This is a genomic window from Fusicatenibacter saccharivorans (assembly GCF_015557635.1).
Classification (GTDB): Bacteria; Bacillota; Clostridia; order Lachnospirales; family Lachnospiraceae; genus Fusicatenibacter; species Fusicatenibacter saccharivorans.
This window is the reverse complement of sequence record NZ_JADNOP010000009.1, coordinates 57,672-115,342: the sequence shown is the minus strand read 5'-3', so window position 1 is coordinate 115,342 and position 57,671 is coordinate 57,672. Positions and strand designations below refer to the sequence as shown.

The window sequence follows — 57,671 nt, the reverse complement described above, 5'->3', positions numbered from 1 at the left end:
CAGTCACCCTGGCAGGGTGTAAAAACACAGATAACACGAAAGAAGAAACCGAAAGGCCTGTTATTACCCTCGGCAGTGACAACTATCCACCATACAATTATCTGAATGAGGATGGTATACCGACGGGAATCGATGTAGAACTGGCTACAGAAGCTTTCAAAAGAATGGGATATCAGGTGGACGTTGTCCGGATCAACTGGGAGAAGAAAAAAGAACTGGTGGAGAGCGGAGAGATTGACTGTATCATGGGCTGCTTTTCCATGGAAGGACGCCTTGATGATTACCGCTGGGCGGGACCATATATAGCAAGCCGTCAGGTGGTTGCTGTAAATGAGAATAGTGATATCTATAAACTGAGTGATCTGGAGGGTAAGAACCTGGCTGTTCAGTCCACAACCAAACCGGAAGGTATCTTTCTGAACCGGACGGATGAGAGAATCCCAAAGCTGGGCAATCTGATCAGCCTGGGACACAGGGAGCTGATCTATACATTTCTGGGAAAAGGATATGTAGATGCAGTTGCAGCACACGAGGAATCTGTTGTCCAGTATATGAAGGATTATGACGCAAGCTTTCGTATCCTGGAAGAACCTTTGATGATCACTGGAATAGGTGTTGCTTTTGCAAAAGAGGATGACAGAGGAATCTGTGAGCAGATGAGCCAGACGCTGGAAGAAATGCGTCAGGATGGCACATCTCTGAAAATCATTGAAAAATATCTGGATGATCCCCAGAAGTATCTGGAGGTGGATGATCTTGGATATTAAGAGAAAGAAAAAAGAAAAACGGATCCAGCTGTTCGGCGGTCTGATTGGAGTCTGTGTGGCTGTAGCCTCTCTGTTTTATTTCTTCCACGCAGAAAAAGCCGAAGCAGAGAAAAGAATGGTGGAGATTGTAAACTATGTGAAAGTGCAGTGCTCCACCTACACCCATTTTAATGAATCTTCGGAATCAAAAAGCCTCCTCCGTGCCATTGAAAGTGCTAGACAGATGAGTACAAATATTAAAATGGAAATAGAAAACGGCGGTCAGCTAAGCCGGGATTTCCTGAAGGAAAACCTGCAGACTCTATGGGTGGATGGTATCATTGTACTGGATGCAGAAGGAAAGACGGACTGTGAATACAGCACGGATGAGTCTCTGGCTAATGAGATTACGGAGTATCTGCAAAAAGAAATTATCATGAATTTTGCCGGATATGAAGAAAGAAGCTATTCGGAACGGTTTACCAGGGAAGATGGATCCTTTATTGACATTGCAGCCTGTGCCAGAAAAGATGCACTGGGTATCGTTGCAATCTATTACTACACATCTCCTGAATTTGCCAGAAACTATACACTGACGATACAGGGGCTTTTAAATGGTTATAGCATCCAGAAAGATGGAACGATTATTGTTGCAGACGATGGGATCGTTGTTGCCAGCAATGATGAGAGTCTGTTGGGACAGAATACAGCCGACAACGAAGTTGTTCAGGCAATGAAAAAGCATACAGACAGTCAGCATATCTATCATTTTAGAAAGGAAGGAATTGGATGTTATGGAATCATGCTGAAGCAGCGTGATTATTATATCTACGCATATCTTCCGGATACGGAAGTGTTTCGTAATCTTCCATTAAGTGTTATAGGTGTTATTTTTCTTTATTTTCTGATGTTCGGCATATTCTGGTTCTGGACATACAGAACCAATCTGGCGCACCGGAAACAAGAATTTGAAAAAGATGAAAAATATAAAGCAGAACTTCTGACAGCAGCAAAAAAGGCAGAAGCCGCCAATGAGGCAAAAACAGAGTTCCTTCATCGTATGAGCCACGATATCAGGACTCCGATTAATGGAATCTACGGTTTGATTAATATGGCAGACCATTATGCAGATGATATGGAGAAGCAGAAGGAATACAGAACAAAGGTTAAAGCGGCATCCAATCTGTTGCTGGAACTGGTAAATGATGTTCTGGACATGAGTAAGCTGGAGTCGGGTGAAGTTGTTCTGGAAGAGAGTCCATTTAATCTGAGCAAAATTTCTGAGGAAGTGCTTGTTGTAATTGAACAGATTGCTGCAGAACAGAATATCCGGATTGTATGGGAGAAAAAAGAAATCATATACCGTGATCTTATTGGAAGTCCGGGGTATGTAAAACGTGTGATGATGAATATCCTGTCCAATGCAGTGAAATATAACAGAGAAAATGGACATATTTATCTTAGCTGCATGGAAATCCCATCCGAACAGCCAGGAATGACGACAATGGAATTTATCTGCCGGGATACAGGAATCGGAATGACTGAGGAGTTCCAGAAACATATTTTTGAACCATTTGCACAGGAATATACGGGAAGCCGCACAAAGTTTGTCGGAACCGGACTGGGAATGGCCATTGCAAGGAAGCTGGTCGAGAAAATGGGTGGAACCATTACTTTTGAAAGTGAAAAAGGCGTAGGGACGACATTTGTGATCCGGGTTCCATTTAAAATAGATCCGGATGCGGATAAACGTGAAGAACAGAAGGAGGTATCCGAAAAATCTATAAAGGGATTGCATATTCTGCTGGCGGAAGATAATGAGCTGAATATGGAAATCGCTGAATTTATGCTTCAGAATGAGGGCGCTGACGTGACCAAAGCATGGAATGGGCAGGAAGCGGTTGAGCTGTTCAGAAAAAGTGAACCCGGTGAATTTGATGTCATTCTTATGGACATTATGATGCCGGTAATGAATGGTTATGAAGCTGCAAAGACAATCAGGTCTCTGAACAGAGAGGAAGCAAAGGAGGTACCGATCATTGCAATGACAGCAAATGCCTTCACGGAGGACAGAATAAAAGCAAAAGAAGCAGGAATGGATGAACATGTTGCTAAGCCTGTTGATATGGAATTACTGATAAAAGTAATTCATAGATTGGTGGGGTGATAAAAAATTAGGAATTGCTGGATATATTGACAGGGCAAATGAAGGAGAACTTGTAATGAAAAAAATAAAATGGAACAGAGTTTTGGCTGTACTTTTGGCAATGGTGACAGCCGTATCACTACTGTCAGCATGTGGCAGTAAAAGTGCAGAGAAAGAAGATGCAGACACAATCACGGTGTACTTATGGAGCACAAGCCTGTATGAAAAATATGCACCATACATCCAGAAACAGCTCCCGGATATCAATGTTGAATTTGTTGTAGGCAACAACGATCTTGATTTCTACAGATTTCTGAATGAAAATGGTGGATTGCCGGATATTATAACCTGCTGTCGCTTTTCACTTCATGATGCAAGTTCCTTGAAAGACAGCCTGATGGATCTTTCCACAACCAATGCGTCAGGCGCTGTCTATGATACATACCTTAGCAATTTTATGAATGAGGATGGAAGCGTAAACTGGCTTCCGGTGTGTGCAGATGCCCATGGCTTTGTAGTGAACAAAGACCTTTTTGAAAAGTATGATATCCCTCTTCCGACAGATTATGAAAGCTTTGTCTCTGCCTGCCAGGCATTTGACCAGGTGGGTATTCGTGGCTTTACTGCAGACTATTATTATGATTATACCTGTATGGAGACACTGCAGGGGCTGTCAGCATCAGAGTTGTCTTCTGTGGAAGGACGTAAGTGGCGTACTGCCTACAGTGACCCGGATAACACAAAAAGAGAAGGTCTGGACAGTACAGTCTGGCCGGAGGCTTTTGAACGTATGGAGCAGTTTATCCAGGATACCGGTCTGAGTCAGGATGATCTGGATATGAATTATGATGACATAGTTGAAATGTATCAAAGTGGCAAGCTTGCCATGTACTTTGGCAGCTCTGCCGGTGTAAAAATGTTTCAGGATCAGGGCATCAACACAACGTTTCTTCCATTCTTTCAGGAGAACGGTGAAAAGTGGATTATGACTACGCCATATTTCCAGGTGGCTTTAAACCGAGATCTGACACAGGATGAGACACGTCGAAAGAAAGCAATGAAGGTGTTGGACACAATGCTTTCGGAGGATGCGCAGAACCGGATCATTAGTGATGGACAGGATCTGTTAAGCTACAGTCAGGATGTGGAACTCCATCTTACACAATATATGAAAGATGTGAAACCTGTGATAGAGGAAAACCATATGTATATCCGTATTGCGTCAAATGACTTTTTCTCTGTGTCCAAGGATGTGGTGTCTAAGATGATTTCAGGAGAATATGATGCAGGGCAGGCTTATCAGTCATTTAATGCCCAGCTCCTTGAGGAGAAATCCACTTCTGAGAAAATAGTATTGGATTCACAGAAGACTTATTCCAGTCGTTTCCACAGCAGTGGAGGTAATGAAGCATATTCTGTTATGGCAAACACTCTGCGTGGCATTTATGGAACAGATGTGCTGATTGCAACCGGAAACAGCTTTACGGGAAACGTGCTGAAAGCCGGCTATACAGAAAAAATGGCGGGAGACATGATCATGCCAAATAGTCTTTCGGCTTACAGCAGCAAGATGAGCGGAGCAGAACTGAAAGAGACAGTCAAAAATTTTGTAGAAGGCTATGAGGGCGGATTTATTCCGTTTAACCGAGGCTCTCTGCCTGTGGTCAGCGGCATTTCCGTGGAAGTCAAAGAAACAGATGATGGTTACATATTGAGCAAAGTTACAAAAGATGGAAAAAAAGTTCAGGACGAGGATACTTTCACGGTAACCTGCCTTGCGATATCTAAACACATGGAAGATTATCCGGCAGATGAGAATATTGTGTTTGATGGAGAAGATACCTTTGTGAAAGACACCTGGACAGGATATGTTTCAGATGGTGATGCCATTCTTGCAGAGCCTGAAGACTACATGACTCTGAGGTGAGAAGAATGGATATTAAGAATCATAATAAAGGCAGAAAGAAACCTGTCATGGGAAAACCATTCCAGATAGCTGTCTTTACAGCTGTTTTACTGGGAATTGTTCTGATGGTTTTCCGATATTTTGGATTTGTATCGAAAACTGTTTATGAGGAAAGTGTTTCTCATCTGACGGAAGTTTTTCATCAGTCTGATAACATGCTGAGAGAACTGACAGATAAGAATCTGACCTATCTTCATATGTGGGGTGAGAATCTGCAGAATACCTCCAGCGAAGACGAAATTCGTAATTATATAAAGAAAGCGCAGGAAGATGCCGGATTCTTAGATTTCTTTTTTCTGTCAGCTGACGGGGATTACAAGATGGCGACAGGGGAAACCGGGTACCTTGGATTACAGGAAAACATTGAAGAGGAGATCCGGCAGGGAAATGATGTGATAGCGAATGCAGCAGTTCCCGGAAAGTCTCAGCTGCTTGTTTTTGCTACTCCCAGGGCCCATGGAATTTATCAGGGATTTGAATATGATGCAATTGCCATTGCCTATGAAAACTCTGATATCGTAGATGTGCTGGACATTTCTGCTTTCAATGGAAATGCCCAGAGCTTTGTTGTTCATCCGGATGGCCGTGTTGTGGTCGATCATTCTTCTGAGTCATGGGGGAATGTGTACAATTTCTTTGGTGTTCTGAGAGAGCATTCCAATATGTCTGAAAAAGAGATCAATGAGCTTTCGGAGAAGTTTAAAGCGGGACGCACCGATGCGATGCTGGTAAATCTGGATGAAAGAAACTATTATCTGGTCTATGAAAAATCAGATATTCAGGACTGGGTATTTCTGGGACTTGTACAGGCGGATATTGTCAATGCCAGTATGAACAGTCTGCAGCGTAGTACAATGCTTCTTGTGGCTGCGGTTTTGTTCTGTATTGCCGCCTTTTTTATCGGCCTTATTATTCAAAAAAACAGAATAAGCCTTAGAAGAAAGGACACACAGATCCGGTACAGAGACGAGCTTTTTCAAAAGCTGTCAATGAATGTGGATGACGTTTTTCTGATGCTGGATGCAAAAACATATCAGGCAGACTATATAAGCCCAAATGCGGAAAAACTGCTTGGTATTACGGTAGAACAGATTCGCAAAGATATTCGTGTTCTGGGAAAACTGCATCCAGAGGAACATGAAAATCCGGAGGAAAATTATCTTGAGGAAATCCAGGTGAATGGACAAAGAGAATGGGATTTTGAATATGTTCATCAGAAAACAGGGGAAAAACGCGGGTTCCATAATATTGCAATGGGCAGTGAGGTAAATGGGAAAAAGAAATACATCCTGGTTATGTCAGACCGTACTGCTGACTGGAAAATGAATCAGGCACTTTCTGAGGCAGTCCGTGCGGCGGAGACAGCAAACAGGGCTAAGAGTACTTTCCTTTCCAATATGTCTCACGATATCCGGACACCAATGAATGCGATCATCGGCTTTACCACACTGGCTGTAAGTAATATTGATAATCAGAAAAAAGTCGGAGATTATCTGAGCAAAATCCTTTCCTCCAGTAAACATCTGCTTTCACTGATCAATGATATCCTGGATATGAGCCGGATTGAGAGTGGAAAGATCCATCTGGAAGAAACGGAGGTCAGTCTGTCGGATGTGCTTCATGATCTGAAGACCATCATTAGCGGGCAGATCCATGCAAAACAGCTGGAGCTTTATATGGATGCAATGGATGTTACCAATGAGGATGTCTATTGCGACAAGACACGTTTGAATCAGGTGCTGCTGAATCTGCTGTCCAATGCAATCAAGTTTACTCCTGCAGGCGGAACTGTATCTGTCCGGCTGAAACAGTATCCAGGGACAGTAAAAGGCAGTGAACTATACGAGATCCGGGTAAAGGATAATGGAATCGGCATGAGTCAGGAATTTGTACAGAAGATCTTTTCTCCTTTTGAGCGGGAGCGGACTTCCACTGTGAGCAGAACCCAGGGCACAGGACTTGGCATGGCCATCACCAAGAATATTGTGGATATGATGGGTGGTACTATTGAGGTCCGGACAGAGCAGGGGAAAGGCACAGAATTTATTGTCCGTCTGCCATTTCGGACTCAGCCTGAGAATCACCGTATAGAGAAGATTGCAGAGCTGGAGGGCCTTAAGGCTCTGGTTGTAGATGACGATTTTAATACCTGTGACAGTGTGACAAAGATGCTTGTGAAGGTTGGAATGCGTTCGGAATGGACACTTTCCGGTAAGGAGGCTGTTCTGCGTGCAAGGCAGTCTATGGAGCTTGGGGATGCATTCCATGCTTATATTATTGACTGGCGTCTGCCGGATATGAATGGCATTGAGGTCACCAGACAGATCCGCAGTCTTGGTGATGATACGCCGATCATTATCCTGACTGCTTATGACTGGTCAGACATCGAAGTGGAAGCCAGGGCTGCAGGGGTGACTGCATTCTGTGCGAAGCCTCTTTTTATGTCAGATATCAGAGATACCCTGATGGCTGCTATCGGCCAGAATCAGGCTGAGCAGGAGAATCCCGTTCTTCCTGAGACAAGCTCAGATTTCAGAGGCAGGTGCATACTGCTTGTGGAAGACAATGAACTGAACCGTGAAATTGCGGTGGAGATCCTTAACGAATATGGCTTCATGGTTGATACTGCAGAAAATGGGGCAGAGGCAGTGGAGAAAGTTAAGAATTCAAAGCCATGTAATTATGATCTGGTGCTGATGGATGTGCAGATGCCGGTAATGAACGGATATGAGGCCACGAAGCAGATCCGTGCCCTTAGGGATCCGGCGCTGGCGGGAATTACCATCCTTGCCATGACTGCCAATGCTTTTGACGAAGACAAAAAGAAAGCACTGGAATGTGGTATGAATGGCTTCTTATCCAAGCCAATTGTTATAGAGGAATTGATCAGTACGTTACAAAACAATCTGGTAGATTAGTAAAAAAACTGCTAAGAAGTTCGGTTCACAACTTTTTAGCAGTTTTTTTTATTTATTCGGAAAATTTATCACTGTAACGAAGATGCATATCTTCCCAATCCATGAACAATACATAAAATACTTTTCCGTATTGCTGGCTTTCTACGATTCTTCCATGATCAAGCACGGAAAGATAAGTTCCGTCAGCTTTTCGAAGATGAAAGTGAATATAGTCATTTTCATTGCCTGTGTCAATCTGTTCCCAGATGTTTGTTTCAATCTGTTGTTGTTCATCTTGTCGGATCAGATTGCGGAACCTTTTTTGAGTAAGCCTGAATAGTTCATCCATGCTCTTATAACCAGTCATATGAAGAAATTCGTGGTTTGCATAAAAGAGCTCATCATCTTCTTTGTCTGCTCTATATATAATAAATGCACCTGGAAGGTGTTCAGAGATATCCTTCAGTGCAAATCCAAGCTGTTTGCGGACTCCTGACTGGAGACCTTTTCTGTAAGCCATACATCCGTTTTTTCCATGCAGTTTTATTTCATAAAGAGCTGCATCTGCACAGCGCATAAGCTGTGAAGGGCTGGCTGCAAATGTTGGATATTCTGCATATCCGAGAGATATATAAAATGCGAGTTCTTTACCGTGATATGAAAACGTTTTTGGAAGCTTAGTGAATTGCTGCAGCTGTTTATCTGCTTCCTTAAAGGTACAATTTGGTAAAAGAATGCAGAATTCGTCACCACCATTTCTTCCAAGCAATGCATCGGATGGGAAAAAAGCTTTCATACTGTCTGCCAGACTCTTTAATGCTTTGTCTCCGTAACTATGGCCATAGATATCATTGATAAACTTAAAGTCATCAATATCAAGGAGCGCAGCCACAAAATGTGTTTGTGGATTTTTAGAAATTATTTTTTCTGCTAATTCATCAAATCCATAGCGATTATAAATATTTGTAAGAGAATCTGTGCGCGCCAGTATTTTATATTTGTTCTTGTGTTCTTTTGCTATCAGCCATACCCTGGTAAGTACTGACAGAAGAAGGCTTATAGTAAGAAACATACCACTGATAATTATCAGTAGTGTGTTATTTCTCCATCCGGTTTTAGGAGTTACCTCAAGCTTCCAGGTTCCATCCCCTACTGTAAAAGCGTAAGAAACCGGATGATCTATTTGACCATCTGACTGATAAACCACTTTATAAGTATCGCTCCAGGGAATGTCTGTTTTCAGAATTTTGTATTCATATCCAAAATTTGAAAGCGCACTGACTGTATCTGAAAAAATATCCGGAACACGCAGGATAACAATGGTAAATCCCCAGAAATACTCTTGTCCGCTTTTATCTTTCAGGTAGACTGGATTGCGGACTGCAATTCCATAACCGCCCTGTTTTAATTCGAAGGGCCCCTGCGTAATGGTTGCATGGTTATCTCTTGCATAACAGGAAATCTCTTTACGGTCTTTATCATGGAGCAGATCGATCTTACCTGCCTCATTTCCTTCAGCCGGATAAATATCTGTTACAACACCATTAGGAGCGAGCTGCACGCTTTCAATAGAATCAGACATAAGATTCCCGGCAATCGTCTCAAACTGATGGATTTCGCCATTTTCACTGATTAAGATCTGTTCCAAAGTATCTGTAATTCCAATTCCATCTGCAATTTCATTCTTTATGCGTTCACCATAGGTGGTTGCGTTTAATTGTGCCAATATGTGTCTCTGATTTTTTTCATGGGTGTCTGTTTTGTATACAATTAAACCAACAAGGCATATGCCCAGTAAAAAAATAATAAGAGGCACAAGTGTTTTTTTCTTCACTTGGTTCACCTCAGTTTATTCATTGGAGTTTTTATAATAAAGCATTATATTATAGAAGTTGAAAAACGGAATAAGTTTTTAAAAAAATGACAGTATAATGACAATATGTTTTTGGGCGTTAAAACGGTAATGTTTTTCTTGTGTACAGTAGAGTACTATAGTATAATAAAATCAGTTTTTTGCGTAAGTCTAAAAGCTATAATAAGGAAATCGGCAAACCAGATGAAAGTCTGGGACGCAAAGCTACAGGGCCTGTAAAATGGCAGCCAGTTGCATGAAATGACGTGCACTGTCTGTCTGGCAGTGCTTTTTTACGGTATTATTTCATAGACGTAACAATAATGTCGCATGATACTCGTACACCTATGAATGCAATCATTGGTATCACATCTTTGATCAGACATGATGCAGGAAATAAAGCAAAAGTTATAGAGTATGCAGATAAAATAGATATTTCATCACAGCATCTGTTGGGAATTATCAATGACGTTCTGGATATGAGCAAGATTGAGGCAGGAAAAACTGTCTTCAAGTTCAGAAGCATAAAGACCGGTGGGGGGGGGACCGAACCGCAGGTCACTGAACAGTGACAAATGGATTTGATGCGGTAGTGCAATTTTATTAAACCAGGAGGTTGACAAGGAGATGTATAGAGAAATATATTTGACAGACAGACAGACAGACAGACAGACAGACAGACAGACAGGAGATTTAATATGATTTCGAGAGCAAAGAAATATGTGGCAGTATTACTGGCTTTTGTATGCGTGTGTATGATATTTTCTCCCCAGACTGCATATGCAGCCGAGGACAGTTCGCAGCATGAAACTGTCAAAGTCGGTTTCTTTGCCATGGATGGTTATCATGTGATGGATGAAGAAGGCAACCGCAGTGGGTATGGCTATGATTTTCTTCGGCTGATGGCCCGTTATTGGGATGTAGATTACGAATATGTCGGATATGATAAGAGCTGGGATGATATGCAGCAGATGCTTGAAGATGGCGAGATTGATATAGTAACATCTCCCCGCAAAACACCGGAAAGAGAAGAAAAGTTTGATTTTTCACGTCCGATCGGAACCAATAATGGGATTCTGACCGTCCGCAGTGACAACAGCACGATTGTGGATGGCAATTACAGTACTTACAACGGTATGCGTGTGGCGTTTTTGAATGGAAGCTCCGAGATAAAGAGTTTTGCGGATTTTGCAGGCAACAAAGGATTTACATATGATCCATTTTATTTTGATACGACAGCAGAGATGGAGGAAGCTCTTCAGAGTGGAAATGTTGATGCTATTGCTGCTAGTTCTCTGAGAAAAACAAACAATGAGCGTATCGTGGATAAATTTGACAGCAGCGATTTCTATGTCATGGTTAAAAAAGGTAATACAGAATTGCTGAATGAGATCAATTATGCAATCGACCAGATGAATGCAGTTGAGGGTGACTGGAAAACGACACTTTATAATAAAAATTATGAAAGCATCGAAACTAAGAATCTGGAATATACGGAGAAAGAAAAAAGTATTATTTCACAGTATTCCAAGGACAACCCGCTTCATGTTCTGTGTGATCCGACCCGTTATCCATATTCTTATAATGAAAATGGTGAGATGAAGGGTATTATCCCGGATTACTTCCGGAAAATTGCAGACTATGCCGGGATTTCCTATGAGTTTCTTACACCTGCCACCAGAGATGAGTATATTGCTTATCAGAAAAATAAGGAAACCACAGATATGAGCATCGATGCGCGCCTGGAAACAGATAACTATGCTGAGACGAAAAAATGGGGGATTACTGCACCTTTCATTACGATGCAGCTGGCAAGGGTGACACGGCGTGACTTTGATGGAAAAATTAATGTTGTTACTACTGTTGACCAGACAGCATCAAATTCCATTGAAGATGCAATGGCACCCGGTGCAGAAAAACTGATGTGCAGTACCCGACAGGAAATGATGGAAGCTGTCCGTGAGGGTAAAGCAGATGCTGCCTTCGTCTACTATTACATGGCACAGGCGTTTGTGAACAGTGACACTACGGGCACCATGACATATACTCTGCTGGAACAGCCTACATTCACCTACCGCATGGTAATTTCATCAACTGAGAACCATGCGCTGGCTGGTATTCTGACGAAAGCAATGTATGCCATGCCCCAAAATCTTGTTGAAGATCTTGCAGCACAGTATACCACATACAAAGCAACAGAGCTTACACTTGTTGACTGGATCCGTCTGCATCCTGTTGTTACTGTTTGGGTTCTTCTTATTTTTGGATGGCTGCTGACTGCTATGGCTGGGACAATGGTGCGTCTCAGTGCAAGAAAAAAAGCTCAGAAGGCGGCCCAGGAGAAAGCTGAGGAAATGGCGGAACTGGCAGAGCATGCACAGGCTGCAAACAAGGCAAAAACAGCATTTCTGTCACATATGTCCCATGATATGAGGACACCGATGAATGCAATCATAGGATTTACCGGTATTGCAATGAAAAACAATCCGTCAGACGAAGTGAAAAATTGTCTGGAAAAGATTGACGAAAGCTCAGAGCATTTACTGTCGCTGATCAATGATGTATTAGATCTGACCCGCATCGAAAGTGGAAAAGTGAAATACAATCCGGTACCGGCGGATGTGAAAAACATTACAGATTCTGCATTGGATATTATAAAAGGCTTTCTTACGAACAGGGATATCAACTTTAAGATTCAGCGTGAAGATGCAAAGATTCCGAATGTACTTGCGGATCCTGCACGCCTGCGCGATGTGCTGGTCAATATTCTGAGCAATGCCGTAAAATACACTCCGGATGGAGGAACGATTACATTTGAAGCCCGGTGTCAGGAGAAGGGCGGGGATGGATATATAAATATGCGTTACCGCATTTCGGATACTGGTATTGGCATGAGTGAGGAATTTACAAAAGAAGTTTTTGAGGAATTTGCACAGGAAGATTCCGATGTGAGAACGCAGTACCATGGAGTTGGACTGGGGATGGCTATCGTAAAGAAGTATGTAGATATGATGGGTGGAACCATTTCCGTGCAGAGTAAAAAGCATGAGGGAACCACATTTGTTGTGGATATTCCTTTGGAAATTACAGATAAGGAATGTAATAAGTCAGACACAGGTTTTTCTGAAAAGGTAAATCTTACAGGTGTGAATGTCCTTCTTGCAGAGGATAATGAACTGAATGCAGAGATTGCTGCCGTGCAGTTGGAAGAGTTCGGGATGAATGTAGAAAGAGCTGTAGATGGAAAGAATGCTGTTGAGATTTTCAGAAATCATCCGGAAGGCACATTTGATGTAATCCTGATGGATATCATGATGCCTGAAATGAATGGTTATGAAGCGGTAAAAGCAATCAGGGCAATGAATGACAGACCGGATGGAAAAAACATTCCTATTATAGCAATGACAGCTAATTCATTTGCAGAAGATGTTCAGGCATCACTGGATGCAGGAATGAACGCACATTTGTCAAAGCCGATTGTGATTGATGAAGTTATAAAAACGATTATAAGGTATGTATATCATTGATTAGCAGAGGTTCATGAATTAGTGGAATACAATTGACAGGAGGACCAAAATATGACAATGCGAGAGTGCTATGAAGCTATTGGAGGAAACTATGAAGCTGTCCTGGGACGCCTTCACAGCGAAGTGTTACCAAACCGGATTTTCAGCTCTCCTGGTACGCCCTTTTCTTTTGCCTCCAGGACACCGCCCGTGATCATCAGCTTGATCAGATCAACATTTTCCCGCTTTGCTTCTTCTACGTGAGCAACTGCAGCATCGATGTTTTCTGCGGCAATTGCAACAGAACCCGCCATATGACCGCCCGGTACAGAAATTCCTTCGTTTGCCGCAAGGATTCTCGGGCCGATTTTCTTTCCGGACGCAATTCCATCCCGCAGCCGTGTATCAAACGTGCCAAGACCGCCTACGGTTCGGATGGTAGTGACGCCGCTTAGCAGCTCTGTTTTTGCAAAGCCTGCCACCGTGCGGTAGGCAGTGGCACGGGAAAGCCCGGTGCTCATCAGGGTTTTGACCAGTTTTTCATTGTCCCGCTGTTTTTTCTACGGTTTTCCGTTTCCGGCAAGGTGCACATGCATGTTAATAAGTCCCGGCATGATGTACTTTCCGGCAAGATCTACTTCCGTATAACCCGAAAGATCAGAACCATTCGGGACAAGGCCGGTGATTTTTTTTCTATTAATGATGTTAGGGGGCAGTTACTGCAAACAGTAACTGCCCCCTAACTAGGATATTTATGTAAATTATTTCTGGTCCAGTACGGACTGAATCTGCTTCATCAGCTGATCGTAGTTTGACTGATCGTCAATGCCACCCATGAAAGGTTCCCCAACGATATTTCCGTCTTTATCTACAAGAACGGTTGTAGGAAATGCCATGATGTTTCCTTTTCCAGCATAGTTTCCAACTGTTGAATTAGAATCGAAAGTCAGGTTCTTGTAGGAAGCGCCCTGAGCTTTCAGGATTTCTTTTGCCTCTTTGATTCCGGCTTCATTGTTGTCTAAAGTATCCATGTTGATACCAACAACTTCGCCACCCATTTCTTTGAGTTTCTCATTTAATTCATTCAGCTTAGAGAGCTCTCCGACACATGGCTTGCATCCACTGAACCAGAAATTTACAACTGTAACTTTATTTTTAGCGAAAAGACTGTCATCTACATCGTTTCCATCCAGATCTTTTCCTTTGAAACCTTTGAATACAGCTGTGGATTCGTCTGATTTGGAGGAAGAGCTGTCAGAGGAATCGGATGCAGCAATCTCCTTCTCAAGCTTGGCAATTTCTTCTTCAATTCCGCGGATTGTCTCGATGTCTTTGCACAGAGTTTCATATTCTTCTTCAGAGAAAGAGTCTTTGTTAGATTCCACTGTGCTTGCGAGGGAATCAGCATAGTTTTCGCTCATGGCATCACCGGCAGCGTTCTTGTTCATAAGACCAAAGGCTTTGTCCCATGCATCTTTGTGATCAACAAAAAGCTGGTTTTCCTGCTGGTAAAGGTCATTCCGTTTTTCGTTCAGCTCGTCTGCGCTGCCCGTTTCTGTTGTGGAAGAAGATTCCTGTTTTGTGTTTGTATTGTCTGTTGAGGAGGAATTTCCGCAGCCTGTAAACGCAAAAAGTACAGAAATGGCAAGGGATGCAGCAATTACCGTTTTTAATTTCATTGAGTTTGTTCTAAGTGTTTTGTTTTTCATGATTTTAAATCTCCTTTAAATTACGTTTTATTAGTTTTTATTTTCAGCCTGTTTCTTAGTTGAAAATCCGTAATGATAGCAGATTGCATCAGTTGGACAGGCTTTCATACATTCTCCGCATCGGATACACTCCGGATGGTTTGGTGTGTCTACTACATTGACATCCATCTTACAGACACGACTACATTTCTGGCAGCCAACACATTTCTCATGATCAACCTGAATCTTAAGAAAAGATACCTTGTTAAACAGTGAGTAAATAGCACCCAGCGGGCAGATCCATTTACAAAATGGACGGTAAAACAAGATGCTCAGGATGATGAAAAGCGCAAGGATTGTGAACTTAAATGTAAATAAATGTCCGAGTGCGGCACGGATTCCTGAGTTGGCAAGTGCCAGCGGAATTGCGCCTTCAAGTACGCCCTGTGGGCAAATGTATTTGCAGAAGAAAGGATCTCCCATACCAAGTGAATTGGTTACAAATGCCGGAAGTAGTATAACAAAGACGACCAGAATCACATATTTCAGATACCGCAGAGGCTTCAGTTTTGCGGTGGAAAGTTTCTTGCCCGGAATCTTATGCAGCAGATCCTGGAACCATCCAAACGGACAGAGGAATCCACAGATAAACCGCCCTAACAGAACACCTAACAGGATGAAAAATCCGGTGATGTAGTAGGTAAATTTGAATTTTGAAGAACCGACCACGGCTTGAAAAGCTCCAATCGGACAGGCACCTGTGGCGGCAGGACAAGAGTAACAGTTTAGTCCCGGGACGCACATCGTTTTTACATTTCCCTGATAAATTTTCCCTTTAAACAGATTCGGGATGTGAATGTTGGTCAGCAGTGTAGCAGCTGCCTGAATCCATCCGCGGAAGCGGGCCAGAAAGTTTTTGTTTGATTTCATTTTCTTATCCAATTCCTACACACTCCATACATAATTTTATTGCCTTGCTAAGAACAACCGCTGCTTCTCCGCGGAAGATCCCGACAAGGAAAAACACCAGACCGGCTGCAAGTAAAAGAATCTGTGTTGCTTTTTCAGATTTCATTAAAATACTCCTTTCAATGTTCAAAGTCCGTTTATTGACCTTTCGATGTTTGCATTGTACAATAGAGGGTGTAAAATTCCTGTTAAGAAAATGGAGAAAAATAAATTGAGATTATTAGTTGTTGAAGATGAGAAGAAATTATGTGATATGATTGCGAAAAGTCTGCACCAGGCAGGTTATGAGGTAGACACGTGTAATGACGGAGAGGAAGCACTAGATATGATCTATGCGGAAATGTATGATTTGATCGTGCTTGATCTTAACCTTCCGGGGATGGATGTGATGGATATTCTCCGGGAACTTCGAAAGGAAAATGAAGAGACAAAGGTATTGATTCTGTCTGCGAGAAGTCAGATCGCTGATAAGGTTGACGGTCTTGATGCGGGGACAAATGATTATATGGAAAAACCATTTCATCTGCAAGAGCTGGAAGCCCGTGTGCGAAGTCTGACAAGAAGAAAGTTTGTACAAAAGTATTAAGATAAGCGGGAATTCATGACGTGGAGTTTCAAGTGATTAAAAAATTTATGAAAATGAATAAGTGGAAAGTTGCATGTCCATTGACATGGCTTTCCACTTATTTTTATGAATTCCTATGCGCCAGACGAGCAGACAACAGAAATTGGCATCTTACCCGCGAATTTCTGCATTTCACATCATGCAGACTGGACGAATGCTGTAAAATCATATATAAAAGAAATAGGAATAACTGGGGGTGAGATGGATGAAATGTGAGGTGGAACAGATTGATCCAAAGCAGGAAGAACATGTTATGGTATATTGCCACAACAGGGAAGCATCCTGGGTGCAGAATGTTCGGGAAGCTGTATTTGGACAAACATCGGTATGTGGATATAAAAATCACGTTTTGTATCAATTGAAATTGTCTGATATTTTTTATGTGGAACAGCAAAGAAATCAAAGGAGAGGGCAGGCGTAATGGAAACAGATATGATTAAAATCACTCATTTAAAGAAAAGCTTTGGTGATGTAAAAGCAGTCAATGATCTGAGTTTTCAGGTGAAAAAAGGAGAGCTCTTTGCATTCCTTGGTGTAAACGGGGCAGGGAAGAGCACAACGATTTCGATCATCTGCGGGCAGCTTCGCAAAGACAGCGGAACGGTTCAGATCCAGGGCACAGATCTGGATAAGATCGGAAGGAAAGTTGGAACAATGCTTGGCGTGGTATTTCAGGACAGTGTGCTGGACAAGCCACTTACCGTCAGGGAAAATCTGAAAAACAGAGCAGCGCTTTATGGAATAACAGGAAAAGCGTTTGAAAAAAGATTGCGGGAACTGGTGGAGATTTTTGATTTCGGAGATTATCTGAACCGGCCGGTCGGAAAACTGTCCGGCGGACAGAGAAGAAGAATTGATATTGCAAGAGCCTTGCTGCATCGGCCCGAACTTCTGATTTTAGATGAACCAACGACAGGACTTGACCCACAGACGCGGCTTTTGATCTGGGATATCATTGAAAAACTTCGAGTGGAAGAAAAGCTGACAGTTTTTCTGACTACGCACTACATGGAAGAAGCTGCAAATGCCGGTTATGTGGTGATTCTGGATAAAGGAAGCATCGTGGCAGAAGGAACTCCTTTTGAGCTGAAAAATGAGTATGTGCAGGACACTATGTCTGTTTATGGTGTGACAGAAGAAGAAATCAAAACACTGGGCAGAGAGTATAAAAAGATCCGGGATGGCTATCAGTTAAAAGTAAAAAATACCGCAGAGGCTACCCGGCTGATCGTGGAACATCAGGAAATATTCCGTGATTATGAAGTGGTAAAGGGCAGAATGGATGATGTATTTCTTGCTGTAACCGGAAAAACATTGGGAGGTGAGCACAGATGAAGGCAGTATTTGCACTTATAAGTCGAAACAGAAAATTGTTTTTTAAAGACAGAGGAATGTTTTTTTCAGCTTTAATTACTCCGGGAATTCTGATTTTGCTGTATGCTACATTTCTGGCAAACGTATACAGAGATTCCTTTGTGTCCGCGATCCCGGACATGATTACAATCTCAGACAAACTGATCGATGGAACGGTGGCCGCACAGCTTGCCGCGGCTCTTCTGGCAGTCAGCTGTGTGACTGTGACATTCTGCGTGAATCTTACGATGGTACAGGACCGGGCAAACGGAACAAGGAAAGATTTTAATGTATCGCCAATCAGCAAAGCACAGCTTTATCTTGGGTATTTTTTATCTACTGTAGTCAATTCCCTGCTGGTGAATGGGCTTGCGCTGGTATTATGCCTTGGCTATATGTACAAAATGGGCTGGTATATGAGCGCTGTAGATGTACTATGGGTTCTTCTCGATGAAATTTTACTGGTACTCTTTGGAAGCACGTTGTCAAGCATCGTCAGTTTTCCACTGACAACCCAGGGTCAGTTATCCGCAGTGGGAACGATCGTAAGTGCCGGGTATGGATTTTTATGCGGAGCTTACATGCCGATTTCAAATTTCGGCAGCGGCCTGCAGAAAGTACTGTCGTATCTGCCAAGTACCTACGGAACTTCTCTGCTGAAAAATCATATGCTCTGTGGAATCTTCGAAGAGATGGAGAACAATCAGCTGCCAGAAGAAATGATTACTGCGATTCGTGATACACTGGATTGTAACCCGAAGTTCCAGGGGTCTGTAGTAAGTGTAAATCAGATGGTGATGCTTATGGTGGGATGTGTTGTGGTATTTGGAATTATTTTTTTGTGCATGACAGCTCTTCCGGAGAAAGATGGGAAGTAAATATATCCTTCGACTATAGAATGAATAAAAAATGAGAAAAGAGACAGTTATGAATATTACAGAAAGAGAGATCGATGACCCGGAAAAAGAGGGCGTTATACTCGAATATGTAAATTTTACGAAAGAATTTGCAGAAATAAAAGAGTATGTAAGAAGCAAAGGGGAATCTATCCGGGGATACACAGAAAAGAAAGAATGTGTTTCCATAAGAACAGAAGATATTTTATATTTCGAGGAAGTGGAAAACAAGGTGTTTGCTTATACGTCAAATGAGTTTTATGAAATTAAAAGCAGACTGTATCAGCTGGAAGAGAAAATAATAAGAAAATGTATGAAGCGTGCATCAAAGACAACGATTGTAAATGCAGATCGTATTGTTTCGGTTCGTACCGCATTAAATGGGCGTTTGTATGTGCGGATGGAAAACGAGGAAGAAATTCTGTTTTCGTTAATGCCATTGTAGCATATCGAGATTTCCGCTTCAATCGGATCTTTTCTATAATAAGGACAAGAAGTTCACAGAGATATCTGTTCCAGAGCGTGTTCGAAAAAGGCTTTTCGTAGTCTGCACGCCTCGGCAGATGTATTCACGGCACCTGGAAAGAAAACATCAGATCCAGAGGGAAGAGAATGGAAAAACTTGAAAAGGAGAATGGAATGGAAAAATTAATGCTCGAAACACTTATGGAACAGCAAAGAGAGTATTTTGCATCTGGAGCCACATTGCCCGTGAAGGTGCGGATGGAGGCTTTGAGCAGATTGGAAAAGGCCTTGCAAAAACAGGAGCAGATCCTCTGCAAAGCGCTGCATACGGATCTTGGAAAGAGCAAGACGGAGAGTGTGATGTGTGAGATTGGACTGGTGCAGGGGGAAATCCGCTGGATGAAGCAGCACTTAGGGCGGCTTTGCAGAACAAAACATGTCAGAACACCGCTGGCGCAGTTCGCTGCAAAAAGTTATCAAAGCCCTTCTCCTTATGGCAATGTGCTGATTATGAGCCCGTGGAATTACCCTGTTCTGCTGACGTTAGAACCGCTGGTAGATGCCATTGCGGCAGGAAATACTGCGGTGGTAAAACCAAGTGCTTATGCACCGGCTAGTGCAAATGCCCTGAAAGATCTGTTAGAAGAATGTTTTCCACCGGAATATGTTACCGTTGTTTTAGGCGGACGGGAGGAAAATCAGGTACTTTTACAGGAAAAATTTGATAAGATTTTTTTCACAGGAAGCGCAGCATCGTGGATAAAAAGACATGGATGGATTTTCCGATCCGCTATCAGCCGTATACAGCAAAAAAGTTGAAACTGATTCGAAAATTTTTATACAGCATACCATACAAGGGATAGACATCTCCAAGAAAATCCGATATAAAAGAGGATAGGGAAAAGAAAAGAGGGGACTAATGTGAAGATAACGATCATCAATCCATTTCCGGACGAAGAGGAAGAAATCATCATCAAATGCCGTGTGCTGACGGAGGACATCAACCATCTGATCTGCAAACTGAAAAACGGGGATCGGAAAATTACGGGATACGATGCAAAAGGAATTACTCTTCTGGCACTTCCGGATATTTTTTATTTTGAGGCAACGGACAATAAGGTTTTTGCCTATGGACAAAAGAATGTTTATGAAGTTAAAGAAAAACTGTATCAGTTAGAAGAACAGCTGGTGTCTTTTCCATTTATGCGGGCCTCCAAATCCATGATTCTAAATCTGGACAAAATCCGGCATTTGTCGCCTGCTTTTGGCGGCAGATTTGAAGCGTTACTCGAAAATGAGGAAAAAGTGGTTATTTCCCGGCAGTATGTGCCGGTTCTGAAAGAACGACTGGGATTGTAGGGAGGCGAAAACAATGATGAATAAAATAAAAATTCTTGCAAATATTTTTTCGAAAATTACCGTGTGCGTTCTGCTTGCGTCCGCGATCTATATTACTGTGATGTGCGGTCTGGATGCCCAGATCAGTGTCATGATTCTCTGGCAGATTCTTCTGGTTTCCGCTGTATGCTCCATTCCGATTCTGATGTACCCGGATGAGGAAGGAAAAGAAGTATCCAAACAGGGCATGATTGCACGGCAGATCATCTATTTTATCTATGTCAATTGTGCTGCCCTGGGACTTGGCAGAGCGTTCGGATGGTTTTACTTCAGCAAAGCTAAAATGGTCGTGCTGATGGAGGTTTTGATTATTGGAGTTTATGTTACGGTGAATCTGATCGTATATGTAAATGACCATATGGTGGCGGAAAGCATGAACCAGAAACTGGAAGAGATGAGAAAGCGGAAAGATGCATAGAAAAAATAACTTTGGATAGTTAAAGACAGCGTATGCCGGAAGGACATGAAATCGCTGGTATTGTAGAAACAAAAGAAAAAATTTGAAAAATTTCAAAAAATATCGTTGACAAACAGAACAAAGCGTGCTAATATACATATTGTCAGCAGGACGTAAGAACTGCTAGAAAACAGATATGGGGTCTTAGCTCAGCTGGGAGAGCATCTGCCTTACAAGCAGAGGGTCACAGGTTCGAGCCCTGTAGGCCCCATACTTCTAAAAATATAGTATGGCGAGATAGCTCAGTTGGCTAGAGCACGCGGTTCATACCCGCGGTGTCGAGGGTTCGAATCCCCCTCTCGCTACGAAAGAGAGAGCTCCTGCGAAAGCAGGGGCTTTTGTTGTTTTACGTTCGGAGGGGGCTGCCAGTGGCGGGCCCTGCAGATTACAATACCATGGAAAATGACAGGGAGGCGCTTATGAAATTATTCCACTTATCCGATCTCCACATCGGAAAGCGAGTCAATGAATTTTCGATGATCGAGGATCAGAAGTACATTTTGTCGCAGATTCTGCATGCTGCAAAAAGAGAGAGACCAGATGGCGTACTGCTTTCCGGAGATATTTACGACAGTACGATTCCAAGTGCAGAAGCGGTTCAGGTTTTTGATGCGTTTCTGACAGAGCTTTCCACCAATCGGATTCCCACTTTTATCATCAGTGGAAACCATGATTCCGCCGAGCGTCTGGCATTTGGATCCAGCCTGATGGGAAAAAGCGGGATCTATTTTTCAAAGGTATACAATGGAACGATAGAGAAAATTCCGCTGCAGGATGCGTATGGCACGGTGTGGATTCATCTGCTTCCGTTTTTACGGCCTGCGGTGGTGCGTCATGCCCTGCCGGAGCGTGCGGAAGAAGTAATGTGTACAGCGGATGCAGTTCGGATTGCACTGGAACAGGATCTGGTTGATGAACAGGATCGAAATGTGATTCTGGCCCACCAGTTCGTAACCGGGGCAAAACGATGTGATGCAGAAGAACTGCAGGTTGGCGACTTGGATCAGATTCCGGCAGAATTGTTTGAAAAGTTTGATTATGCTGCACTGGGGCACATCCACAGCCCACAGAAGGTGGAAAGAGATACGGTTCGCTATTGCGGTTCGCCGCTGAAATATTCTTTTTCGGAAGCAGGACAGGAAAAAACGATTACGGTGATCGAATTAAAAGAAAAAGGAACGGTGGAGCTTAGAACAATTCCATTAAAGCCCTTGCACGATCTCAGGAAAATCCGGGGGACGTATCTGGAAGTCACGGCAAAAACATTTTATGAGAACAGCGACTGCGAGGATTACCTTCTGGTGACGTTGACGGATGAAGAAGATGTGCCGGATGGAATGGCAAAACTCCGAACGATCTATCCGAACCTGATGCGCCTGGAGTACGATAACAAAAGAACCCGGTCTGCTGCAGACATTGGCACGGCGGAACGAGTGGAGGAAAAATCAGAACTGGAACTGTTCCGGGAATTTTATGAATTACAGAATAATCAGAGCATGACCGCACAGCAGAAAGCGCTGGTGGAAGAATTGTTACGGGGGATGAAGGCATGAAACCAAAGAAATTAGTCATCAGTGCATTCGGACCGTATGCGGACCGGATGGAACTTGATTTTGACCGGCTTGGCGGCGGTCTGTATCTGATTACGGGGGACACCGGCGCGGGAAAAACAACGATTTTTGATGCCATCACGTTTGCGCTTTACGGGGAAGCGAGCGGTGAAATCCGGAAAGGCGAAATGTTCCGCAGTAAGTATGCAAAACCGGAGGTGCGTACCTTCGTAGAGCTTACGTTTACGTATCAGGGAAAGGACTATACGGTAAAGAGAAACCCGGAATATCTGCGCCCGAAGGACCGCGGACAGGGCATGACGATGGAGAAAGCGAATGCAGAACTGATTTTTCCGGATGAGCGGCAGCCGGTTACGAAAACTTCGGAAGTGACAAAGAAAGTGACAGAACTTCTCGGGCTGGATCAGCGTCAGTTCCGACAGATTGCGATGATTGCGCAGGGAGATTTCCAGAAGCTTCTGCTGACAGGAACAGCGGATCGGAGTGAAATTTTCCGGAAAATGTTTCACACAGAGATTTATCAGGAGCTGCAGAAGCGTCTGCGGGAAGCAGCAAAGGAGCGCTGGAAAATATACGATGAAAAGAAACGCAGCATCAGCCAGTATCTGGACAATGTTGTCTGCCCGGAAGAGGCAGAATGGAAAAAAGAGTTTGACCGGCTGAAGAAAAATAAATTCGACGGCCAGGTTATGCGCGGTATGGAACTGCTTGCACGCTGCATCGAATGGGACGATGAGAAATTAAAGGCGCTGCAAGACGAGCAGAGTACGCTAAATGAAGAGATCGAAAAGAAAAACCAGCTTTTGGGAAAAATAAAAGAGCGACAGACGAGACAAAAAGAGAAAGAGCAGAAAGAAAAAGAATGGGAGACTCTGCTTCCGAAGGAAGAAGAAAAGAAAAAGAGAAGTGAGCAGGCAGAGAAAGAGGCAGAGATTTGTAAGCAGTTGGAAGAGCGGATTCGGGAAGAAAAAGTGTGTCTGGAACTGCTGCGAAAAGTGCAGCAGGAGCAAAGTGCAATGACACAGCTGCAAAAGGAACTGCAGGCAGCAACAGAAGCAAAAGAACAGCTTCAGACAGAGCAGGAGCGTGCAAAAAAAGTCCTGGAACAGAAGAAAGCACGGGAAGAACGTCTCTCTGATGCGGAGGTGAAACTTGCACGGACGGAACAAAAAGAAGCGTATGCCGCAGAGCAGATACAGCAGATGGAAGCATACTGCGAGACAATTGCAGGCGCAGTCAAAGAGGAAACGGCAAACAAAGAAGAGGAAAGCGTTCTTTGTAAAAAAATAAAAGAAACAGAGGAGACAGCGGCCAGGGCAGCCGAAGAGGCAGAAAGGCTGGCCGGGCAGGATCAGGTCTGCGAAAAACTGCTGGATGAAAAGAAAAATCTGGAACAGAAAATCCACACTTTAGAAGAAACGAAAAAACAGCTGGAGAGAACGACGGCTGAAAGGACGCAGATTGCCGCGCAGGTGACACAACTGCGAAAGGAAGAAGAGAACTTACAGGCGGATATCGCGACAACGGCAGAACATCTGGCCGAAAGAGACGGAGCCGCGCTGCTGCAGGAAAAATACCACCAGAAGCTGGAAACGCTGGAAAATCTGCTGGAAAGCTGGGAGCAGGGACGCAAAGAACTGGAAGAAAAGCAAGGTGCATACCAGCGTGAAATCAAAAAGAGAGATGCTTTACGGGAAACATATCAGGCGATGGAATCTTTATTTCTGGATGCACAGGCGGGAATTCTGGCAGAAAAACTGACAGAGGGAGAACCATGCCCGGTCTGCGGCGCTATTCATCATCCGCAGCCTGCCAGACGAGCAGAACATACGCCAGATAAAGAAACGCTGGATCACAAGAAAGAAGAACTTCGGATGCAGGAGGAAGCAGCTGCGGGACAAAGCGAGGCTGCGGGCAGCTGCCGCAGACAGGTAAAGGAAAAACGTGCACAGCTAACGGAATGGCTGTTAAGAGAACTGCCCGAGAGTCAGAAAGAACACGAACAGAAGCGACTTTCACAGATGCCGGATGTTTTATTTCAACAGGAAGCGGTCGAGAAGGCAGAGCAGCTTCGGAAGGAAGAAGAAACACAGAAAGTACGTCAGATGGAATATGCGGAACTGGAAAAAAGACAGACAGAACGGCAGAAAAGACTGGAAAGCATAAAAAAGACCATTGCAGCGGAACAGACACAGCTTGGCCGGGCAGAAGGAACCAAAAGAGCACTGGAAGAACAGTTGGAAAAAGAAATTGCGGAGGCGCAAAAAACGACTGCTTTTATGGAGAAAAAGAATCCTGCGCAAAGAAAGGGTCCGGGGGAGAGCGAGGACAGAAAATCCCTGGCTGATCAGATTGCCCAGGTGATTTCCTTCCGGAAAAACAGACAGAAACAGTGTGAGGGAGAGATTGCTGCCACGCGGGCAAAGGTGAGCCGCCGTGCAGAATGTATCGCACGGCAGAAAAAAGCGGAAGCTGAGCGGAAAGAGGATCATGAGCGGCTGCAGAAGGTGCGGAGCCGTCTTGAAGTACTGCAAAGCGATCGGAAGAGATGGAAGGAACAAGAAGAGAAACTGCTGGAAAATCTGGAAGAGCAGAGAGCGATCTGGGCAGAACAGGATCAGCAGAAAACAGGAGCGAAATCCGAAGGCAAGCCTAGAGAAGGGAAGGAGCAGCTGAAGGATCTGGTAAGTGCAGAAACGGTGAAAAAACAGATAAATGAATTTACGGGATCGGAAATCGCAGAAAAACTTGCAGATGCAGAAAGAGAACTGTGGATTCGGTCTGTATGGGAACAGCACTGGCTGAAACAAAAGCGAAAAGAACTGACAGAACAGAAACAATGTATTCTTGCAGAACAGGAGGAACTGAAAAAGATCCGACAGGAAATCCAGGAGGAAACACAGAAAACGGAGCAAAGAGAACAGGAAATTCGCAAAAAAGAGCTGCGGGAAACGGAACAAAAGGCTGAAAGAAAAGCACTGCTGGAAAGGATCCGGGAAAAAGAGGCGCAGCTTGCGGGAAAAGAAGAAACAGAACTTCTGGAACATATTGCAGCCTGGGAAGCACAGAAAGAACGGCTGGAAGAAGCACAGAAAACAGCAAAAGAGGAACTGGATGCCATACAGAAAAAACTGATGGAAGTACAGGCGGCGCTTACGGCGATTCAGGCGTTAGAAACAGCGGATTCACAGGAACAGCCACTCCCGTCAGAAATAGAATTACAGGAAGATTTAAGGGGACTTTCCGAACAGAAACAGGTTCTGGATCAGCGTTATAACGAGCAGTATCACGCGGCAAATACGAATCAGAACACATATGATGCCATTCGGAATCAGCAAAGTCAGATGCAGACCGTGGAAGAAGAGTACAAATGGGTCAATGCGCTTGCGGATACCGCATGTGGAAATGTGAGCGGAAAGCAAAAGATTGAACTGGAAACGTATGTGCAGATGGCGTATTTTGACCGGATTCTGCGAAAAGCCAATGTGCGTTTCCTGACGATGAGCCAGGGACAGTATGAGCTGAAACGGCAGGAAGACGGCACGAATAAGAAAGAAAAAGCCGGATTGGAACTGAATGTGATTGACCATTATAACGGAACGGAGCGGAGTGTCCGCACGCTCTCCGGCGGCGAATCGTTTCAGGCATCGCTTTCGCTGGCACTTGGCCTGTCAGATGAAATTCAGTCGTATGCAGGAGGAATCCGGTTAGATTCCATGTTTGTGGACGAAGGTTTTGGTTCTCTCGATGAAGAGTCCCTGAATCAGGCGGTGAAAGCACTGGAAGGTCTGGCGGATGGAAACTGTCTGGTCGGAATTATTTCTCATGTGCCCAAGTTAAAAGAGCGGATTGAGAAAAAAATCATTGTGACGAAAAATCGAAGCCGGGATGGTGTAGGAAGCCGGGCAGTGATCGAGTAGACCACACAGGAGATGATTGGGATTCGAGAGAATTCCTTGTCAGAAAGTACGGAAAATGCTATAATGGATCCGTTGGGCAAAAAAGTTGAATGAACAGAGCAAATCCGGCGAATCATGCCGGCTGCCATAGAATGGAGGAAACAAATGAAAACATCAGATTTTTATTATGATCTGCCAAAAGAACTGATTGCACAGGATCCGCTGGAAGACCGCAGCGCTTCCCGCCTGATGCATCTGGATAAAACGACAGGTGAATATAAGCATGGTCATTTCCGTGATATTCTGCAGTATCTGAAACCAGGCGACTGTCTGGTTATCAATGATACGAAGGTAATTCCGGCACGTCTTTATGGTTCCAAGGTCGGAACGGATGCGGCAATTGAGATTCTTCTTTTAAAGAGAAAAGAAAATGACATCTGGGAAACGCTGGTAAAACCGGGCAAAAAATGTAAGGTCGGCACGGTGATCTCCTTCGGCGACGGCATTCTGACCGGAGAGGTTGTAGATATTGTCGATGAGGGAAACCGTCTGATCCAGTTCCATTACGACGGCATTTTCGAGGAGATCCTCGACCAGCTTGGCGAGATGCCGCTGCCGCCGTATATCACACACAAACTGCAGGACAAGAACCGCTACCAGACGGTATACGCGAAACACGAGGGAAGCGCAGCCGCTCCGACCGCAGGACTGCACTTTACAAAAGAGCTTCTGCAACAGGTACAGGATGCCGGTGTAAAGATCGCCCATGTAACCCTGCATGTCGGCCTTGGCACCTTCCGTCCGGTGAAAGTGGAGGATGTCACCCAGCATCACATGCACTCTGAGTTCTATGTGGTAGAAGAAGATCAGGCAAAACTGATCAACGATACGAAAGCAGCAGGCGGCCGTGTGATCGCAGTCGGAACAACGAGCTGCCGTACTCTGGAGTCGGCAACCGGCGAGGACGGCATTTTAAAAGCCGGAAGCGGCTGGACCGAGATCTTTATCTATCCGGGTTACCGCTTCAAGATGATCGACGGACTGATCACCAATTTCCATCTGCCGGAGTCCACACTGGTGATGCTGGTATCGGCACTGGCTGGAAAAGAGCATATTATGGCAGCTTATGAAGAGGCTGTGAGAGAAAAATACCGCTTTTTCTCCTTCGGTGATGCCATGATGATTGAATAAAAAATTCGTTTATGACAAAAATACGATGCTGAAAGAAAACGACCATATAGGAACACAGCGAAGCCCTATATGGTCGTTTTTTGTCCAGCGAATCTTCTAAATCTTTCTTTTTCCCTGCCGAAAAACAGAAGATTTTATTAAGGTTTCTGAAAACGAGCGGAACTGGGTTGTGTCAGGGAATGTTTTTGCGTATACTGATACGTGTTTGAGACAAGGGAGGACGGATTTTGAAGAGAGACGAGAGAAGAAAGTTTCCATGCTATGGTATCCTGCCGCTAATTCTGACGCTGACAGCGAATTTTATCGCTTATTTTGGAACGCGGCCGTTTACCAGTTCGTGGAAACATTACAATATAGAAACGATGCTGGACCAGCAGATCCCGGTGATCCCGTGGACGATCGTGATTTATTTTGGCTGTTATCTGGTCTGGATTGTAAATTATCTGATTGCCGCAAGCAGAGAGAAAGAATTTGTCTGGCGGTTCTTTGCAGCAGATGTTCTGGCGCGGCTTGTCTGTATGGCATTTTATCTGCTGCTGCCGACAACGAACGTAAGGCCGTCGATCCCGGAACAGGGATTCTGGAATCAGATGCTTGCCTTGCTCTACCAGATGGATGCGGCGGACAATTTGTTCCCATCGATTCACTGCCTGAACAGCTGGTTCTGCTATATCGCAGTCCGCAGCAGACGGGAGATTCCGCGCTGGTATCAGCGGTTCTCTTTCTGGGCGGCACTTGCCGTGTTTGTCTCTACGCTGACAACAAAGCAGCATGTGATTGCAGATGTGATTGGCGGAGCGCTTCTGGCAGAAGTGACGTGGCAGATCGCGGGACGCACGCATCTTGGTGCATGGTATGGCATGATATTGGAACGAAGGAGGTGGAAACGCCGTGCAGAGTAAGAAAAAAATGATCGTGAATACTGTTTTTCTCGTTGTGATTTTTGCGTTGACGATATACGGTGTTTTCCACGGCGAAGACCTTGGCGCAATGATGGAAGCAATGCGGCGAGCAGATGTGCGGTGGCTGCTGCCGGGACTGTTCTGTGTCGTGTTTTTTATCTGGGGAGAATCGATCATCATCTGGTACATGATGCATTCCTTCCAGATTCCGGTGAAGAGGCGGACGTGTTTTCTGTTTTCTTCCGTCGGATTCTTTTTCAGCTGTATCACACCGTCCGCAAGCGGCGGCCAGCCGATGCAGCTCTACTATATGAAAAAGGAGAAAATATCTCTTCCGGTATCAACGGTGATTCTGATGATCGTCACGATCACTTACAAAGCGGTGCTGGTCGTGGTGGGACTTGGGCTTGTTCTGTTCGGACAGGGCTTCCTGCACCGGTATCTGACGGAAATCCTTCCGGTTTTCTATCTGGGAATCGGTCTGAATGTCTTCTGTGTCACAGCCATGCTTATTCTGGTTTTTCATCCGGCGCTTGCGCGGACGATTCTGGTTTTTGGACTGAAAATCGTGGAAAAACTGCATTTGATGAAACGAAAAGAAAGCCGCCTGAAAAAACTGGAAGCTTCCATGGAAGTCTACCAGAATACGGCAGTGTATCTTGGCACCCACAAAATGGTGCTGGTCAATGTCCTTGCGATTACCTTTGCACAGAGGTTTGCTTTATTTGCAGCAACATGGTTTGTATACCGCGCCTTCCATTTATCAGGCATTTCCTTTATCACCATTGTGCTGCTGCAGGCGGTCATTTCCGTATCGGTTGACATGCTGCCGCTTCCGGGAGGAATGGGAATCAGCGAGACACTGTTCCTGAAAATTTTCCCGCCGGTCTTTGGAAGCGCGCTGCTTCTTCCGGCAATGGTGCTTTCCAGAGGGCTCGGCTACTACGGGGAGCTGCTGGTGAGTGCAGTCTTTACCATCGTCGCACAGCTTACGATCGGGAATACGAAAAGAGAAAAAAGAGGGGGAACTACATATGATAGGGTTCTATGATTATACCGTAATATTAACATATATCAGCTTTGCATCGTCCATCAGCGGCATTTTTCTTGCAACGCGGGGACACTTTAACTGGGCGATTTTTTGTCTTGCTTTTTCCGGACTGTGCGATATGTTCGATGGAAAAATTGCGCGGACGAAGAAAAACAGGACCGAAGATGAAAAGCGGTTCGGCATTCAGATCGATTCGCTCTGCGATGTGGTCTGTTTCGGCGTCTTTCCGATCGTGCTCTGCTATGAGCTTGGCATGACACATTTTTACAGCATTCCGATTCTTATTTTCTACGGTCTTGCGGGCGTGATCCGTCTGGGATATTTTAACGTGATGGAAGAGAAACGTCAGAATGAAACTTCGGAGAACCGGAAATATTACCAGGGACTGCCGATTACCTCGATGTCAGTAGCTCTGCCGCTGCTGTTCGTCTTTGCACCGCTCTGCCGCGGATACTTTCTGATCTGGCTGCATCTGCTGGTGCTGGCGGTCGGCGTTCTGTTTATCACGGATTTCCGCTTCCGCAAGCCGACGAATAAAGAGCTTGCTGTGCTGGTGGCGGTCGTTGGAGTGGCTGTGCTCCGCGGACTTCTGATCTGGAAGGGAGGAAGAACGATTTGAGACTCTGCGCTTATCCTTACCGAAAACAGGGGAAAAATCATCCAAAGCTTGATCTGATCCGCGAGGAAAATGATCTGCAGGACCGTTTTCTGCACATGATGTACAGCCATACCGCCGGAAGAGCCGCGATGAAGCCGCTGGTTCAGTCATTTGTATCTCGTGTGGCAGGCTGCTTTCTGGAAAGCCGCTTATCGGTGCCGCTGGTTGCACCGTTTGTAAAGAAAAATCATATTTCACTGAAGGAATGTACCGCAAAGCAGTTTATCTCGTTCAATGATTTCTTTGTGCGGAAGCTGAAAATGGATGCACGTCCGTTTTCCAATGCGCCGCAGGATTTTATCAGCCCGTGTGATGCGCGGCTTACGGTTTATCCGATTCATGAGAACGGGAAGTTTGAGATCAAGAACACAGAATATACGCTGGAACAGCTTCTGCGCGACCGGAAGCTGGCAAAACGGTATGAGGGCGGAACGTTATTTCTGTTTCGGCTTTCCGTGGACGATTATCACCGGTATCTCTTTGTGGATGACGGCGTCTGCTCGACGGAACGGCGGATTGAGGGTGTGCTCCACACGGTCAATCCGGCGGCGAATGATTTTTGCCCGATCTATAAAGAAAATACGAGAACCTACACGCTGCTGCAGTCCGCAAATTTCGGCACACTGCTGCAGATGGAGGTCGGCGCGATGATGGTCGGAAAGATTGTCAATGAAAATGCCGGAGCGGCGAGACGTGTACAGCGCGGCGAAGAGAAAGGCTATTTTGCCTTCGGTGGTTCGACAGTGATCGTTCTGGCACAGAAGGGAAGCGCAGTGCCGGAAAAACGGATCTGGAATTATTCGCGGCTTGGAATCGAAACGCGGGTACGGCAGGGAGAAACGGTTGGAACGGCCGGAAGAACAGAACTATGAGAAACACGCTCCGCGAGTTTCTCGAGTTATCGCGGCAGTCACCAAGGTCTCGTGCAAGCACGGACTTTGGCTTGTTGCCCGCGTAAATAAAAGCAAAAAAATGGATTGTGAGGAAATGATCTTCACAATCCATTTTGTTTAAACGTTTTTTATGCCTGCAGCCGTGCCAGATCCTGGTAGAATGTCGGATACGAGATATCCACACAGCCGGCGCGCAGGATTTCCGTCGGTGTCTCTGCGGCAAGCGAAGCGATTGCAAACGACATCGCAATGCGGTGGTCGAGGCGGCTGTCGATTTGGGCGCCGTGGAACGGTTTTCCGCCCTCAATGATCATGCCGTCGTCCGTGCCTTCCAGGGAAACACCCATCGCGGTGAGTTCGTTTACCATGATATCAAGACGGTTCGATTCTTTGACTTTCAGCTCCTCCGCATTCCGGATCACGGTTGTACCGTTCGCTGTGGCGGCAAGAACCGCGATGATCGGGATTTCATCGATCAGGGTCGGGATCAGTTCGCCCTCGATGACAGTGCCGGAAAGAGACGGCGTATAGCGCACGAGAAGGTCTGCAACCGGTTCTCCGCCGGAGTTCTGCTCATTCAGAAGTGTGATGTCAGCACCCATGGCGCGGCAGACGCGGAGCATACCGTCGCGGGTCGGGTTGATGCCGACATTTTTCAGGAGCACCTCAGAGCCTGGAACTATCAGCGCGGCGGCGATGAAGTAGGCGGCGGAGGAAATATCTCCCGGCACACGGACGAGATTTCCATGGAGAGCCGGGTCCGGAAGAACCGATGCGGTCAGCCCTTCGGAGGCAACGTCGGCGCCGAAGAATTTCAGCATCAGCTCCGTATGGTTTCTGGAAAGAGCCGGTTCGGTAACGCTTGTTTTTCCGTCAGCATACAGTCCGGCAAGCAGGACACACGATTTGACCTGTGCGGATGCGACTGGCGAAAGATAGGAGATGGCGTGGAGCGGATGGCCGTTGATCGCAAGCGGCGCACAGCCATTTTCCGGAATACTGCGGATGGAAGCGCCCATTTGGGTCAGCGGATTGATGATGCGTCCCATCGGCCGTTTCTGAATGGAGGTGTCACCGGTCAGTGTACTGGAAAAGTTCTGGCCGGAAAGAATGCCGGAGATCAGGCGTGTCGTTGTTCCGCTGTTTCCGCAGTCGAGAACGGCGGACGGAGCCGAAAGCCCGTGCAGGCCTTTTCCATGAACGAGGATGCGCTCCGGCGTGTTCTCGATCTCAATGCCCATACTGCGGAAGCAGGAGATGGTGGAGAGACAGTCGGCACCCTGTAAAAAGTTTGTGACTTCTGTGGTTCCCTCTGAAATGGCACCGAACATGACGGCGCGGTGGGAAATGGATTTATCGCCCGGCACGGAGATTTCTCCGCGCAGAGGACGTACTGCTTTCTGGAACTGCATAACGTAACTTCCTCCTGTCAAGATATACGCGCTTTTAATTGCGGATATGAATGGTATAGCCATGGTCTTTTAAGACCTTCCGGGCAAGAATGCCTGCCTGCTCTTCATAAAATTCAATGCGGAGAGCACCCTCTTCGAACTCGCGGTTATGCGTAATGCCGATATTTTTAATACTGATCTGGTTGATGGCAAGAATTGTTGTAACGGCTGCGATTCCGCCGGCTTCATCGAGCAGGTCGCAGTAAACGACGTATTCTTTCTTTGTCGGTCCATAGGAAGAATCTTCCATGGAATTCCGGTATTCGCGGGAACTTTCAAACATATTGTAGAGCTCGTGCCCCTTTTTGTTATCGACCAGATACTTTGCCTGGACGAGAAGGCGGATATAGGAATCCAGCACATTCGAGAGCTGCTTCTGGTTTGAGAGACAGATCTGCTGCCATACCTCCGGGGAGGAGGAAGCGATGCGGGTGATGTCCTTGAAGCCGCCTGCAGCAACGGTTTTCATCTGCTCTTCCGGTGTGTCCAGGGATGCGAGTGCATTGACCAGGGTAGCGGCAACGATATGCGGCAGATGACTGACACCTGCGGTGATGTAGTCGTGCTCTTCGTATGTTAAAACCATCGGGATCGCCTTTAAGGACTGGACAAGATCAACGAAAGCGGAAACTGTCGCGATCTCAACATCTGGTCCGGGTGTAATCATATAGTAAGCATTTTCCAGCAGGTAATCGGTGGCGCTGGAATATCCCGTCTTTTCGGAGCCTGCCATCGGATGGCCGCCGATAAACTGGTGCGTCATGCCGAGGGTCTCAACCGCCTGATGGATTTCTCCTTTTACACTTCCGACGTCTGTGATGATACAGCCCGGTTTTGCGATGCCTTTCACGAACGGAAGATAGGAGATGTTGGTGCTGACAGGAGCACATAAGAAGATATAGTCACAGTCGGCAAAGCGGTCGTCCCGTTCTTCCAGCGCGATATCAATCACGCCTTCCTGAATTGCCTCTTCGATCGTCGCTTTGGTGCGGCAGTAGGCCATCAGTTTATACTCCGGGTGAACCTTTCTGAGGGTTTTTGCAATGGAGCCGCCGATGAGGCCAAGGCCGATAAAGCCGATACAGATTTTTTCGGATGTATCACACATAATTCAAGTAGTCCTTTCTGACAATTTTCGTAGGTAAATCGTATAAAAGACATTGTAAAGCATCTGAAATCAAATGTCAAAGATTTCTTGCTTTAAAGTGACAAAGCATTTTTGGAAGGCAGCAATTTTGCTTGCTTTGTAAAATCCGGCAGATTCCACAGAAAAGCCAGACAGAAAAGCGGAAGAAAGGCAGAATAACCAGCTAAAATACATATAAAATTTAAAAATTCAGAAATATATTATGAAATATGAATAATATACTTGCAAAAAAGCAAAAACTTTAGTAGAATAGTGACTATGATAAGAGGAACGGAAGACGTGAATCTTGATAAAAAGCAGAAAGGCGAATAAGAGCGGCCTTACAATCTGCAAATTTACTTACATGGGAGGTATTATATATGGACGTTTTTAGAACTGACCGAATCAGAAATGTGGTGCTGCTGGGGCACAGCGGCTCCGGAAAGACAAGTCTGACCGAAGCTATGGCTTATCTTTCCGGTATGACAAACCGTCTCGGAAAAGTGACAGACGGAAATACCGTCAGCGATTTTGACAAAGAAGAAATCAAGCGCAAATGCTCTATTTCCACAACGCTTGTCCCGGTCGTATGGGGAAAAAATAAGATCAATGTTCTGGATACTCCTGGAATGTTTGATTTCGTAGGAGAAGCACAGGAAGCCGCTTCCGCAGCAGATGCCGCTGTAATCGTGGTATCCGGAAAGGCCGGCGTGCAGGTCGGAACCCAGAAAGCATGGGAACTCTGCGAGAAATACAATCTTCCGCGTATGATCTTCGTAACGGAAATGGATCAGGACGATGTCAGCTACCGAGAAGTCGTTGAGCAGCTCACCGAACTGTACGGAAAACGAATCGCACCGCTTCATATGCCTCTGCGTGAAAACGGTAAATTTGTAGGATATATCAATATTGTAAAGAACAAAGGCCGCAGATATATCGAAAAAGATAAAAAAGAAGAATGCCCGATTCCGGATTACTCCGTAGAATATCTGGAGAAGTACCGTGAAACCCTGATGGAATCCGTGGCAGAAACAAGTGAAGAGTTTATGGACCGCTACTTTGGCGGAGAAGAGTTCTCGGTAGCAGAGATTTCCGCAGCGCTTGCCATGAACGTAGGAGACGGCACCATCGTTCCGGTATGCATGGGCTCTCCGGTGAACCTGCAGGGCGTATCGAACCTTCTGGATGATATCTGCGGATACTTCCCGGATCCGTCCACCCGTCCGTGTGCCGGCATCAATCTCGATACGAACGAAATTTTCGAGGCAAATTACGACTTTGCGAAACCGAAGAGCGCGACCATTTTCAAGACGATCGTGGATCCGTTCCTTGGAAAATATTCAATGATTAAGGTTTGCTCCGGCGTTATTAAAAGCGATGATGTGCTCTATAATGTAGATCAGGAATCCGAAGAAAAACTGAGCAAGCTGTACGTGCTCGAAGGCTCCAAGCCGATCGAAGTACCGGAGCTTCATGCAGGAGATATCGGTGCCATCGCAAAACTCGGCGATGCAAGAACCGGCGATTCCCTTGCGACAAAGAACAATCAGGTCCGCTACGGAAAACCGGATGTTTCGACTCCGTACACCGCAAAACGATATAAACCGAAGAACAAAGCCGATGTAGATAAGATCTCCCAGGCCTTTGCCAAGATGATGCAGGAAGACCTGACTATGAAGGCAGTCAATGATTCTGCAAACCATCAGACATTGCTGTACGGCATGGGCGACCAGCACATCGATATTATCGTCAGCAAGCTGCTGGAGCGCTACAAAGTAGAAGTAGAGCTGTCCCGTCCGAAGGTAGCCTTCCGCGAGACGATCCGCAAAAATTCGGATGTAGAAGCAAAATACAAAAAACAGTCCGGCGGCCACGGCCAGTACGGTCATGTAAAAATGCGCTTCTCCGCTTCCGGAGATCTCGAGAAACCATACGTTTTCGAGCAGGAAGTTGTCGGCGGCGCCGTTCCGAAGAACTACTTCCCGGCTGTTGAAAAAGGTATCCAGGAAGCCGTACAGAAAGGCCCTCTGGCTGCTTATCCGGTAGTCGGCGTCAAAGCCGTTCTGTATGATGGTTCTTATCATCCGGTAGACTCCTCCGAGATGGCATTCAAGACCGCAGCGATCCAGGCGTTCAAGAAAGGCTTTATGGAAGCATCCCCGGTTCTCCTTGAGCCGATCGTTTCGATGAAGATCACGGTAGACGATAAATACACCGGCGATATCATGGGCGATCTCAATAAACGCCGCGGCCGTGTGCTCGGCATGAACCCGGATCACAAGGGCCATACGATTATCGAGGCTGATGTTCCGGAACTTGAGATCTACGGATACGGCACAACACTCCGCTCCATGACAGGCGGAAGCGGTGATTTCTCCTATGAGTTTGCGAGATATGAGCAGGCTCCGTCCGATATCCAGGCAAAAGAGATTGAGGCAAGAGCTTCGAAGGTTGAAAAAGCAGAAGAATAAAGCTTTATAAAATAGTGTGATAAAACAGAGAAAATCCGGTTTCGGGAGCAGAATTCGCCCGGAAACCGGATTTTTCTGCGGTTTTTGAAGAAAAACGGAGGATATAGGAAAAAATAAATTGTAAAAACAGGGAAAGAGTGATAGAATACAGCTATATGTTCAAATGTGCATGCTGTCCTAGGCGGCGGTGTGAGAAAAAAGAACTTTGAACTTGAACATGCAGGAGGTTACCTATGAGTAAAAGATATGAGCCACAGGACATTGAAAAAAAGTGGCAGAAGATCTGGCAGGATGAAAAAGCCTTTGCCGCCACAGATGATTATACAAAACCGAAATACTACGCACTCGTTGAATTTCCGTATCCGTCAGGACAGGGACTTCACGTAGGCCATCCGCGTCCGTACACTGCACTGGACATTGTAGCCAGAAAGCGCAGAATGCAGGGTTACAACGTTCTGTATCCGATGGGCTGGGATGCATTTGGTCTTCCAACGGAGAACTATGCGATCAAAAACCACATTCATCCGAAGATCGTTACCAAAAACAACGTACATCACTTCAAAGACCAGCTTCAGTCTCTTGGATATTCCTTCGACTGGGACAGAGAGATCAACACGACGGATCCGGAATACTATCACTGGACCCAGTGGATTTTCCTGAAACTTTTCAAAGCCGGACTGGCATATAAAAAAGAGATGCCGATCAACTGGTGTACTTCCTGTAAGGTAGGCCTTGCAAACGAGGAAGTTGTAAACGGCGTGTGCGAGCGCTGCGGAAGCCCGGTTGTCCGCAAAGTAAAGAGCGAGTGGATGCTGAAGATCACCGAGTATGCAGACAAGCTGATCGACGGTCTGGACGGCGTTGACTATATTGAGCGTGTCAAAACTTCCCAGAAAAACTGGATCGGACGTTCTCACGGAGCAGAGGTTGATTTCTCCCTGAAAGATAAACCGGAGAAGCTGACCATCTACACCACACGCCCGGATACCCTGTTCGGTGTTACGTACATGGTACTCTCCCCGGAGCATCCGTACATCGACCAGTACAAAGATGAGATCAAGAACTGGGATGAGGTCTGCGCATACCGTGAGATGGCAGCCAGAAAATCCGATTTCGAGCGTTCCGAGCTTGCAAAAGACAAGACCGGTGTTATGATCGACGGACTTTCCGCAGTCAACCCGGTTAATGGAAAAGAGATCCCGATCTGGATTTCCGATTATGTACTGATGAGCTACGGCACCGGCGCCATCATGGCAGTACCGGCACACGATGAGCGTGACTGGGAGTTCGCAAAGAAATTCAACATGCCGATCATCGAGGTCGTTGCAGGCGGCGACGTACAGAACGAAGTTTACACCGACGTTGCAGAGGGAACTCTTGTCAACTCCGGTTTCCTGAACGGACTTTCCGTTGCGGAAGCAAAAAAGAAAATTCTTGAGTGGCTCGAAGAGAACCACGTTGGAAAAGCAAAAACAAACTATAAGCTGCGTGACTGGGTATTCTCCCGTCAGCGTTACTGGGGTGAGCCGATTCCGATCGTACACTGCGACAAATGCGGTTACGTTCCGGTTCCGGAAGAATCTCTTCCGCTGGAGCTGCCGGATGTAGAGAGCTACATGCCGACCGATAACGGCGAGTCTCCGCTGGCTGCCATGACAGACTGGGTCAACACCACCTGCCCGTGCTGCGGAGGACCTGCAAAACGTGAGACCGATACCATGCCGCAGTGGGCTGGTTCTTCCTGGTATTACATCCGCTATACCGATCCGAAGAACAAAGAGGCTCTGGCAAGCAAAGAAGCTATGAAATACTGGCTGCCGGTTGACTGGTACAACGGAGGAATGGAGCACACCACCCTTCACCTTCTGTATTCCCGTTTCTGGCATAAATTCCTGTACGATCAGGGCGTAGTTACCTGCCCGGAACCGTATCAGAAACGTACTTCCCACGGAATGATCCTCGGCGAGAACGGCGAGAAGATGAGTAAATCCCGTGGAAACGTTGTCAACCCGGATGATATCGTAGCTGAGTTTGGTGCAGATACCCTGCGTACGTACGAGATGTTCATCGGTGCCTTCGACTTAAGCGCATCCTGGTCTCAGGAAGGCGTAAAAGGATGCCGTCGTTTCCTCGAGCGTGTATGGAAACTGCAGGACAGCCTGGTAGACGGAGATTCCTACTCCAAAGAGCTGGAGTCCAAAATGCACCAGACCATCAAGAAAGTATCCAGCGACTATGAGTCCCTGAAATACAACACAGCGATCGCAGCCATGATGACCCTGGTCAACGAGTTCTACAAAGCCGGAAAAGTAACGAGAAAAGAGTTCGAAACCCTTCTGATCCTGCTGAATCCGGTTGCACCGCATATGACCGAGGAACTGTGGGCAGACCTTGGATACGAAGGCCGTCTGTATCAGACCGCATGGCCGGAGTTTGACGAGGAGAAGACCGTAGAGGCAGTAGCCGAGATCGCTGTTCAGATCAACGGCAAAATGCGCGGAACGATCAAAATCGCCAAAGATGCAGATAAAGAGACCGCAATCGCCGCTGCAAAAGAAGCAGTTGCAGACAAACTGACCGGAAACATCGTAAAAGAAATTTACGTACCGGGAAGAATTGTGAATATCGTTCAGAAATAATAATTATGTAAGCTGAAGAAAGGAGGCTGATTCTTGGAAAAAGAGTCAGTCTCCTTTTGCATAAATATTGCTGTTTAGCAAGGAGGGATACAAAATGGATCTTGAAACAATCAGACAGGAAGCGCGTGCCGTCGCAGAGGAGCTGATTACGACAGCGCAGATGAAACCGGGACAGATTCTGGTAGTGGGATGTTCTTCGAGTGAAATTCACAACAGTAAGCTCGGAACGGATTCCAGCCAGGAGATCGGGCAGGCGGTGTTTGAGGCGCTGTATGCGTGTACGAAGGAGCACGGGCTGTATCTGGCGGCGCAGTGCTGTGAGCATCTGAACCGCGCGGTTGTTCTGGAGCGTGCGGCGGCAGAAAAATACGGTTACGAGCCGGTCTGCGCGGTACCGTGGCTGCATGGCGGCGGATCGTTTGCGATGGCGGCATACTATGGATTGGAGGACGCTGTCACCGTAGAGCGTGTGCAGGCGCATGCAGGTATTGATATCGGTGATGTGCTGATCGGCATGCAGCTGAAGGCAGTAGCCGTTCCGGTCCGGGTATCGCAGAAAACGATCGGAGATGCGCACGTTGTCTGCGCGCGGACAAGACCGAAATACATCGGCGGCGAGCGGACGCATTACATGGAAGATCCGGAGATGAGAAAGTAAGAAACTGTGATTGGTAAATCAAAAAATGCCGTACAGGCGGAGGAAAAATTTCCAACGCTGTACGGCATTTTTGATGTTTGGTTTTACGTTTTATTTCGCTTTTCTCGCTTCCCGTTTTCGCAGGAAGAAAATTTTCTGCTTCCGGTAAAAAGAGGAAATGGAATCCACGAGGATGCTCAAATATCGCAGAACCGGCTCTGTTGCGACAGAGAATACGACCAGCAGCATGATACATTTTCTGGACATATCAGAAATGGCGAACAGCTGGTTCAGATAGGTACTGCAGAAAATGAAGGCAATAATCGAGCCGATCAGGATCGTCCAGCGCATCCAGTTGAGCGGCTTGCTGATCCGGTAGAGAATCATAAAACCGACAATGGCGAGCAGTACGGTGGCAGCGGTCGAAATATCTTCCGAGCCGACCGCAAATTCCTGGCCGAAGACGACGAGTGTTGCGACCATCAAAAAGTCGGTCAGCGCCGCAGGCAGGGCCCGTGTCAGAATGTTCGTGATAAAGTGGCCCTCGATCCGGTTTTTGTTCGGCATTAGCGAGAGCAGGAAGCCTGGAATACCGATCGTAAACATACTGATCAGCGAGATCTGGGACGGCTCCAGCGGATACGTCACCATCGAGATCAGTGAGAAGATGGACAGCAGGAACGAGAAAATGTTCTTTACCAGGAACAGCGTTCCCGAGCGCTGCAGGTTGTTGACAACGCGGCGGCCTTCCAGTACGACAGAAGGCATCTTCGAAAAGTCGTTGTCCAGCAGAACGAGCTGTGCAGCCTGTGCGGCAGCGTCACTTCCGGATGCCATCGCAACGGAGCAGTCGGCATCCTTTAATGCGAGCACATCGTTGACACCATCGCCGGTCATCGCAACGGTCTTGCCGTTTTTCTTTAAAGCCTGGACAAACTGGCGTTTTTGGTCTGGTGTGACACGGCCGAACACGGTGTATTTCAGGATTGCTTCTTCGAGCTCTTCCGGTGTCTTTAGAGTGGAAGCATCAATATAATCCTCTGCGTGTGCAATCCCTGCCTGGCGGGCAACCTCAGATACCGTTACCGGAGTATCACCGGAGATGACCTTGACATGGACACCCTGATCTTCAAAGTAGCGGAACGTTTCCGGTGCTTCTTTTCGGATCGGATTGGAGAGAAGCACGTAGCCAAGCGGCGTGACACGGCTGGAGAGTGCTTTTCCATCCGGTACAGTTTCGGATGTGCCGAAGACGAGGAGACGGAATCCCTTTGAGGTATACGCTTCAATTTCACTCTGATAGCGTGCAAAATCATCGCGGAGAACGAACTCCGGGGCACCGAGCACGTAGGAGACATCCGAAAATGTCACACTGGAATACTTGAATTCCGAGGAGAACGAAGTCATCGAAACGGCAGTTTTGCCGTTGTTGTCTTTAAAATATTCTTTCAGTGCCGCCATAGTAATGTTGTCGTTTGACATGGCAGATGCGAAATCACCGACCGCAAGGGAAAGCTCTTCTTTCTGCGGTGCGGGAGCATTTTCGCCGGATTCTGTATCAGGGACTGAACTGGAGCCGACCAGAATCAGGTCATGTACTTTCATATTTGTCTCGGTGATGGTTCCCGTCTTATCGACACAGAGCACGTTGACGCGAGCCAGCGTCTCGATACATTTCATATCATGCACGAGAACCTTCTGCGAAGCCAGACGCATAACGCTGACGGCAAGGGCAACGCTCGCAAGCAGGTAAAGACCTTCTGGGATCATGCCGAGCACGGCGGCCACCATCGAGGTAATGCTCTCACGGAACGCTTCGTGGGAGACGAAAAACTGCTGGCCGAAGAGCAGAAGACCGATCGGAATGATCAGAATGCCGACAACCTTTACCAGCTTGTTGAGGGAGCGGATCATCTCGGACTGTTCGCCCTCTTTCATGGCCTTTGCCTCGAGGGTCAGACGGGAAATGTAGGAATCTTCACCGACCTGGGTCAGACGGCTCTTGCAGCTTCCAGAGACGATAAAACTTCCGGACATCAGCTCGTCGCCCGGGCGCTTGGTAATCTCATCGGATTCACCGGTAAGCAGCGATTCGTTGACCTGTACCTCACCTTCAAGCACGACGGCATCAGCGCAGATCTGTTTTCCTGCGGTAAATACAACAATATCATCGAGTACGAGATCCTCCGCGGCGAGTGTTACCTCAGCACCGTCACGGATCGCAGTAGCCTTCGGCGCGTTTAAAACAGACAGCTTTTCCAGCGTCTTTTTCGCCTTGATTTCCTGTACAATGCCGATCAGCGTGTTCGCGATGATGACCGGCAGAAACGTAAGATCCCGGAACGAACCGGCAAGGATCAGAAAGATGGCAATAATCAGAAAAATCAGGTTGAAATACGTACAGACATTGCTCTTTACGATCTCGGCCGTTGTCTTGGACGGAGGTTCCACCGCGCAGTTGGTCCAGCCGTTCTCGCGGTACTCGGCAACCTGCTCGGCGGAAAGGCCTTCGGAAGGGTCTGCCTCATAGCGCGTCGTTGGAACACGGCGGTGAATGATTTCGGGAATTGTTTTGTTCATAACAGTTATATTCCTCTCCGGCTGTCCTGATAAAGAAGAGACAGCCTCACTGTGGTTTGGTTGAAAAAGATCACGTCTGGAATCTTTTTCCATACTAAGAAGTATACCATAGAGCATCGAAAAAGAAATGAAGGAAGTATTAAATTTTACGAAAAAAAGACTTTTCGCAAAGAGGAACAGATAGGAATGTGCGAAAAGTCTTTTGTATTCTGAATTCAGTCCTGTATTTCCTGAAGATTGCGGATGTTCGGCTCCGCCATCATGGAGTAATTGGTGTAATAAACAACGAAACCCGGTTTGCTTCCGTTTGGTTTGCGCAGGTTTTTCTTTAAGGTGTAGTCGATTTCCACCTTCGGTGCCTGTCTGCCTTTCGAGTAATAGGCGGCGAGAGCAGCGGCCTCTTCGTAGACGGAATCCGGCAGCTCTTTACCGTTCGTCTTTACGATGACATGGCTGCCCGGCTGGCCTTTCGCGTGGAACCACCAGTCGTTGCCGGAGGCGAATTTAAACGAAAGTTCCTCGTTCTGGAAGTTGTTCTTGCCGACATAAATGTCAAAGCCCTCGGAAGAGCGGTAGTGGAACGGATGGGAGGTGATTTTCTGCTTTTTCCCTGTCGGTCCCTTGCGGCGGATGTAGCCGTACTCGATCAGCTCTTCTTTTAACTGCACCAGATCCGCCTCATCGAGCGCAATATCAAGCGCCGTGCTGATGGATTCGAGATGGTCGATTTCCTCTTTCGTCTCGACAAGAAGTTCTTCGAGTGCCTCACGGGTCCGCTTCAGCTTTCCGTAGCGGTCGAAGTATTTTTTCGCATTTTCGCCGGCAGAGAGCGTTCCGTCGAGCGGAATCGTGATTTCCTCGCCGTTATAGTAATTGACGGCTTTCAGCGAAGTATCGCCCGGCTGGCAGCTGTAGCCGTACGTATTTAAAAGCTCACCGTAAATCCGGTATTTTTCCCGCTTGTCGGTGTCTTTTAACTGTTTCTGCTGCAGGTCGTATTTTTTGACATTCCGTTCGAGTGCGGTATTGACGACACGGCGCAGATCGGAAGATTTCTGACGGATGCGGGTGATGCGGTTTTTCATGGCATAGTATGTTTCCAGTACACCGGAGATCGAATCGTATGTTTCCTCCCGCAAATCCTGATACTGCGTCAGTTTCAGTGCGGAAAATTCTTTTGGCTCATCGCCCTGGTATACGATGTTCGGCGTAAATGCGCCGTTTTTGATATCCTCAATCAGATAAGAGAAGGTGCGGAACAGGTGAAGCTTCGCATTTTCTTCGAGTGCATTGACCGCAAATCCGCCGTCGATGCCGGCGCGGCAGCAGACTTCCTCCGCCATCAGCGGGCTGAAGCCGGTAAGGGAAGTGTAGATTGCCTTTGCGGCAGCCATCGGTTTCGTGCAGACGAAATCGAAAAATTCTTCTTCTGTGATCGTGAGCGGATCTTTCTTATCCTGCGTGTGCGGAATGAACCAGGTGCGGCCCGGAAGAACCTCACGGACAGAACTCATGTTGGCGGAAATATGTTTGATACTGTCAAGGATCGTATTGTCCTCCTGACAGAAGATCAGGTTGCTGTGTTTTCCCATGATCTCCACAATCAGCTTCTTGCGGCAGATATCGCCGAGTTCGTTCAAATGCTCGAGCTCAAAAATAAGAATACGCTCGAGTCCCGGCTGGGTAACGGAGAGAATGCGGGCGCTGCCGATGTGTTTGCGGAGCAGCATACAGAAATTCGGTGCGGTCATCGGGCCGGGCTTATTGTTGTCCGTCAGGTAGATCAGCGGAAGCGAAGCACTTGCCGAGAGGAGAAGACGGTAAACGGTACGGTTGTTTTTTATTGTAATCATCAGCTCGTCGTTTTCCGGCTGTGCGATCTTGTTGATCTTTCCGCCGACGATGGTCTGATTCAGTTCCTGTGCAATATTTGCAATGGTAATTCCATCAAAAGCCATAGAAAATATCTCCTTTGTTTGAAATTCTGGTATTTTCATTATAATACAGAAAAAAAGATTTGACTAGGCTTTCTGAATGAATTATAATAAATCTGTATGGGTAGATGTATTTTCTGAAAAAGACTTCAGAAGGTACAGGAAAGGACGGATTGTGGCAAAACTGATCAACATCGGATTCGGCAATGTCGTAAATTCGGATAAAATAATAGCAGTGGTGAGTCCCGAGGCGGCGCCCGTCAAGCGTATGGTGCAGCGTGCAAAGGAAAGCAACCGCATCATCGATGCGACGCAGGGAAGACGCACGAAAGCAGTGCTCATCACCGGAGAAGAATTTATCATCCTTTCGGCTTTGCAGCCGGAAACGATCAGCCGCAGATTCAACGGCGGCTGGGAAACAGAAAAAGAGCGAGGGGAATCTGAAAATGAGTAGAGGAATACTTACTGTAGTATCCGGTTTTTCCGGAGCAGGAAAAGGAACACTGATGAAACGCCTGATGGAGGAGTACGACAACTATGCGCTGTCCATCTCCGTCACCACAAGAGACCCGCGTCCGGGCGAGGAAGACGGCGTATCGTACTTTTTCCGTACAGAAGAAGAGTTTGACCGCATGGTAGAAGAGGATGCCTTCCTCGAGTATGCGCGTTACGTAAAACATTCCTACGGAACGCCGAAGGCATACGTAGAGGAGCAGCTGGATGCCGGAAAAGATGTTCTGCTTGAGATTGAAATCCAGGGAGCACTTCAGGTCAAGGAAAAACGTCCGGACACCCTTCTTGTGTTCATCACACCGCCGACCGCCGAGGAGCTGGAACGACGCCTCCGGGGACGCGGAACGGAAACAGAAGAAGTCATCAAAGGCAGAATGGAGCGTGCAAAAGAGGAAGCACAGGGCATGGACCAGTACGATTATGTCCTGATCAACGACGACCTCGAAACCTGCGTAAAACAGATGCATGAGACCATTCAGAGCCAGCATTTCATGAGCAGCAACCAGAAAGACTTTATCGAACAGATGAAAAAAAGTCTGGAAAAATAGAAAGGAGCATTTATTATGATTCATCCATCTTATCAGGAACTGATTGCAACTATTAACGAGGGCCAGGATCTGGACGAGGCACCGGTTGTCAGCAGCCGTTACTCTCTGGTACTTGCAACAAGCAAACGTGCAAGACAGATCATCGGCGGAGCTGAACCGCTTGTAAAAGTGAAAAAAGGCATGAAACCGCTTTCCATCGCCGTAGAGGAGATGTACAAAGGAGAGGTTACAATCCTTCCGGAATCTGAAGTTGAAGCGGAAGAGGAAACAAAAGAGGAGCCAGTAATTGAATAATATGAAAATTCTGTTTATTTCCCTTGGATGCGATAAAAACCTGGTAGATTCCGAGCATATGCTGGGTCTTCTGGTAGAGCATGGCTTCGAGATCACCGATTCCGAGGAAGATGCAGAGGTTATCGTGATAAACACATGCTGCTTTATCCACGACGCCAAAGAAGAAAGCATTCAAAATATTCTTGAAATGGCGAAGTACCGTACAGCGGGAAGCTGTAAGGTTCTTTTGGTAACGGGCTGTATGGCAGAGCGCTACCGCGATGAAATCATTGAGGAGATTCCGGAGGTTGACGCCGTACTTGGAACGAACAGCTATGACAAAATCCTGGATGCCATTCAGGATGTCCTCGGCGGCGACCGCTTCCAGGAGTATGCCGATCTGAAAGGACTGCCGAAAATTGACGCACAGCGCGTTGTAACGACAGGCGGCCATTACGAATATCTGAAAATTGCAGAGGGCTGTGACAAGCACTGTACCTACTGCATCATTCCGAAGCTGCGCGGACCGTACCGCTCCGTTCCGATGGAGGAACTGATAGCAGAAGCGAAGACGATGGCAGAACAGGGTGTCAAAGAGCTCGTTCTCGTTGCGCAGGAGACAACCATTTATGGTATCGATCTGTACGGAAAGCCGTCTCTCCACCTTCTGTTAAAAGAGCTCTGCAAAATTCAGGAGCTCTACTGGATCCGGATTCTGTACTGCTATCCGGAGGACATCTATCCGGAACTCGTTCAGACGATGAAGGAAGAGCTGAAAGTCTGTCACTACCTGGATCTGCCGATTCAGCATGCCAACGATGAGATCCTGCGCCGCATGGGTCGCAGAACCTCCAAACAGGAGCTGATCGACAAAATTGATTTCCTGAGAAGCGAGATGCCGGATATCACACTGCGCACCACGCTGATCACAGGATTCCCGGGAGAGACAAAAGAGCAGCACAAAGAACTCCTCGAGTTTATCAACGACATGGAGTTCGACCGTCTCGGCGTATTCACCTACTCTCCGGAGGAGGGAACACCGGCTGCTGCGATGGAGCATCAGATCGACGAGGAGGTAAAACTGGACCGTCAGGCAGAACTGATGGAGCTGCAGCAGGATATCTCTGCAGAACTCGGCGAGCGCAGGATCGGCCAGGAGCTTCTTGTTATGATCGAGGGCAAAGTGGCGGATGAGGATGCCTATGTGGGCAGAAGCCAGGCGGACGCACCGGGTGTAGACGGCTATGTATTTGTCAATACACCGGAAACACTCGTATCCGGCGACTTCGTAAGAGTGAAAATTACCGGCGCTCTGGAATATGATCTGATAGGAGAGATAAGCCAATGAATTTACCAAACAAATTAACGATTCTGCGGGTAATTATGATTCCGTTTTTCGTGTTCTTCCTGCTGTCTGGCGTGGGCGGAAGCGCGTCCAAATGGATTGCACTGGTAATCTTTGCCGCTGCCAGCATCACGGATACGCTGGACGGCTACATTGCAAGACGTGACAATCTGATTACCGATTTCGGAAAGTTTATGGATCCGCTGGCAGATAAGCTGCTGGTATGCTCTGCACTGATCTGCTTTGTAGAGCTGGACAAGCTTCCGGCGTGGATGGTTATTATTATCATCGCAAGAGAATTTATCATCAGCGGTTTCCGCCTGGTTGCTTCGGACAATGGAATTGTCATCGCAGCAAGCTGGTGGGGAAAATCGAAAACAATCAGCCAGATGATTATGATCATTCTTCTGATCGCCGACATTCCGGCACTTTCCGTGCTGAATACCGTGCTGATCTGGGTTGCACTGATTCTGACCGTTGTTTCTCTGATTGATTACCTGGTAAAAAATAAAAACGTGCTTTCCATGCAGAACTAGGCAGGAAAAAGCACAGAATAAAAACGCTGACCGGTTTGGGATTCCAGACCGGCAGCGTTTTTTGGTTTGTAGTTTTTCAGCGTTTTTTCCCGGAAGCAGCGGAGCGGAAGAGGCGTACCATCTGGTCAATTTTTGCCGCTTCCTGTTTGGATTTTCCGGCTTTGATGGCAGAGATGATCAGGTCCGCCTCGGAGGCGGAAAACTGTGCGCCGCCCTGATTTCCCTGCATCAGGGAGAGAAGAAACGGCATCATTTCCGCCTGGGATTTTCCACGGCTCTGAGAGGCCATCTGCTGCAGTGCCTGAAGCCGGGCAAAGTCAATTCCGGAAAGAGAGGGGTCCTGCGACCAGTCGTTTTGCTTATCATCCGAACTCATAGCAGATCCTCCTCATTTCCGGGATTTATATTCTGAAGCATCTGGACCATCTGCATGGTCTGAAACATCTGGGAGAGAAGATCCCTCTGCGGACCGGCGGCAAAACGGGAAATATCCTGCAGCATCTCAAGCGGAGAGACGTGTGGGGCATCAACAGACATCATGGAAAGGTCGGCCGGACGGGAAAAAAGCTGAATGGTCCGCTGGAGCTCGAGCAATTTGCTCAAAATCGCAAGGGAGGGCTGCAGGCCGAAGGAGGCGTAGGGAATGGCAGCCTTCAGCATCTGAAGCTGATCCTGTGCGATCATCTGGTCCAGCGGTGTCATCTGTTCCACATTTTGTTCCTGTTCCTGATTCAAATTAAGATCCTTCCTGGCAGCATTCCTGCATTTGTCTTTTTATTTCTCTTTATCTTATGTTCCAGGCCGGAAAAAATGACAGAAGGCGGGAAAAAACATATGATAAGAGGAAGAAAGAAAAAGGAGACCGCCGGAAAATGGATGGAAAAGAAACAGCAAAAAGAAAACAGGTACTCGAAGGGAATGCCTTTTATGAAATAGATCTGGAATGTATGAGAAAAAAAGAAAGAAGAGAAGAGATGGAAAAGCGGGAAAGAGAAGCACGGAAACCGAAACGGTTTCGCTGAAAGAGAATTCTGGTGAAAAAAAGCCCCGGGGCGGTTGATCCGCACCCGGGGCTTTTTCTGCCCGAACATCTGGGAGGACTGAAAAAAGGTCAGCAGCCGCATCCACAGTTATTGCTGTTGCCGCATCCACAGCCGTTGTTGTTCCATCCGCCGCAGCAGAACAGAAGAATCAGAACGAGCCAGCAGTCGGAATTGCAGCCATTGTTGTTGTTTCCGCATCCACATCCGCCGCAGCAGGAGAGGAGAAGCAGAATCCAGATAATACTGCAGCCATTGTTTCCGAACAGGTTGTTGTTGGAAACACCGCATCCATTATCGCAGCCACAGCCGTTGTCACATCCGCATCCACAGTTTGTAGCAGCTAAATCACTCATGTTTGTTCCTCCAAAGGAATCATTTTGCTTACAATTCATGATATGAAAAACTGCCGGGCGGGGTTACTCTTAAAGAGAAAAATTCAAAGACCCTACAGACTGCGTCCCTGAAAATCAAAAAGCTCTTTCACCGGAATGTCAAGTGCCTCAGCGATATCGAACAGAAGATTCAACGAAATAGAGGTTTTTGTATTTGGCGCTTCGATGTTGCTCATATGGGTACGACTGATATGTACCGCCTCGGCAAGTTCGGCCTGCGTCATTCCTTTTGCTCTTCGGTAGTAGGCAATCGTAAGTCCAAGAAGGCGAAGATCGTTCAAGCGTTCGTAATTCATAGTCAGGAATCCCCCTTTTAGTTTTATAAATATAATGATAATACGTAATGATACAACGGAAAACAATCAAAAACAAGGCACTTGCACATTAAAAGTTTGCATCAACAAACGGATATACCATAGAAGCAAACCTGTGAGCGGGAAAATCAGTTTGTCATAAGGCTTGTGAAGCTTTGATATAACTGTAATCGGCCATATCCCCATTCTCTGCTCGGATACGTAATAGTATCAGTTCGGTCTGCACCGCGGATCAGGTAGTTTTTTACCTCCTGTGCCGTGAAATAGCGGGCGGGAGTGCGCTGGATGCCCCATTGCAGAAAAAGAGCAGCGGCGCCGGATGTAATGGCGGCGGACGCACTCGAACCGCTGAAGCTTACATAGGAGCCGGCCGGTCCCGGTCCGGTAACGGAGACGCCGGGAGCGGCAAAGTCGGGCTTGATTTCACCAAGCCGGGTAAAGCCGCGGCCGGATTCCGGGGAAAAACCGTTGTTTGCTGCCTGATACGTGGAGGGAGAAAGAACAGGAACCGTGGCAGAAGGTGTCGTCAGTGTCGTGTACGGATCCGGTTCCAGAAATGTCACATCGGAGGTGGAAAATCCGGTGATCGGGAGCCAGATGTGGAAATCCGGCGGCGATGGAAAAGCGCGGTAAACCTGAAGCGTCCAGATACCGGGGGTCGGATCCAGCATGCGGATCAGAATGAGCTGGCTGCCGGTCGTGGCCTGGACCACTTCGTAGTTGACGTAGATTACGGTGCGTTCCAGAACGAAGGTGATCCGCTGTTCCTGATTCAAAGAGACGGGAATCCGCGGAATCGTCTCGCCGCCGGGAGAGCGGAAACCGACAGAAAAAAGCTGTGGAGCCTGTCCCCAGAGTTCCAGGGTGAAACCGCGGTTTCCTTCAGAAACGAGAAACTCTACATTTTTCGGGGTGTAAGTTTCGGATACAGAGCCATAATAATGGTGTGCTGCATTTCCTTCGTTGCCGGTCGCGCAGACGGGGATCACACCAGGCGTGTTGCCGTAGCGCGCCAAGGTCAGAGAAACGGGGAGCGTGCCGGAGTGGCTGCCCTGATTCGTCCCGAGTGCCAGACAGAGGACGAGCGGTTTTCCTTCCGCAGCTGCGGTTTCATTCAGAAAGTGCATGGCGGAGAGCAGGTCATCTTCCTCGAAGACGGGAGCATTGGAGGACACAAGATAAAAATCTTTCAGATTCTGTTTGGCGGGTTTTAATTTAACAACGGCAAAATCTGCCTCCGGTGCGGCGCCGAGAAATCCGGCGGAGGCATCCGGAGTACCGCCGGCCACGCCTGCGACATACGTGCCGTGCCCGTCGGGATCGGTGACTGGAACAAGGGAGAGTGGATCGCCGCTTTCAAGTGCCGCGTCGAGATCGGACTTGGTATAGAGACTGCCGTAAGGAAACTGCGCCGGCGGCGTTCCCGTCCGGTCCGTCTGATCCCAGACGGCGAGAATCCGGCTCTGTCCGTTGGCATGCAGAAATGCGGGGTGGCGGTAATCAATGCCGGTGTCCAGAAAACCGAAGATTACATTTTTGCCTGTATATCCGCCGCCGTAGAGATTCTGCGTCTGGACAATCCCGGAGACTTCCAGTGAGAGCGTGGAGAGCGGCGTAAAAAGTTTTGGAAGCCCGGTAAAGGGAACTGCGCCGAAGAGATTTTCCGGCAGCAGACTCCGCTCGAGAAAGAGAACGGAATACTGCGGGTTCAGCGTAAGAAGAGCACTTGATTCCGGAAACAGCATCTGGTACCGCTCGGACTGTGCCACGTAATTCTGGATCAGAATGTTGATGTAATCGTTGGAATAAATGATGTCTGTAAGATCCATAAAGAGACCCTTTGTTTTTGATGCTATTGTATGCAAACATTACGTCAAAGTATGCATGAAACAAAAAAAGCCCCCCTTACCTGACGCAGTGTCTGCGCGGTAAGGTGGACGAAATAGAATCAGCTTTCGAGAAGAGCGCTGATATCCTGTTTCGGTACTTCCATTGGGTAATGGCTGTCGAAGCATGCACGGCAGATCGGCAGATCGCCGACCATGTTCTGGAGTTCCTCAATCGGCATGTAGCCAAGAGAGTCGGCTCCGATCTGCTGGCGGATCTCCTCCGTGGAGTGAGAGCTTGCGATCAGCTGTTTGTTCGAAGGAACATCGGTGCCGAAATAGCACGGATACAGGAACGGCGGAGAGCTGATACGGACATGGACTTCGGTCGCGCCGGCTTTGCGAAGCATCGTGATCAGGTTGGAAATCGTTGTTCCACGGACAATGGAGTCGTCGACGAGCACGATCCGTTTTCCTTTTACAACAGATTCGAGAACGCTCAGCTTGATTTTGACGCTGGATTCCCGTTCCTTCTGGGTCGGCTTGATGAAGGTACGGCCGACATAGCTGTTTTTGTGGAACGCAAGACCGAACGGGATGCCGGATTCTTCGGAATAGCCCTTTGCGGAGGCAAGTCCGGAGTCCGGGACACCACAGACGAGGTCTGCATCAACCGGGTAGGTCTTTGCGAGAGTTGCACCGCCGCGGATTCTGGCTTCGTAGACACTGATATTGTCTATTTTGCTGTCGAGGCGGGCAAAATAAATATATTCAAAAATACAATGCGCTTTTTTTACGTCAACCGGCATAAATTCGGATTTCAGATTTCCGGTTTTGTCAAACGTTACAATTTCTCCCGGAGCGACATCGCGGACGAATTCGGCGCCGATCGAAGTGAGGGCGCAGCTTTCCGAGGCGAGAACCCAGGCGTTGTCCCGCTTTCCGATGCAGAGCGGTTTTAAGCCATATGGGTCGCGCACGCCGATGAGTTTTCTCGGGCTCATGATGACAAGGGCATAGGCGCCGCGGATTTCTTTTACCGTGCGCAGAATCGCTTCTTCTACCGTTTTGGAATGAACGCGTTCCCGCGCAATGCCGTAGGCGATGATTTCAGAGTCAATCGAAGTGTGAAAAATTGCGCCGGTGTTTTCCATCTGCTCGCGCAGTTCCATAGCGTTGACCAGATTTCCGTTGTGCGCAAGGGCGAGGGAGCCTTTCAGATAATTCAGAACGAGCGGCTGTGCATTCTCTACGGTAGTGGAACCGGTGGTAGAGTACCGGACATGGCCGATGCCGATATTGCCGGACAGCTCTTCTAATTTGGATTCTTTGAAAACTTCGTTGACAAGGCCAAGGCCTTTGTAGGATTTCACATGGCCCTTTGGACCGCTGGTGTCAGAGACGGCAATTCCGCAGGACTCTTGTCCTCTGTGCTGCAGGGCGGAAAGGCCATAGTAGATCGAAGGACTGACGTCGGCACCATCCAGATCGTAAATGCCGAAAACACCACATTCCTCCCGGAGACCGGTATCATAACAATTGTTTGACGATGGCTGCATAGGTATTCTCCTTTTTTCAGTTGTAGACCTGCATGTTTTAAAAACATTGATTATCATACTCATTTTTGCGGATGATGTCAAGAAAATCGTGATATGTATAAAATATGGTGCAGAAATTTAGGATTTCGTGGAAAATGTCGAAAATAATAAAAAATAGTAAAAAAAAGTTGCAGGAAATTCGAGATGTGTTATAATCGTTTTTGATTTTGAATGAAAGCCCCGGACAGCAGCTATGGATGAGCCATGCTTGCATGAGCGAATTCATAGATATTGGGCGGGCAAGACGACATGAGTAAGTAGGGCGATAGCCCGGATTACGAATGTTGTCAGCAGTTACGGGAGCGACGCAGGCGCGGAGTAACTGGCTTTCATCATAGAGATGTCGCCGGCAGGCGACATTTCCTTTTAGAGAAACTTGTGACGGAAAAGAAAATATCAGAAGAGAAAAGCAGGAGGAAATCAATATGGCAGTAAAATATGTCTTTGTGACAGGCGGAGTAGTCTCCGGCCTTGGAAAGGGAATCACGGCGGCGTCCCTTGGACGGCTTTTAAAAGCCCGAGGATACAAAGTGACGATGCAGAAATTTGACCCGTACATTAACGTTGACCCGGGTACGATGAACCCGATTCAGCACGGCGAGGTTTTCGTTACCGATGACGGCACAGAGACAGACCTCGATCTCGGCCACTACGAGCGTTTCATCGACGAGAGCCTGGATAAAAATTCCAACGTGACGACCGGAAAAGTATACTGGTCTGTTCTGCAGAAAGAACGCCACGGTGATTTCGGCGGAGGCACCGTACAGGTCATTCCGCACATTACAAACGAAATCAAGAGCCGTTTCTACCGCGGAAAAGAAGTAGACGAGGAGCGTATTGCCATCATTGAGGTCGGCGGAACCGTCGGCGATATCGAGAGCCAGCCGTTTTTGGAGGCAATCCGCCAGTTCCAGCATGACGTCGGACACGAGAACGCCATTCTGATCCATGTTACCCTGATTCCATATCTGAAAGCTTCCGGTGAAATGAAAACAAAACCGACGCAGGCGAGCGTAAAAGAGCTGCAGGGAATCGGTATTCAGCCGGATGTCATCGTATGTCGGTCCGAGCATCCGCTGACCACCGAGATCAAAGATAAAATTGCTCTGTTCTGCAACGTTCCGTCAAGCCATGTTCTGCAGAACCTGGACGTGGAGTATCTGTATGAAGCTCCGCTTGCCATGGAGAAAGAGAACCTGGCGCAGGTTGTCTGCGAGAGCCTTCACCTTCCATGCCCGGAACCGGATCTGTCCGACTGGACTCATATGGTAGAAGCACTCCGCCATCCGAACAAAGAGGTGACGATTGCGCTCGTCGGAAAGTATACCCAGCTGCATGATGCATACCTGAGCGTTGTTGAGGCATTAAAACACGGCGGAATTGCAAGCCATGCAAACGTACACCTGAAATGGGTGGATTCCGAGCTGGTAACCGAGGAGAACGTGGCAGAGTATCTGAGCGATGTGGACGGTGTTCTGGTACCGGGCGGATTCGGAAACCGCGGTATCGAAGGCATGATCACAGCGATTCGATATGCAAGAGAGAACAAGATTCCGTTCCTCGGTCTCTGCCTCGGCATGCAGCTGACGATTGTCGAGTATGCAAGAAACGTTCTCGGTTACCACGACGCACACAGTATCGAGATGAACCCGAACACCATGCACCCGGTGATCGCACTGATGCCGGATCAGAACGGTATTGAGGATATCGGCGGTACCTTACGGCTCGGCGCTTATCCATGTGTGCTGGCAGACGGATCAAAGGCACAGGAGCTGTACGGCACAAAAGAAATTTCCGAGCGTCACCGTCACCGTTATGAGGTCAACAACGATTTCCGAAAGGCACTGACCGAAAATGGCATGGTTCTCTCCGGGGTATCACCAGATGGAAGAATTGTTGAGATGGTCGAGCTTTCAGATCATCCGTTCTACATCGCAACCCAGGCGCATCCGGAATTCAAATCCCGTCCGAACCGTCCGCATCCGCTGTTCCGCGGCCTGATCGCAGCAGCAGCCGAGTACCATGCGGTAAAATAATGAATTGCAAGTGTAGAAAATTAGGTAAAATGTAGTAATAGCCTAAGAAAGTAAAGAAAAAATGTAAAAAATTATATAAAAATTAAATTTGCTCTTTACAGGACGAAAAAAATAGAGTATAGTAAGGGCAATCCAAGAGAACGGCGGGGAATGAAAAATTCCCCTCCATTCTTTTCCGGAAAACAAAAGAGAACTGAAAATTAAGAAAAGGTAAAGGAAGGGAAGCCGTATGACACAGAGCAAAGAGCGTGTCATGGGAGAAGAAGGGCTGTACCGTTCTTCCTTTGAACACGACAACTGCGGTATCGGAGCCGTCGTGAATATCAAAGGTGAAAAATCCCATGCGACCGTAGAAAACGCATTAAAAATCGTAGAAAATCTTGAACATAGAGCCGGCAAAGACGCCGAGGGTAAAACAGGAGACGGAGTAGGAATCTTGTTGCAGATATCGCACAAATTCTTTTCCAAAGCCTGTTCGACCCTCGGTTTTTCATTAGGCGGAGAACGGGAATACGGCGTCGGCGTATTCTTCTTCCCACAAAATGAGCTGAAACGGAACCAGGCAAAAAAGATGTTTGAGATCATCGTGGAAAAAGAGGGACTGGAACTCCTTGGATGGAGAACCGTGCCGACCGTTCCGGAAGTTCTCGGCCATAAGGCAAGAGAGTGTATGCCTTACATCATGCAGGCATTCATCAAAAAACCGGAGGATGTGGAAAAGGGAATCGCTTTCGACCGTCGTCTGTACGTCGTACGCCGTGTTTTCGAACAGAGCAACGACAACACCTACGTGCCATCCCTTTCCAGCCGTACCATCGTATACAAAGGTATGTTCCTCGTAGGACAGCTCCGCACCTTCTTCCGCGATCTGCAGGATGTCGATTATGAATCTGCCATCGCCATGGTGCATTCCCGGTTCAGTACAAACACCAACCCGAGCTGGGAAAGAGCACATCCGAACCGTTTCATCGTACACAACGGTGAGATCAACACCATCCGCGGAAATGCTGACAAGATGCTGGCCCGTGAGGAGACGATGTCTTCCCCGATGCTGCAGGATGAACTTCATAAAGTGCTGCCGGTTGTCAACACACAGGGTTCTGACTCCGCGATGCTCGACAATACACTGGAATTTCTGACCATGAGCGGCATGGATCTTCCGCTGGCCGTTATGATTACGATTCCGGAGCCATGGGCAAACAACGACACGATTTCCCAGGAAAAACGTGATTTCTATCAGTATTATGCAACGATGATGGAGCCGTGGGACGGACCGGCATCGATCCTGTTCTCCGATGGAGATGTGATGGGAGCAGTGCTCGACCGCAACGGTCTTCGTCCTTCCCGTTACTACATCACCAACGATGGATTCCTGATCCTTTCCTCTGAGGTCGGTGTTCTGGAAGTTCCGGAAGAAAAAATCGTCTTAAAAGAGCGTCTCCATCCGGGCAAGATGCTTCTCGTCAACACCGTACAGGGAAAAGTCTTAAACGATGAGGAAGTCAAAGAATATTACGCAAAGAAACAGCCGTACGGCGAATGGCTCGACAGTTATCTGGTACAGTTAAAGGATATCAAAATCCCGAATCTGCCGGTCGAAGAGTACACGAAAGAAGAGCGGATGCGCCTGCAGAAAGCGTTCGGCTACACCTACGAGGAGTACCGTTCCTCCATCGGAAAGATGGCATTAAACGGTGTCGAGGCAACCGCTTCGATGGGTATCGATACCCCGCTTGCCGTTCTCTCCCATGAGCATCAGCCGCTGTTCAACTATTTCAAACAGCTCTTTGCACAGGTAACGAACCCGCCGATCGACTGCATCCGTGAGGAGATCGTAACTTCCACAAGCGTTTACGTCGGACGTGACGGAAACCTGCTTGAGGAGGAGCCGAAGAACTGCCAGGTATTAAAGATCAACAATCCGATCCTGACCAATACCGATATGCTGAAGATCAAGAACATGAAAGTCGAAGGCTTCAAGGCAGTGACCGTTCCGATCACCTACTACAAGAGCGCACCGCTTGACCGTGCGATGGACCGCCTTTTCGTCGAGGTTGACCGTGCACACCGGGCAGGAGCCAACATCCTGATTCTCTCTGACCGCGGTGTCGATGAGAACCATGTGGCGATTCCATCCCTCCTGGCTGTATCTGCGGTTCATCAGCATCTGGTAAAAACGAAAAAGAGAACTTCTCTTGCGATTATTCTGGAGTCCGGCGAGCCGCGCGAGGTGCACCATTTTGCAACACTGCTCGGCTACGGTGCCTGCGCAATCAACCCGTATCTGGCACTCGACACGATCCATGAGCTGATCGAAGAGGGCATGATCAAGAAAGATTACTACGCAGCCGTTGAAGATTACAACCACGCAGTCATTTCCGGCATCGTAAAAATCGCAGCGAAGATGGGTATCTCCACGATCCAGTCGTATCAGGGTTCCCAGATCTTCGAAGCTATCGGTATCTCTGAGGATGTAATCGACAAATACTTCACTGGTACGGTCAGCCGTGTCGGCGGTATTACACTGGAAGACATTGCAAAAGACGTTGATGAGCGTCATTCTCAGGCATTTGATCCGCTGGAACTGACGACGGATCTGACGCTGGACAGTCTCGGACGTCATAAAGCAAGAAGTCAGGGTGAGGAGCACCGCTACAATCCCCGTACCATCCATACCCTGCAGGAGTCTACAAGACGCGGTGACTACAGGATGTTCAAAGAGTACACTGCCATGGTTGACAGCGAGGAGAGCGGTTATCTGCGAAGTCTGATGGACTTCGATTATCCGGAGCAGGGCGTTCCGCTCGAAGAAGTTGAGAGCGTAGATTCTATCGTAAAACGATTCAAAACAGGTGCGATGTCCTACGGTTCTATTTCCCAGGAGGCACATGAGACACTGGCGGTTGCCATGAACCGTCTGCACGGAAAATCCAACACCGGTGAGGGCGGCGAGAGTGATGACCGCCTGGAGTCTCCGGAGAGATGTTCCGCAATCAAACAGGTAGCATCTGGCCGGTTCGGTGTTACCAGCAAATATCTGGTCAGCGCAAAAGAGATTCAGATCAAGATGGCGCAGGGTGCAAAACCGGGCGAGGGCGGCCACTTACCGGCCGGAAAGGTTTACCCGTGGATTGCGAAAACACGTCACTCCACACCGGGTGTATCCCTGATTTCCCCGCCGCCGCATCACGACATCTATTCCATCGAGGACCTTGCACAGCTGATTTATGATCTGAAAAACTCGAATGTGAATGCAAGAATCTCTGTCAAACTCGTATCG

45 protein-coding genes, 2 tRNA genes, 2 pseudogenes and 1 riboswitch (2 of these 50 cut by a window edge) are annotated in these 57,671 nt (G+C 47.2%); of the genes and pseudogenes, 34 read left to right on the top strand and 15 right to left on the bottom strand.

The window, feature by feature from the left end; translation table 11 throughout:
- The 4 genes in view from I2G42_RS09325 to I2G42_RS09310 are tightly spaced (at most 55 nt apart) and all read left to right on the top strand, a layout consistent with a single transcriptional unit that may run on beyond the window.
- Window positions 1-767, top strand: partial view of a substrate-binding periplasmic protein gene (locus I2G42_RS09325; RefSeq protein WP_195530991.1) — the 3' portion only. Its footprint begins 49 nt before the window's first position; 767 of the gene's 816 nt are visible here — the last part of the coding sequence; its start codon lies off the left edge, out of view; its stop codon occupies window positions 765-767.
- Window positions 751-2,913: an ATP-binding protein gene (locus tag I2G42_RS09320; RefSeq protein ID WP_055228221.1), complete on the top strand. Its 2,163-nt coding sequence runs from the start codon at window positions 751-753 to the stop codon at window positions 2,911-2,913. Before I2G42_RS09325 ends, I2G42_RS09320 begins: the two co-directional genes overlap by 17 nt.
- Window positions 2,914-2,968: 55 nt before the next feature.
- Complete coding sequence (locus I2G42_RS09315) at window positions 2,969-4,819, top strand: ABC transporter substrate-binding protein (RefSeq protein ID WP_055228222.1); 1,851 nt, start codon at window positions 2,969-2,971, stop codon at window positions 4,817-4,819.
- Window positions 4,820-4,824: 5 nt separating this feature from the next.
- Window positions 4,825-7,776 carry a hybrid sensor histidine kinase/response regulator gene (locus tag I2G42_RS09310; RefSeq protein WP_055228223.1) on the top strand — a complete coding sequence of 984 codons (2,952 nt, stop codon included), beginning with the start codon at window positions 4,825-4,827 and terminating at the stop codon, window positions 7,774-7,776.
- A 52-nt stretch (window positions 7,777-7,828) separates the two neighbouring features.
- Here the strand turns inward: I2G42_RS09310 and I2G42_RS09305 are convergent, their stop codons facing one another.
- Complete coding sequence (locus tag I2G42_RS09305) at window positions 7,829-9,589, bottom strand: diguanylate cyclase domain-containing protein (RefSeq protein WP_082424969.1); 1,761 nt, start codon at window positions 9,587-9,589, stop codon at window positions 7,829-7,831.
- Window positions 9,590-9,791: 202 nt separating this feature from the next.
- A riboswitch (cyclic di-GMP riboswitch) is annotated at window positions 9,792-9,867 on the top strand.
- A gap of 63 nt (window positions 9,868-9,930) precedes the next feature.
- On the opposite strand from I2G42_RS09305, the pseudogene I2G42_RS09300 reads away from it, so the two are divergent.
- Both I2G42_RS09300 and I2G42_RS09295 read left to right on the top strand, forming a co-directional pair.
- Window positions 9,931-10,125 (top strand): annotated as a pseudogene (locus tag I2G42_RS09300) (sensor histidine kinase); the annotation flags it as partial.
- Between the two features lie 180 nt (window positions 10,126-10,305).
- Window positions 10,306-13,134, top strand: coding sequence for a transporter substrate-binding domain-containing protein (locus tag I2G42_RS09295; RefSeq protein ID WP_195530990.1), 2,829 nt, complete (start codon window positions 10,306-10,308; stop codon window positions 13,132-13,134).
- Between the two features lie 113 nt (window positions 13,135-13,247).
- On the opposite strand, the gene I2G42_RS09290 is transcribed toward I2G42_RS09295, so the two are convergent.
- The 4 genes from I2G42_RS09290 to I2G42_RS09275 all read right to left on the bottom strand — a co-directional run bounded on the left by I2G42_RS09290 (window position 13,248) and on the right by I2G42_RS09275 (window position 15,876).
- The gene (locus I2G42_RS09290) at window positions 13,248-13,634 is read right to left on the bottom strand and encodes an amidohydrolase family protein (RefSeq protein WP_242856714.1); all 387 of its coding nucleotides are present in this window, start codon (window positions 13,632-13,634) and stop codon (window positions 13,248-13,250) included.
- Between the two features lie 240 nt (window positions 13,635-13,874).
- On the bottom strand, window positions 13,875-14,822 hold the full coding sequence (locus I2G42_RS09285; protein ID WP_055228227.1) for a TlpA disulfide reductase family protein: 948 nt from the start codon (window positions 14,820-14,822) through the stop codon (window positions 13,875-13,877).
- 30 nt (window positions 14,823-14,852) lie between these two features.
- On the bottom strand, window positions 14,853-15,743 hold the full coding sequence (locus I2G42_RS09280; RefSeq protein ID WP_055228228.1) for a 4Fe-4S binding protein: 891 nt from the start codon (window positions 15,741-15,743) through the stop codon (window positions 14,853-14,855).
- Window positions 15,736-15,876, bottom strand: a complete 141-nt coding sequence (locus I2G42_RS09275; protein WP_020435933.1) for a CD1871A family CXXC motif-containing protein — start codon at window positions 15,874-15,876, stop codon at window positions 15,736-15,738. The genes I2G42_RS09280 and I2G42_RS09275 overlap by 8 nt, the downstream gene beginning before the upstream one ends.
- 45 nt (window positions 15,877-15,921) lie before the next feature.
- Here I2G42_RS09275 and I2G42_RS09270 point away from each other — a divergent pair.
- From I2G42_RS09270 to I2G42_RS09190, 17 genes and pseudogenes are all read left to right on the top strand, one after another.
- Window positions 15,922-16,350: pseudogene (locus I2G42_RS09270) on the top strand (response regulator); the annotation flags it as partial.
- A gap of 262 nt (window positions 16,351-16,612) precedes the next feature.
- A complete protein-coding gene (locus I2G42_RS09265) occupies window positions 16,613-16,816 on the top strand; it encodes a hypothetical protein (RefSeq protein WP_147326118.1) in 204 nt (67 codons plus the stop codon).
- The gene (locus I2G42_RS09260) at window positions 16,816-17,730 is read left to right on the top strand and encodes an ABC transporter ATP-binding protein (protein WP_055228230.1); all 915 of its coding nucleotides are present in this window, start codon (window positions 16,816-16,818) and stop codon (window positions 17,728-17,730) included. Before I2G42_RS09265 ends, I2G42_RS09260 begins: the two co-directional genes overlap by 1 nt.
- A complete protein-coding gene (locus tag I2G42_RS09255; protein ID WP_195530989.1) occupies window positions 17,727-18,626 on the top strand; it encodes an ABC transporter permease in 900 nt (299 codons plus the stop codon). Before I2G42_RS09260 ends, I2G42_RS09255 begins: the two co-directional genes overlap by 4 nt.
- A gap of 49 nt (window positions 18,627-18,675) precedes the next feature.
- The gene (locus I2G42_RS09250) at window positions 18,676-19,089 is read left to right on the top strand and encodes a LytTR family DNA-binding domain-containing protein (RefSeq protein WP_167622863.1); all 414 of its coding nucleotides are present in this window, start codon (window positions 18,676-18,678) and stop codon (window positions 19,087-19,089) included.
- A gap of 194 nt (window positions 19,090-19,283) precedes the next feature.
- The gene (locus I2G42_RS09245) at window positions 19,284-19,928 is read left to right on the top strand and encodes an aldehyde dehydrogenase family protein (RefSeq protein WP_082424980.1); all 645 of its coding nucleotides are present in this window, start codon (window positions 19,284-19,286) and stop codon (window positions 19,926-19,928) included.
- 102 nt (window positions 19,929-20,030) lie between these two features.
- Window positions 20,031-20,468 (top strand): LytTR family DNA-binding domain-containing protein, encoded by a 438-nt coding sequence (locus I2G42_RS09240; RefSeq protein ID WP_055228234.1) that lies wholly within the window; start codon window positions 20,031-20,033, stop codon window positions 20,466-20,468.
- 13 nt (window positions 20,469-20,481) lie between these two features.
- Window positions 20,482-20,925: a DUF3021 family protein gene (locus I2G42_RS09235; RefSeq protein ID WP_055228235.1), complete on the top strand. Its 444-nt coding sequence runs from the start codon at window positions 20,482-20,484 to the stop codon at window positions 20,923-20,925.
- Window positions 20,926-21,102: 177 nt separating this feature from the next.
- Window positions 21,103-21,175: transfer RNA gene (locus tag I2G42_RS09230), tRNA-Val, on the top strand.
- 20 nt (window positions 21,176-21,195) lie between these two features.
- Window positions 21,196-21,269, top strand: a tRNA-Met gene (locus tag I2G42_RS09225).
- Between the two features lie 114 nt (window positions 21,270-21,383).
- On the top strand, window positions 21,384-22,517 hold the full coding sequence (locus I2G42_RS09220) for an exonuclease SbcCD subunit D (protein WP_055228284.1): 1,134 nt from the start codon (window positions 21,384-21,386) through the stop codon (window positions 22,515-22,517).
- The gene (locus I2G42_RS09215; protein ID WP_055228236.1) at window positions 22,514-26,455 is read left to right on the top strand and encodes an AAA family ATPase; all 3,942 of its coding nucleotides are present in this window, start codon (window positions 22,514-22,516) and stop codon (window positions 26,453-26,455) included. Before I2G42_RS09220 ends, I2G42_RS09215 begins: the two co-directional genes overlap by 4 nt.
- A 144-nt stretch (window positions 26,456-26,599) precedes the next feature.
- A complete protein-coding gene (gene queA, locus I2G42_RS09210; protein WP_055228237.1) occupies window positions 26,600-27,625 on the top strand; it encodes a tRNA preQ1(34) S-adenosylmethionine ribosyltransferase-isomerase QueA in 1,026 nt (341 codons plus the stop codon).
- 227 nt (window positions 27,626-27,852) lie between these two features.
- A complete protein-coding gene (locus I2G42_RS09205; RefSeq protein ID WP_070103238.1) occupies window positions 27,853-28,527 on the top strand; it encodes a phosphatase PAP2 family protein in 675 nt (224 codons plus the stop codon).
- Complete coding sequence (locus I2G42_RS09200; RefSeq protein ID WP_055228238.1) at window positions 28,517-29,578, top strand: lysylphosphatidylglycerol synthase transmembrane domain-containing protein; 1,062 nt, start codon at window positions 28,517-28,519, stop codon at window positions 29,576-29,578. The genes I2G42_RS09205 and I2G42_RS09200 overlap by 11 nt, the downstream gene beginning before the upstream one ends.
- On the top strand, window positions 29,562-30,197 hold the full coding sequence (locus I2G42_RS09195) for a CDP-alcohol phosphatidyltransferase family protein (RefSeq protein WP_022461413.1): 636 nt from the start codon (window positions 29,562-29,564) through the stop codon (window positions 30,195-30,197). Before I2G42_RS09200 ends, I2G42_RS09195 begins: the two co-directional genes overlap by 17 nt.
- Complete coding sequence (locus tag I2G42_RS09190) at window positions 30,194-31,108, top strand: phosphatidylserine decarboxylase (protein ID WP_242856715.1); 915 nt, start codon at window positions 30,194-30,196, stop codon at window positions 31,106-31,108. The genes I2G42_RS09195 and I2G42_RS09190 overlap by 4 nt, the downstream gene beginning before the upstream one ends.
- Before the next feature lie 149 nt (window positions 31,109-31,257).
- Here the strand turns inward: I2G42_RS09190 and aroA are convergent, their stop codons facing one another.
- Both aroA and I2G42_RS09180 read right to left on the bottom strand, forming a co-directional pair.
- A complete protein-coding gene (aroA, locus tag I2G42_RS09185) occupies window positions 31,258-32,541 on the bottom strand; it encodes a 3-phosphoshikimate 1-carboxyvinyltransferase (protein WP_195530988.1) in 1,284 nt (427 codons plus the stop codon).
- A gap of 34 nt (window positions 32,542-32,575) precedes the next feature.
- The gene (locus I2G42_RS09180) at window positions 32,576-33,688 is read right to left on the bottom strand and encodes a prephenate dehydrogenase (RefSeq protein WP_055265977.1); all 1,113 of its coding nucleotides are present in this window, start codon (window positions 33,686-33,688) and stop codon (window positions 32,576-32,578) included.
- Window positions 33,689-34,086: 398 nt separating this feature from the next.
- On the opposite strand from I2G42_RS09180, the gene I2G42_RS09175 reads away from it, so the two are divergent.
- The 3 genes from I2G42_RS09175 (at window position 34,087) to I2G42_RS09165 (ending at window position 39,474) form a co-directional block, all read left to right on the top strand.
- A complete protein-coding gene (locus I2G42_RS09175; protein WP_055217732.1) occupies window positions 34,087-36,177 on the top strand; it encodes an elongation factor G in 2,091 nt (696 codons plus the stop codon).
- Between the two features lie 233 nt (window positions 36,178-36,410).
- A complete protein-coding gene (gene leuS / locus I2G42_RS09170) occupies window positions 36,411-38,816 on the top strand; it encodes a leucine--tRNA ligase (protein ID WP_022461418.1) in 2,406 nt (801 codons plus the stop codon).
- Between the two features lie 94 nt (window positions 38,817-38,910).
- Window positions 38,911-39,474, top strand: coding sequence for a TIGR01440 family protein (locus I2G42_RS09165; RefSeq protein WP_055217734.1), 564 nt, complete (start codon window positions 38,911-38,913; stop codon window positions 39,472-39,474).
- A gap of 90 nt (window positions 39,475-39,564) precedes the next feature.
- Here the strand turns inward: I2G42_RS09165 and I2G42_RS09160 are convergent, their stop codons facing one another.
- A complete protein-coding gene (locus I2G42_RS09160; protein WP_173813471.1) occupies window positions 39,565-42,033 on the bottom strand; it encodes a cation-translocating P-type ATPase in 2,469 nt (822 codons plus the stop codon).
- Between the two features lie 215 nt (window positions 42,034-42,248).
- Entirely contained in the window at window positions 42,249-43,991 is a 1,743-nt protein-coding gene (locus tag I2G42_RS09155; protein ID WP_055228242.1) for an Rqc2 family fibronectin-binding protein, read from the bottom strand.
- 151 nt (window positions 43,992-44,142) lie between these two features.
- On the opposite strand from I2G42_RS09155, the gene I2G42_RS09150 reads away from it, so the two are divergent.
- The 5 genes from I2G42_RS09150 to pgsA are packed head-to-tail and all read left to right on the top strand — an operon-like array spanning window position 44,143 to window position 47,182.
- A complete protein-coding gene (locus I2G42_RS09150; RefSeq protein ID WP_055218332.1) occupies window positions 44,143-44,421 on the top strand; it encodes a DUF370 domain-containing protein in 279 nt (92 codons plus the stop codon).
- Entirely contained in the window at window positions 44,414-45,028 is a 615-nt protein-coding gene (gene gmk, locus I2G42_RS09145; RefSeq protein WP_022461423.1) for a guanylate kinase, read from the top strand. Before I2G42_RS09150 ends, gmk begins: the two co-directional genes overlap by 8 nt.
- A 15-nt stretch (window positions 45,029-45,043) precedes the next feature.
- A complete protein-coding gene (rpoZ, locus tag I2G42_RS09140) occupies window positions 45,044-45,322 on the top strand; it encodes a DNA-directed RNA polymerase subunit omega (protein WP_022461424.1) in 279 nt (92 codons plus the stop codon).
- A 1-nt stretch (window position 45,323) separates the two neighbouring features.
- Complete coding sequence (rimO, locus tag I2G42_RS09135; protein ID WP_055228243.1) at window positions 45,324-46,649, top strand: 30S ribosomal protein S12 methylthiotransferase RimO; 1,326 nt, start codon at window positions 45,324-45,326, stop codon at window positions 46,647-46,649.
- The gene (gene pgsA / locus I2G42_RS09130; RefSeq protein WP_055228244.1) at window positions 46,646-47,182 is read left to right on the top strand and encodes a CDP-diacylglycerol--glycerol-3-phosphate 3-phosphatidyltransferase; all 537 of its coding nucleotides are present in this window, start codon (window positions 46,646-46,648) and stop codon (window positions 47,180-47,182) included. Before rimO ends, pgsA begins: the two co-directional genes overlap by 4 nt.
- 76 nt (window positions 47,183-47,258) lie before the next feature.
- Here pgsA and I2G42_RS09125 read toward each other — a convergent pair whose 3' ends face one another.
- Window positions 47,259-47,558: a hypothetical protein gene (locus I2G42_RS09125; protein ID WP_022461427.1), complete on the bottom strand. Its 300-nt coding sequence runs from the start codon at window positions 47,556-47,558 to the stop codon at window positions 47,259-47,261.
- Window positions 47,555-47,917, bottom strand: coding sequence for a hypothetical protein (locus I2G42_RS09120; protein WP_173813470.1), 363 nt, complete (start codon window positions 47,915-47,917; stop codon window positions 47,555-47,557). The genes I2G42_RS09125 and I2G42_RS09120 overlap by 4 nt, the downstream gene beginning before the upstream one ends.
- A gap of 137 nt (window positions 47,918-48,054) precedes the next feature.
- Here I2G42_RS09120 and I2G42_RS09115 point away from each other — a divergent pair, with 137 nt between their 5' ends.
- Window positions 48,055-48,204 carry a hypothetical protein gene (locus I2G42_RS09115; RefSeq protein ID WP_167622864.1) on the top strand — a complete coding sequence of 50 codons (150 nt, stop codon included), beginning with the start codon at window positions 48,055-48,057 and terminating at the stop codon, window positions 48,202-48,204.
- A gap of 89 nt (window positions 48,205-48,293) precedes the next feature.
- On the opposite strand, the gene I2G42_RS09110 is transcribed toward I2G42_RS09115, so the two are convergent.
- The 4 genes from I2G42_RS09110 to purF form a co-directional block, all read right to left on the bottom strand.
- On the bottom strand, window positions 48,294-48,578 hold the full coding sequence (locus tag I2G42_RS09110) for a hypothetical protein (RefSeq protein WP_055228247.1): 285 nt from the start codon (window positions 48,576-48,578) through the stop codon (window positions 48,294-48,296).
- Window positions 48,579-48,670: 92 nt separating this feature from the next.
- The gene (locus I2G42_RS09105; RefSeq protein WP_022462361.1) at window positions 48,671-48,913 is read right to left on the bottom strand and encodes a helix-turn-helix transcriptional regulator; all 243 of its coding nucleotides are present in this window, start codon (window positions 48,911-48,913) and stop codon (window positions 48,671-48,673) included.
- A gap of 146 nt (window positions 48,914-49,059) precedes the next feature.
- Complete coding sequence (locus I2G42_RS09100; protein ID WP_055228248.1) at window positions 49,060-50,760, bottom strand: S8 family peptidase; 1,701 nt, start codon at window positions 50,758-50,760, stop codon at window positions 49,060-49,062.
- 119 nt (window positions 50,761-50,879) lie between these two features.
- Window positions 50,880-52,316 carry an amidophosphoribosyltransferase gene (gene purF, locus I2G42_RS09095; protein WP_055228249.1) on the bottom strand — a complete coding sequence of 479 codons (1,437 nt, stop codon included), beginning with the start codon at window positions 52,314-52,316 and terminating at the stop codon, window positions 50,880-50,882.
- Window positions 52,317-52,780: 464 nt separating this feature from the next.
- Here purF and I2G42_RS09090 point away from each other — a divergent pair, with 464 nt between their 5' ends.
- Both I2G42_RS09090 and gltB read left to right on the top strand, forming a co-directional pair.
- Window positions 52,781-54,391 carry a CTP synthase gene (locus I2G42_RS09090; protein WP_055228250.1) on the top strand — a complete coding sequence of 537 codons (1,611 nt, stop codon included), beginning with the start codon at window positions 52,781-52,783 and terminating at the stop codon, window positions 54,389-54,391.
- 229 nt (window positions 54,392-54,620) lie between these two features.
- Window positions 54,621-57,671, top strand: the 5' portion of a protein-coding gene (gltB, locus tag I2G42_RS09085; protein ID WP_195530987.1) for a glutamate synthase large subunit. 1,488 nt of this gene lie beyond the right edge of the window; only the first 3,051 of its 4,539 coding nucleotides appear in the window; its start codon is at window positions 54,621-54,623; its stop codon lies beyond the right edge, outside the window.

Excerpts from the sequence above, each read along its gene's own strand:
- leuS (WP_022461418.1), top strand. The coding sequence starts at position 36,411 with ATGAGTAAAAGATATGAGCCACAGGACATTGAAAAAAAGTGGCAGAAG.
- I2G42_RS09285 (WP_055228227.1), bottom strand. The coding sequence starts at position 14,822 with ATGAAAAACAAAACACTTAGAACAAACTCAATGAAATTAAAAACGGTA.
- I2G42_RS09220 (WP_055228284.1), top strand. The coding sequence starts at position 21,384 with ATGAAATTATTCCACTTATCCGATCTCCACATCGGAAAGCGAGTCAAT.
- I2G42_RS09165 (WP_055217734.1), top strand. The coding sequence starts at position 38,911 with ATGGATCTTGAAACAATCAGACAGGAAGCGCGTGCCGTCGCAGAGGAG.
- rpoZ (WP_022461424.1), top strand. The coding sequence starts at position 45,044 with ATGATTCATCCATCTTATCAGGAACTGATTGCAACTATTAACGAGGGC.
- pgsA (WP_055228244.1), top strand. The coding sequence starts at position 46,646 with ATGAATTTACCAAACAAATTAACGATTCTGCGGGTAATTATGATTCCG.
- I2G42_RS09320 (WP_055228221.1), top strand. The coding sequence starts at position 751 with ATGATCTTGGATATTAAGAGAAAGAAAAAAGAAAAACGGATCCAGCTG.
- I2G42_RS09155 (WP_055228242.1), bottom strand. The coding sequence starts at position 43,991 with ATGGCTTTTGATGGAATTACCATTGCAAATATTGCACAGGAACTGAAT.
- I2G42_RS09275 (WP_020435933.1), bottom strand. The coding sequence starts at position 15,876 with ATGAAATCTGAAAAAGCAACACAGATTCTTTTACTTGCAGCCGGTCTG.
- I2G42_RS09290 (WP_242856714.1), bottom strand. The coding sequence starts at position 13,634 with ATGAGCACCGGGCTTTCCCGTGCCACTGCCTACCGCACGGTGGCAGGC.
- I2G42_RS09295 (WP_195530990.1), top strand. The coding sequence starts at position 10,306 with ATGATTTCGAGAGCAAAGAAATATGTGGCAGTATTACTGGCTTTTGTA.
- I2G42_RS09245 (WP_082424980.1), top strand. The coding sequence starts at position 19,284 with ATGGAAAAATTAATGCTCGAAACACTTATGGAACAGCAAAGAGAGTAT.
- I2G42_RS09315 (WP_055228222.1), top strand. The coding sequence starts at position 2,969 with ATGAAAAAAATAAAATGGAACAGAGTTTTGGCTGTACTTTTGGCAATG.
- I2G42_RS09100 (WP_055228248.1), bottom strand. The coding sequence starts at position 50,760 with ATGGATCTTACAGACATCATTTATTCCAACGATTACATCAACATTCTG.
- I2G42_RS09215 (WP_055228236.1), top strand. The coding sequence starts at position 22,514 with ATGAAACCAAAGAAATTAGTCATCAGTGCATTCGGACCGTATGCGGAC.
- queA (WP_055228237.1), top strand. The coding sequence starts at position 26,600 with ATGAAAACATCAGATTTTTATTATGATCTGCCAAAAGAACTGATTGCA.
- rimO (WP_055228243.1), top strand. The coding sequence starts at position 45,324 with ATGAAAATTCTGTTTATTTCCCTTGGATGCGATAAAAACCTGGTAGAT.
- I2G42_RS09260 (WP_055228230.1), top strand. The coding sequence starts at position 16,816 with ATGGAAACAGATATGATTAAAATCACTCATTTAAAGAAAAGCTTTGGT.
- gmk (WP_022461423.1), top strand. The coding sequence starts at position 44,414 with ATGAGTAGAGGAATACTTACTGTAGTATCCGGTTTTTCCGGAGCAGGA.
- I2G42_RS09250 (WP_167622863.1), top strand. The coding sequence starts at position 18,676 with ATGAATATTACAGAAAGAGAGATCGATGACCCGGAAAAAGAGGGCGTT.
- I2G42_RS09310 (WP_055228223.1), top strand. The coding sequence starts at position 4,825 with ATGGATATTAAGAATCATAATAAAGGCAGAAAGAAACCTGTCATGGGA.
- purF (WP_055228249.1), bottom strand. The coding sequence starts at position 52,316 with ATGCAGCCATCGTCAAACAATTGTTATGATACCGGTCTCCGGGAGGAA.
- I2G42_RS09110 (WP_055228247.1), bottom strand. The coding sequence starts at position 48,578 with ATGAGTGATTTAGCTGCTACAAACTGTGGATGCGGATGTGACAACGGC.
- I2G42_RS09195 (WP_022461413.1), top strand. The coding sequence starts at position 29,562 with ATGATAGGGTTCTATGATTATACCGTAATATTAACATATATCAGCTTT.
- I2G42_RS09255 (WP_195530989.1), top strand. The coding sequence starts at position 17,727 with ATGAAGGCAGTATTTGCACTTATAAGTCGAAACAGAAAATTGTTTTTT.
- I2G42_RS09160 (WP_173813471.1), bottom strand. The coding sequence starts at position 42,033 with ATGAACAAAACAATTCCCGAAATCATTCACCGCCGTGTTCCAACGACG.
- I2G42_RS09175 (WP_055217732.1), top strand. The coding sequence starts at position 34,087 with ATGGACGTTTTTAGAACTGACCGAATCAGAAATGTGGTGCTGCTGGGG.
- I2G42_RS09105 (WP_022462361.1), bottom strand. The coding sequence starts at position 48,913 with ATGAATTACGAACGCTTGAACGATCTTCGCCTTCTTGGACTTACGATT.
- I2G42_RS09235 (WP_055228235.1), top strand. The coding sequence starts at position 20,482 with ATGATGAATAAAATAAAAATTCTTGCAAATATTTTTTCGAAAATTACC.
- I2G42_RS09115 (WP_167622864.1), top strand. The coding sequence starts at position 48,055 with ATGGATGGAAAAGAAACAGCAAAAAGAAAACAGGTACTCGAAGGGAAT.
- I2G42_RS09090 (WP_055228250.1), top strand. The coding sequence starts at position 52,781 with ATGGCAGTAAAATATGTCTTTGTGACAGGCGGAGTAGTCTCCGGCCTT.
- I2G42_RS09125 (WP_022461427.1), bottom strand. The coding sequence starts at position 47,558 with ATGAGTTCGGATGATAAGCAAAACGACTGGTCGCAGGACCCCTCTCTT.
- aroA (WP_195530988.1), bottom strand. The coding sequence starts at position 32,541 with ATGCAGTTCCAGAAAGCAGTACGTCCTCTGCGCGGAGAAATCTCCGTG.
- I2G42_RS09180 (WP_055265977.1), bottom strand. The coding sequence starts at position 33,688 with ATGTGTGATACATCCGAAAAAATCTGTATCGGCTTTATCGGCCTTGGC.